We start from the raw sequence: 57671 nt of genomic DNA, 5'->3' as shown, positions 1-57671 counted from the left end.
GGTTACGATATGGTCGCTCCATCAGGTGAAGGGGCAGTGCGTTGTATGCAACTGGCAATGCAAGATGTCAAAACACCGATTGATTACCTTAATACTCACGGTACGTCCACCCCGGTTGGTGACGTAAAAGAGTTAGGGGCGATTCAACAAGTGTTTGGTGGAAATTCGCCAGCCATTAGTGCCACTAAAGCGATGACCGGCCATGGTCTTGGGGCCGCCGGGGTACAAGAAGCGATTTATTGTATATTGATGCTGGAACATGGTTTTGTCGCTCCGTCAGTGAACGTTACCAATCTGGACGAACAAGCCGAGGGTTTGGATATTGTGCGTGAAATGCGTGAAACTGCGCTTAATACGGTAATGTCTAACAGTTTCGGCTTTGGCGGGACCAATGCCACCTTGGTGATGAGTAAATATCAAGGATAATCCATATCATTCACCAGCTTTTTAATCGAACCGGTTAAAAAGCTGGTGTGTTTCTCTCCATCAGGGTAGGTTCCGCCCACATCCGAAAGCCGAAATTATCTTTGGCCAAATTTTAAATCATGAGCTTTATCTGACCATGAAAATATACTACGAAGATTCGATGCCTTATGCCGAGGCGTTTTTTGCTGACTGGGGAGATTGCCAGTCGTTTTCCGGTAAAACCGTTAAGCCTGAAGATATTGTCGATGCGGAATTATTGTTTGTGCGCTCTACCACCAAGGTTAATCAATCACTAATTGGCGGATGTCATAATTTAAAGTTTGTCGCTACGGCGACGGCGGGATTTAATCATCTGGATATTGATTATTTAGCACAGCGAAATATTCCCTGGTATTCAGCAGCAGGTTGTAACTCCATCTCGGTGGCAGAATATGTGGTCAGTGTGTTGTGCGTTATGGCTGAACGTCTGGGCTGGACCTTGCCTGATAAAACGGTGGGAATTGTCGGTGCCGGACAAGCGGGAAGTGCCCTGTCTAAAAAGCTGGATGCATTGGGAATGCGTTATTTGTTATGCGATCCGCCTAAGCAACAGCAGGGCGATCCTCGCCATTTTGTGGAAATGGACGAGATCATGCAATGTGATGTCATTAGCTTGCATGTACCGTTGATCAAAGACGGTCCTTATCCAACAGAGCATCTGTTTGAATATAATCGACTAACCCAGTTAAGCGAGCAACAATTACTGATTAATGCCTGTCGTGGGGAAATCGTCGATAATCAGGCGTTATTAAAACTGTTCGAACAAAACCGTAAGCTGCATGTTGTGTTGGATGTATGGGAAAATGAACCGGATATCAATATTGCGCTGGTTCCTTATACGCAACTGGCAACAGCGCATATAGCAGGACACAGTGTAGAAGGCAAATCGAATGGCACCGAAATGGTATATCAGGCTGCCGCAGCACTGCTGAATAAACCTGTTAAGCATCATTTAAATGATTATTTGCCTGCGCCTGATGTGTCAGTCATTGAATTAGGTCAACAAAACGTTACCTGGCAAGATTTATACGCATTGGTTAAGCAAGTCTATGATGTATCATTGGATGATCAGCTATTTAGAACCAGTATCGAGCAGCCGGGACAGTTTGAATATATCCGAAAAAACTATGCTATAAGAAGAGAGTTTGCTGCGCTGCAGGTTAGCGCTGGAAATTGTCCACTTTCACAGGCAATCTATCAGTTAGGGTTTAAGCCTGTATAATACAAATTATATTTTTAATTTTTATCTTGGAGAAAGAATAGAATGTCACAAGCCTTTGATGTTGCGGTATTGGGCGCAACCGGTCTGGTTGGCCAGAATATTATCGAAATTCTCGAACAGCGGAATTTTCCGGTAAAAACACTTTACCCTTTAGCCAGTGCTCGTTCAGCCGGTGGTAAGGTAAAATTCAAAGGTAAGGATATTACGGTATTGGATGCAGAGACCTTTGATTGGTCACAAACCCAAATTGGCTTTTTTTCCGCCGGTGGCAGCACTTCTGCCAAATATGCACCGTTAGCCGCTGAAGCCGGGTGTGTGGTGATCGACAACACCTCTCACTATCGTTATGAACCTGACATTCCATTAGTGGTACCTGAGGTGAATGCGCACGCGATTGCTGATTTCCGCAATCGCAATATTATTGCTAATCCGAATTGTTCAACTATTCAAATGCTTGTTGCGTTAAAGCCGATTCAAGACGCTGTTGGTATTGCCCGTATTAATGTAGCCACCTATCAGTCCGTTTCGGGCGCAGGACGCACTGCTATTGAAGAATTAGCTCAACAATGTTCAGCATTGTTAAGTGGTCGCGAAGCCAAAGTAGAAGCGTTTAGCCGCCAGATTGCCTTTAATGCCATTCCGCAAATTGACGTGTTTCAGGATAATGATTACACCAAAGAAGAAATGAAAATGGTCTGGGAAACGCACAAAATTATGGGAGATGACAGCATTTTAGTTAATCCTACTGCGGTTCGCGTACCGGTATTTTTTGGACATGGTGAAGCGATTCATATTGAGACTCGTCAACCTATTGATGCTGAGCAGGTAAAAGCCTTGTTAGCTAACGCCCCAGGTGTAACGTTAATGGCCGAAAGGGAAGAATTTCCCACCCAAGTCGGTAATGCCAGCGGTAAAGATGATGTGTTTGTGGGACGGGTTCGCCAAGATATTTCCCATCCTAATGGTATTAATATGTGGGTTGTTGCAGATAACGTTCGTAAAGGTGCCGCAACTAACAGTATTCAAATTGCAGAGCATTTAATTGCCGAATATCTTTAATCGTTTTTCATCTAAGATAAGGGGCAATTAATTGCCCCTATCAATATTCTCGCCAAACAACCGATAACCTACCCAGACGCTAAATAATTTATCAATTTATTATCAGCAATAATTAACCATGATGATGTATGCTTTTAGTTGGTATAAATTTAACATTTATAGTAACTTTGGAACGCATCTTGCTGTTAATCGGTAGGTAGGATGTAGTGTGGGTAAAATAGTCAAAAAACCAGCATTGGCAACGATTAATCTAGTTGACTGGTTTTAATTTAACTATTTGATAAATATAATATTATAACTTTTTCTTTACCTGTTGCCAGACAGGTTCATAGTATTAATAATAATTTTAGGGGCGGCAAGGATAGTCTATGAGATTGAGACATCTATTTTTCATGCTTGGAGTTTTCGGTTTGTGCTGTTCTGTGCATACCGTCATAGCCGCCGAACAGGTACTGATTAAAGGTCCTAAAAACACTATTCGTGAATTTTCCGGGCAAACTTATGGCCCGATCACCAGTAAAGATACCTTATGGCAAATTGCCAGTCGTCATCGTCAAAATAATCAGTTGTCGATGTATCAAGTGATGTTGGCGATTTATCAACTTAATCCTCAAGCTTTCGATGATAGCAATATTAATAACATGATCGACGGCTCGATACTGAGATTACCCACCGCAGAATATGCAGCACAGATTGATGTTAGAAGTGCTGAACGCAAAACATTGCAGGACAATGAACGCTGGCAGGGACAATCGAGTGGACAAGGTAGGCAAGGACAAAGCGCCGCTAAAAGCAATGAATTGGCCGAAACCAAACAGGTATTAGAAAACAAATTATCGGCGATAGATGAACAACAGACTCGTCAATTTCAGGCGTTACGAGATCAATTTGCCCAATCAATTAATGGTGTACAGTCGTTAATTGATGAGAATAATAAAATTTATCAGCGTTTAGATGCGGTTAATGCCGAAATTGACCAATTGCGTTCGCGTATTGGTGAAGAAGGCGAAGTGCAGCAACAAATGGACAAATTGCTGACATTACAAAATGAATTAGTCAATATTTCCCGTCAGGAGCAGCAAAAGCAAAAAATGCTCGAAGAGGCGGAAAAAGCCTCTGTTTTTTCCAGTCCAGTATGGTTGATTGTTGGTTCAACTATACCGGTATTATTGCTCTTGGGGGGCTTGGCATATTGGCTTAAACGTCGTCAAAATGATGCTCTTCCCGCCACACCTGAACAGCAGGCCCCCGTCATTACTCCGCCAGCGGATCCTGAGCCACAACTTGAGCAGGACGATTTGTCGGACGCATTAAGTGATGAATTATCTGGCGAGATGACCGACGAAGATTTGTTCGGTGATGATTTACTTGATGATAGCTTGGACGATGAATTATTAGGTGATCTGGCACAAGATGATGAATTGACCGAAGATGAATTGGATAACTTCGAAGATCTAACTGATGACTTGCTCGATGAAGCATTAGATGATCTGGATGAGTTAGATGATGAACCTATTGTTGATGTTGATATACAAGAACCCGCCAAGGCTGACGCTGAATCAGACTATGATACTGATTTAGGTGAAGAAATATTACAGAAAGGAGACTTGGATGATTTATTTGATTCTGAAGATGATGAACCCCAAGACAGTTCAATAGAGGATGAAGATGAGCTGCTTGATCAAGTGGATGAGGATGCAATCGAGCTGTCTGAACCCGAGCCGGAACCCGATTCAGCAGAATTACAACTTCTTGGTGAGCCTGACGAAGAAGATGAAGAAGAGCCAGAAGATAGCGAAGATATTAGTATCAGTAAGCTATTAGACGAAGAAGACTTGATGGATATTGAAGTCGCAGATTTATCTACTGTGGCTCCTATTGATGATGAGCGAATTGATGGTCTTGATGAAATCATAAAATCTCGTAGTGAGGAAATAGACGATTTAACCGAAGAACTGGTGGCAGAAATCGATAGTGTTGAGCAAATGAAAGCAATGTTGGCTCCCGATGATATTGCTGAAGATGACAAGGCATCTACTGAAGGATTTAACAGTCTTGAAGACGATCTTGATGATGCACAACAAGCTCAGGACGAGACGCCAGAGGCTGAGGAAGAAGTCGTATCAGAGCAGGATCAGTTAGCCGATGAATTATTGGCTGAATTATCTGAATCCATCGATACGGAGTCTGATGAATCTCAAGCTGAGGTGGAACAAGCTCAGGACGAGGCGCCAGAGGCCGAGGAAGAAGCCGTCTCAGAGCAGGACCAGCTCGCCGATGAATTATTGGCCGAGTTGTCTGAATCCATCGATACGGAGTCTGATGAATCTCAAGCCGAGGTGGAACAAGTTCAGGACGAGTCGCCAGATGCTGAGGAAGAAGCCGTATCAGAGCAGGATCAGTTAGCCGATGAATTATTGGCCGAATTGTCTGAATCCATCGATACGGAGTCTGATGAATCTCAAGCCGAGGTGGAACAAGTTCAGGACGAGTCGCCAGACACTGAGGAAGAAGCCGTTTCAGAGCAGGATCAGCTCGCCGATGAATTATTGGCTGAATTGTCTGAATCCATCGATACGGAATCCGATGAATCTCAATCCGAGGTGGAACAAGTTCAGGACGAGTCGCCAGACACTGAGGAAGAAGCAGTCTCAGAGCAGGATCAGTTAGCCGATGAATTGTTGGCCGAATTATCTGAATCCATCGATACGGAGTCTGATGAATCTCAATCCGAGGTGGAACAAGCCCAGGACGAGACGCCAGACACTGAAGAGGACTCTGCCGAGTCTGAACAAGAACAATTGCCCGATCAAACCGATGACAGTGCCATTGATGTTGAAGATGAGTTAGAAAAAGAACTCGCTGAACAAGATGACACTATTGAAGATGATGAACTTGAGCAAGCGTTGGAGGATTTTGAACAAGCTGAATTGGCCGAACAGCAGGCAGAAGAGACTGAACAACCTCAAGTGGATACCGAAGGCGAAGACGATCTGGAAGCGGCATTGGCTGATTTTGAGGATGATATAGCCCCAACTGAACAGGATGAAAAATTATTGGACGATACGCCTGATCTTAATCAGTGGTTGGATGCCGATAATGATAAAGATAGCGAGCCGCAGGAATTACCTGAAAGCGAGCATGATGAAACCGTGGTTGCAGATCATGATGATGCCGATAGCGCTATCACTGACGATATTCCCGGTTTAGGTGATTGGCTTGGTAATGATGATTCAACTGATGATGAAATCATTGGCGACGATGACTTGCCGGAAGGATTTGAAGAGGTGCAAATCGCCGCTTTAAATGAAGATGATGAACTACTCGAAGAACTGGAAAACAGCTCGTTCGACGACATGCTTGAAGGCATGGATAATGATGATGATTTAATCTCGCCCGAATCAAAAGACGACAAACCGACATTGGATAATCCGGATTTAGATCTGGAAGCATTATTCAGTGAAGCACCTGATGACGAATCCGACACCGATGACTATGTCGAAGTTGATGAATTGCTCAGTGACGACGATGAACCGGCAGAAGAAAAAGACATTAATATCGATCTGACTAGCATGGGGTTGCCCGATGTTGACGATATTGATTTAGTTGATGTAGATAGTGATAAAGGTGCCGGGAGTCGGATGGATTTGGCTATTGCATATATTGAGATCGACGATAAAGAATCTGCTCGTCAATTATTAGAAAAAATTATTCAATCTGACGATCCGGAGCAGGTTAAAGAAGCGCAAAAGCTGCTAGACGATATATCATAAATACAAAGAGTATTAGCCGCATAACGCATTGCTGAGGGATTATTAAGGCTATCAAGGTCAGTTTGTACGAAAGGCTTGGTGGTAGCCCTCAAGTTTGCCATGCACTGTGCTGTTATCGGGGCTAATACAGCTCAATTGTAAGGTCGGGCTGTGATAGGGCGCGTTAAATTAGTCACGATTTGCTTAGCATACTCTCATTACATACCTCATTGTATAACCTCAGTATCTCCTAACTGCATGGGCTATTCATGGTACCCAATCTTAATATATTGATGTTGTGCAGTAATTGCCTGTCACTTGTGGTGAACTATTCCTGATTGCATAAATATCTAACTTAGCTCCTTTTTGTACTGAAAAACCACTCTAAATCAGGCAGACTTCGGATAAATATTCAGTAGCCTAGAAAAAGAGATGTCACATATGGTTAAAATTGGAATTTTCGGTGCTAACGGTCGAATGGGGCGAGTACTGATTGAAGCAGCAAAAGCCGACAACAATGCTATGTTACAGGGCGCTGCCGTGCGCGCTGACTCGCCGTGGGTAGGTATGGATGTCGGTGAGTTGGCTGGGATAGGAAAATGTGATTTAACCATTAGTGGCAATCCAGATACCTTTGTCAATGATGTTGACGTAATGATTGATTTTACCTTACCTGCTGCATTGGAAGGGAATCTAGCCTGGTGTATCGCTCACAAAAAGCCAGTGGTCATTGGTACCACGGGACTGAATCAAACACAAAAACAGCTATTAGATCAGGCGGCGGCTAATATTCCGGTGGTATTTGCGGCGAATTATAGTGTTGGAGTCAACCTGTTATTAAATCTGGTAAAACAGGCCGCCAGCGTGATGGGAAATAGTGCCGACATTGAAATTGTTGAAACCCACCATCGATTTAAAAAAGATGCGCCTTCAGGCACGGCTATGGCGATTGGTGAAGCTATAGCTGATGAACTGGAACGTGATCTTGACCAATGTGCCGTTTACGGAAGAGAAGGCGATACCGGTGAACGTGATCAACAAACGATTGGTTTTGCCACCGTTAGGGCCGGAGACGTGGTTGGTGATCATACGGTAATTTTTGCCGATATTGGTGAACGATTGGAATTAACCCATAAAGCCTCAAGCCGACTCACTTTTGCCAAAGGAGCCGTCAGGGCCGCTAGCTGGTTAACGAGTCGTCCCGCAGGACTCTATTCGATGCATGATGTATTGGGACTTTAACGTTTCAAGAATATTGCTCAACAGCACAGAGTTAATTGGTTATCCCTATGAGTTTAATTAAGGAATTCGCGACTGTTTCGGGGGAGATAATTGCTATTTATAAGCACTAAGCGACAAAAATCAAATTAAAGCATTGTTTTTCATCTTATGCTTAATTCAATATGGACGCTTTATCCATGTTCGTATATACTATTGTGGTTTTGCCAAAAATTAGCAATTTGCTTGCAAATGGTAGGGTAAACAGCTGTGAACGGGTAATAAATACCCGTTTTTATTAAGGTTTTCCAGAATAGGAGGTTGGTTTGTTCAAATCTGCCCTTTTGGTCCTTGAAGACGGTTCTGTTTTCAAAGGCTCCGCAATTGGCGCTGATGGTATATCAGTCGGTGAAGTGGTTTTTAATACTTCGATGACAGGCTATCAGGAAATTCTCACCGATCCATCTTACGCAGAACAAATCATTACCCTGACATACCCACATATTGGTAACACCGGTACCAATCAGGAAGATAAAGAATCCAATCAGATATGGGCCAAAGGCTTAGTTATTCGAGACTTGCCGTTAACGGTTAGTAATTTCCGTAGCGAACAGGATTTATCCAGCTATCTGCAACAGAATAATATTGTTGGTATTGCCGATATTGATACTCGTCGCTTAACACGTCTGTTGCGTACTACTGGCGCACAAAACGGTTGTATCATTGCTGGCGATATTGATGAAGCTAAAGCATTAGCCGCGGCCAAAGACTTCCCTGGCCTTAAAGGTATGGATCTGGCTAAAGTGGTTAGTACCAAACATGCCTACCAGTGGAATGATTCTGTTTGGTCGTTGGGACAGGGCTATGCTGCGGATCAACAAAACTTGCCTTATCATGTGGTTGCTTATGATTTTGGTGCCAAACATAATATTTTGCGTATGTTGGTCGAACGTGGCTGTCGTTTGACTGTGGTGCCAGCACAAACATCAGCGGCTGATGTACTAGCCTTAAAACCTGATGGTGTGTTCTTGTCTAATGGCCCTGGTGACCCGGAGCCATGTGATTATGCAATTACAGCGATAAAACAACTATTGGATGCTGAAATACCTATATTTGGTATTTGTTTAGGTCACCAATTGTTAGCCTTAGCCAGCGGCGCGAAAACCTCAAAAATGAAGTTCGGCCATCATGGAGCTAATCATCCGGTAAAAGATATTGCCAATAATCGAGTTATTATTACCAGTCAAAACCACGGTTTCGCAGTAGATGAACAAAATTTACCTGACAATTTGCAAGTGACTCATATTTCCCTGTTCGACAAAACGTTACAGGGAATTCACCGTACCGATAAAGCGGCATTCAGTTTTCAGGGACACCCTGAAGCCAGTCCGGGTCCACAAGATGCCGCACCACTGTTTGACCACTTTATCGATTTAATCAAAGCAGCTAAAGGATAAGTCACCAATGCCAAAACGTACTGATATAAAAAGCATTCTTATCTTGGGCGCTGGACCGATTGTAATCGGTCAAGCCTGTGAATTTGATTACTCTGGCGCGCAGGCGTGTAAAGCCCTGCGTGAGGAAGGTTATCGGGTTATCCTGGTTAACTCTAACCCCGCTACCATTATGACTGACCCGGAAATGGCCGATGCCACTTATATCGAGCCAATTCATTGGGAAGTCGTTAAAAAGATTATTGAAAAAGAGCGCCCAGATGCCGTACTGCCGACTATGGGTGGCCAAACAGCATTGAACTGTGCGCTTGATCTGGATAAGCATGGCGTCTTAGCCGAATTTAATGTGGAACTGATTGGCGCTTCTGCGGATGCCATTGATAAAGCGGAAGATCGTGATCGTTTCGACAAAGCAATGAAATCCATTGGCCTTGAATGTCCACGGGCTGAAATCGCTCATAGCTTGGATGAAGCTTACGATGTGGTTAGCCGTATTGGTTTTCCTTGTATTATTCGACCTTCTTTTACAATGGGCGGCACCGGTGGTGGGATTGCCTATAACAAAGATGAATTTGAAGAAATTTGCCGCCGTGGTTTAGATTTATCACCCACCAATGAGTTATTGATTGATGAATCCCTGATCGGTTGGAAAGAATATGAAATGGAAGTGGTACGGGATAAAAACGATAACTGTATTATCGTTTGTACCATCGAAAACTTCGACCCAATGGGCGTGCACACTGGTGACTCTATTACCGTTGCACCAGCGCAAACCTTAACTGATAAAGAATTCCAGATTATGCGTAATGCGGCAATGGCGGTATTACGTGAAATTGGTGTGGAAACAGGTGGGTCTAACGTACAGTTTGGTGTTAATCCAGACGACGGACGTATGGTCATTATCGAGATGAATCCTCGGGTATCGCGCTCATCAGCACTGGCCTCAAAAGCGACCGGTTTCCCCATTGCTAAAGTCGCGGCCAAATTGGCGGTAGGCTACAGTCTGGACGAACTGGCGAATGATATTACCGGAGGCTTAACGCCTGCGTCTTTCGAACCCTCCATTGATTACGTGGTAACTAAAATTCCACGTTTTAATTTTGAAAAATTCCCCGGCGCCAATGATCGTTTAACCACGCAAATGAAATCTGTGGGTGAGGTTATGGCCATCGGTCGTAACCAGCAAGAGTCATTACAAAAAGCCTTACGAGGTTTGGAAGTCGGCGCTAGTGGTTTGGATCCGATGTTGGATATGGCCGATCCGGATGCTAAAGCCACCTTGATGCGTGAATTAATGGAACCCGGTGCCGAGCGTATATGGTATATCGGTGATGCATTCCGCATGGGGATGAGTGTCGATGAAGTATTTGAGTTGACCAAGATTGATCGCTGGTATCTGGTGCAATTACAGGAAATCGTACAACTTGAATCTACCGTGACCGAAAAAGGGTTAATTGGCATCGATCAAGACTTAATGCGAACCCTTAAGCGTAAAGGTTTTGCCGACGCAAGACTGGCAGCATTAACCAAAGTCAGTGAAGATGATGTGCGTGAAGCCCGTCGTGGCATGGGAATTCAACCGGTGTATAAACGGGTGGATACATGCGCCGCAGAATTCTCGACAGATACCGCTTATATGTATTCGACCTATGATGAAGAATGTGAAGCGAATCCTAGTTCACGAGATAAAATTATGGTGTTGGGTGGTGGTCCGAATCGAATCGGTCAAGGTATCGAATTTGATTATTGCTGTGTACATGCCGCGCTAGCATTACGTGAAGACGGTTATGAAACCATTATGGTTAACTGTAACCCAGAAACCGTCTCTACCGATTATGACACATCTGACAGACTGTACTTTGAACCTGTCACACTAGAAGATGTATTAGAAATCGTGCGGGTTGAGCAGCCTAAAGGGGTGATCGTTCAGTATGGTGGCCAGACTCCGCTTAAACTGGCGCGTGCACTGGAAGCAAATGGGGTACCCATTATCGGTACTTCACCGGATGCGATTGACCGTGCTGAAGACCGCGAACGTTTCCAGCAAATGGTGAACAAGCTTAACCTCAAGCAGCCGGCCAATGCGACTGTAACAAATATTGAACAAGCATTGATTGAAGCTGAGGAAATTGGCTTTCCCTTAGTAGTACGTCCGTCTTATGTATTAGGTGGCCGTGCAATGGAAATCGTGTATGACATCAACGATTTAAAGCGCTACCTCAATGAAGCAGTTAAAGTATCTAATGACTCGCCGGTATTGCTAGATCGTTTTCTGGATGATGCCATTGAGGTTGACCTGGATGCGATATGTGACGGTGAAACTGTGGTTATCGGCGGCATTATGGAGCATATCGAACAAGCGGGTGTCCATTCCGGTGATTCTGCCTGTTCTTTGCCACCGTATTCACTTAGCCCTGAAATTCAGGATGTGATGCGTCAGCAAGTTAAAGACATGGCATTGGAATTAGGGGTAGTCGGTTTAATGAATACCCAATTCGCGGTCAAAGATGGTGAAGTCTATCTAATCGAAGTCAATCCGCGTGCTGCCAGAACGGTCCCTTTTGTATCAAAAGCGACCGGAATGCCATTGGCAAAAATTGCTGCCAGAACGATGGTGGGAAATACGTTGCAGATGCAGGGCATTAGCAAAGAAATTATTCCGCCTTATTATTCAGTTAAGGAAGTGGTGTTACCGTTTGCCAAATTCTTGGGTGTGGATCCACTTTTAGGCCCGGAAATGCGCTCAACTGGTGAAGTCATGGGCGTGGGTGAATCATTCGAAGAAGCTTATGCAAAAGCCAACTTAGGCGCTAGTGCGCCGATACCAAAAGGTGGCAAGGCCTTGTTGTCTGTACGTAATAATGACAAACTACGTGTTGTTGAATTAGCCAAAGCGATGATAACTAAAGGTTTTACCTTAGAAGCAACCAAAGGTACTGCGGTTGAATTACACAACGCGGGTGTTGAATGTAAGGTAGTCAATAAATTGTCTGAGGGCCGTCCTAATTTGATGGACTCAATCAAAAATGGCGAATACAACTATATTATCAATACGACTGAAGGTCGGCAGGCTATTACCGATTCGGTTTATATCCGCCGCGCAGCATTATTGAATAAAGTGACTTATACCACCACATTGAATGCTGCCTTTGCTACTATCAATGCCAATGAAGCTGATGATCGTGCCAGAGTGACATCGGTTCAGGAATTACATACAAGAGTAAGTTAACACTATGAGTCAATATCCAATGACAGCTCATGGCGCTGAATTATTGCGTAATGAGCTGAATGAGTTGAAAACCGTCAAGCGTCCGCGAATTATAAAAGATATCGCAGAGGCTCGTGAGCATGGTGATTTGAAAGAAAATGCTGAATATCACGCTGCCAGGGAAGAGCAAGGTTTTTGTGAAGGACGTATTCAGGACATTGAAGGCAAGTTGTCGAATGCGCAGATTATTGACGTTACTAAAATGCCCAACAATGGCAAGGTTATTTTTGGGGCTACTGTCACTATTCTGAATCTTGAAACCGAAGCGGAAACCACCTATCGGATAGTGGGTGAAGATGAAGCCAACATCAAAAACAATTTGATTTCTATTAGTTCTCCCATTGCCCGAGGCTTAATTGGTAAAGAACTGGATGATATTGTGAATATTCAAACTCCGGCAGGTGTGGTGGAGTATGAAGTTATAGATGTGAAATATATTTAACGACATATTTTGCTACAAAAAAACGAGTCCTGGGACTCGTTTTTTTTTATGCATAAAATAAAAGGATTTATTTCTTGGGAATGCTGATTTTTTTCTCTTCGCTTTGACGATAAATAATCAGAGTATGACCAATAACCTGTAATTTAACTGCCTCGGTTTCACGTACGATAGCGTCCATTATCAGCGATTTTTCTTCCCGATCTTCACTTGGGACTTTGACTTTGATTAATTCGTGATGAGCTAATGCAGAATCAATTTCAGCCAGCACCCCTTCTGTTAAGCCATTTCCGCCAAGTTGAACAACAGGTTTTAGCGAGTGGGCAAGGCCCTTAAGGTACTGCTTTTGTTTGTTTGATAGATTCATTTACAAATTTAATTGGTTATTAGTGATTGAAAAACGCTATTCTAACGCCATCTTAGCAGTATTCCTAATCAGTATGTGATTTGATGACAAAAAAGACGTAATCAACCAGTACTAAGGGTTGTTTATCTGCCTATTTTTATGATTCTGATGGACTAAAAGTACAACAGTCCGGTCTAAGTTCTAACCTAGAACCGAAACAGGAACTCATTTAGAGGCAAATTGTTAGGTTCCTCATTGATGAATACGTAAATACAGATGAGAACACGATCAATGCAGTAAAAATTGAAGTGCGGGTTCGTGCAAAACCCGTTCACCAGAGGTTTATCTGGTAGCGACTGACTACAAATTATAGTAGTCTTACAAGCAATAAATTACGTTTTGTCATAAGGCAAAATGAGTTGAAAAGAGGTCACGACATTGAGTGATATGGCAAAAAATTTAATCTTATGGTTGGTCATCGCATTAGTATTGATGTCCGTATTTCAGAGCTTTAGTCCCGGTGATGCAAAAAACCGGCAAATGGACTACACCCAGTTTGTACAAGATGTGCAACAAGGGCAGGTACGTGAGGTTCGTATCAATGAACGTGAAATTAAAGGTTTCAAACGTTCAGGTGAAAGCTTTGTTACCTATATTCCGTATTTTGATGATCAATTAGTGGATGACCTGATCAAACACGAAGTACGTATTATTGGCGAGCCACCAGAAGAGTCGTCATTCCTGGCGTCTATTTTTATCTCCTGGTTCCCCATGTTGCTGTTAATTGGGGTATGGATCTTCTTTATGCGCCAAATGCAAGGCGGCGGTGGCCGTGGTGCGATGTCGTTTGGTAAAAGTAAAGCGCGCCTATTAGGCGAAGATCAAATCAAAACCACCTTTGCTGATGTGGCCGGTTGTGATGAAGCCAAAGAAGATGTATCGGAATTAGTCGATTTCTTGCGTGATCCATCCAAGTTTCAAAAATTAGGCGGCAAAATTCCTAAAGGCATTTTGATGGTAGGGCCACCTGGAACCGGTAAAACCTTGTTGGCAAAAGCCATTGCCGGTGAAGCCAAAGTGCCCTTCTTTACCATTTCTGGTTCTGACTTTGTGGAAATGTTTGTTGGTGTCGGTGCTTCTCGTGTGCGCGACATGTTCGAGCAAGCTAAAAAAGCAGCACCTTGTATTATCTTTATCGACGAAATCGATGCAGTAGGTCGTCAGCGTGGCGCCGGTTTAGGTGGTGGTCATGATGAGCGCGAACAAACCTTAAACCAGATGCTGGTTGAAATGGATGGTTTTGAAGGTAATGAAGGCATTATCGTGATTGCTGCGACTAACCGTCCTGATGTACTGGATCCGGCTCTATTGCGCCCTGGTCGTTTTGACCGTCAGGTAACCGTTGGCTTACCGGATATTCGCGGTCGTGAACAGATCCTTAAAGTGCATATGCGTAAGGTGCCATTGGCTGAGAATGTGGAAGCGTCTGTTATTGCTCGTGGTACTCCAGGTTTCTCGGGGGCAGATTTAGCCAACCTGGTTAATGAAGCGGCGCTATTTGCAGCTCGGGGTGGCAAACGTACTGTTTCCCAAGAAGAGTTTGATAAAGCCAAAGACAAAATCATGATGGGCTCAGAACGTAAGTCAATGGTGATGTCGGAAGATGAAAAAGCGATGACGGCCTATCATGAAGCGGGTCACGCTATTGTAGGGCGTTTAGTTCCAGAGCACGATCCGGTTTATAAGGTATCAATCATTCCGCGTGGACGTGCTCTTGGGGTAACGATGTATCTGCCTGAACAAGATCGGTACAGCCATTCCAAACAGCATCTTGAAAGTATGATCTCCAGTTTATTTGGTGGACGTATTGCCGAAGCGCTAATTTACGGTGATGAAAAGGTTACCACAGGTGCCTCGAACGATATTGAGCGTGCTACTGATATTGCGCGTAAAATGGTGACCCAATGGGGCTTATCCAGCAAAATGGGGCCAATGCTGTATGCCGAGGAAGATGGTGAAGTCTTCTTAGGACGCAGCATGGCAAAAGCCAAGCATATGTCAGATGAAACCGCGCGAGCCATTGATGCAGAAATTAAAGCCGTTATTGATAGCAACTATGAGCGAGCGGAACGTTTACTAAAAGAAAATATCGATATTTTGCATTCTATGAAAGATGCATTAATGAAATATGAAACTATTGATGCATTACAAATTGATGATCTGATGGCCCGTACCGAAGTGCGTGAACCTGCCGATTGGAGCTCCCGTAGCGATGATAATACGCCAACGGGTGGTGATACACCTTCGAATCCTAAACCGGCGGTACAGACTCCTTCAAATAAACCCGGTGATGTAGCCGGTTAATTAATCAATAGGCGCTCGTTTAGGGCGCCTTTTGCTATCCCGTTAATTAAAGATAACTCGCTGACAACGTATGCAATTTGGTCATAAATTTATCGCTCTGGATCAGCCAAAGGTTATGGGGATCCTCAATGTCACTCCGGACTCATTTTCTGATGGTGGATGTTTTACCCATCTTGATGGCGCATTGAAGCAAGCTGAATTGATGCTGGCAGAAGGAGCCGACTTTATTGACATCGGTGGCGAGTCTACTCGTCCTGGTGCCGCTGAGGTGAGTCTTGAGCAAGAACTATCAAGAGTCATTCCAGTGATTGAGGCGCTGCGCCAGCGATTTGATTGCGTAATTTCAATTGATACCAGTAAAGCCCAAGTAATGTTAGAAGCCGTCAAGGCTGGCGCTGGTTTGATCAATGATATTCGCGCCTTACAAGAGCCAGGCGCGATTTCGGCAGCCAAGCAATCCGATGTGCCGGTCTGCCTGATGCATATGCAAGGCAAACCTCGTACGATGCAACATGATCCGGTTTATCAGGATGTGGTTACTGAGGTGATCGCATTTTTACACCAACGTGTGGATGAATGCCAAAAGGCAGGTATTCACCGCGATAAAATTATTCTGGATCCTGGCTTCGGATTTGGTAAAAATTTACAGCAAAATTATCAATTGCTAGCCAATCTGCACCAATTTCAGCAAACTCAACTGCCATTATTGGTGGGGGCATCACGTAAATCCATGATTGGTAATGTGATTGACCGTGATACTTCACAACGATTAGCCGGTAGTATTGCAGTGGCAACCATTGCCATGATGCAGGGGGCGCAGATTATTCGGGTACATGATGTAGCCGAAACCGTTGATGCAGTAAAAATTATTAATGCAATGCAAGGTATGTAAAGGAAAAAACATGGCAAGAAAATATTTTGGCACTGATGGAATTCGCGGCAAAGTAGGTGAAAGCTCAATCAATCCGCATTTTGTGACCAAGCTAGGCTGGGCTGCCGGTAAAGTCTTAGCCGGTCGGGGGACTAACAAAGTCTTGATTGGAAAAGACACACGGATTTCAGGGTATATGCTTGAATCTGCGATGGAAGCCGGTCTATCGGCGGCGGGTATCAATATCGGTTTGCTTGGCCCCATGCCAACCCCTGCAATTGCTTATTTAACTAAAACATTTCGTTCAGAAGCCGGTATTGTTATCAGCGCCTCGCATAATCCTTATTATGATAACGGGATTAAGTTTTTCTCGGCCGACGGGATGAAACTGGACGACGATATAGAAATCGCCATCGAAGCAATGATGGAACAGGACATGGTTTGTGTGGCATCGGATAAGTTAGGCAAAGCCAGCCGAATAGACGATGCTGCCGGGCGCTATATTGAATTTTGTAAAGGCAACTTTCCTAGCGAGCTGTCACTCACCGGTTTGAAAATTGTGGTGGATTGCGCCCACGGTGCCACGTATCACATCGCGCCAAACGTATTACGTGAATTAGGTGCTGACGTAGTGGAAATTGGTACTAAACCGGATGGATTAAACATTAATGATAAAGTGGGGGCGACTTCAATGAAAGCCGTCACTGAACTGGTCTTAAGCGAAAAAGCCGATTTGGGCTTTGCACTCGATGGTGATGGCGATCGTATTATGCTGGTTGACCATAAAGGGAATGTTCTTGATGGTGATCAAATTGTTTATATCATCGCTCGCGATGCGTTGAAGTCAGGTCGCTTAAAAGGCGGTGTAGTAGGGACCGTAATGAGCAACCTTGGTCTTGAAATGGGCTTAAGTAAGTTAGGTATCCAATTTGAGCGCAGTAAAGTTGGTGACCGCTATGTCATGGAATTGCTACAAGCCAAAGGGTGGAGTATCGGTGGTGAAAGCTCAGGCCATGTGATAAATCTTAATGCTACCTCTACCGGAGATGGGATTGTCGCAGGTTTACAAGTGCTGACCGCCATGTTGCATGCGGAAATGTCTTTATATGAACTTAGTCAAGGTATGGAAAAATATCCGCAGACCCTGATTAATGTGCGTTTTAATGCCGGCAGCTCACCAGAACATCATCCAGCGGTGATTGAAGCGGTTAATAATGCTGAATCTGATATGGGTGAAACCGGCCGGGTATTATTGCGTAAAAGTGGCACTGAGCCATTAATTCGCGTGATGGTGGAATCCCGTGATGCCGCGACCTCGGATAAATGGGCACAGCATATTGCCGATGAAGTGAAAAAAGCCACGGTATAAGGGTAAAAAGCCCTCTGTGCTACTTGTAACTTTACCTCGGGTTAGATAATATCTCGCCCGCTTTTTAGTGGAGTCATAATGCAACCACAAAACAGACAACCAATTGTTGCTGGTAACTGGAAAATGAACGGTGATCCGGCATTAATTGAACAAATGTCCGCTGCCTTAGCTCAAGTTGAGTTAAACAATGTAAAGGTAGTGGTTTGTCCCCCGACAGTGTATTTATCGATGTTGAATGCTAAAAACTTCAGCAAAGGTGCACAAAATGTCAGTGATAAATCGGGTGGGGCATTTACCGGCGAAACGTCTACCTCAATGCTCAAAGATGTACAGGTAGAATATGTGATTGTAGGTCATTCTGAACGACGAGAGTATTATGTCGAAGATAACCTGCTGGTCGCCGAAAAAGTCGCGACCATACTTGATGCTGGCTTAACACCGATTTTTTGTATTGGTGAGTCAGAGCAAATTCGCGACGCTGGACAATTATTTGAATTTTTAGCCGAACAACTGGATGCAGTGTTAAATCGGGTTGGGGTTAAGAATTTTGCTAATCTGGTGGTAGCTTATGAGCCTATTTGGGCCATAGGTACAGGCAAAACCGCAACACCAGAGCAAGCGCAGGAAGTTCATCACTTTATTCGCCAACATATTGCAAGTAAAGATGAGAAAGTCGCACAAGAGTTAGTGATCTTGTACGGGGGAAGCGTAAACGGGGCGAATGCCACCAGTATATTTGCGCAACCAGATGTAGACGGCGGCCTTGTAGGTGGCGCTAGTCTGAAACCAGCAGAATTTATTAAAATTTGCCAAGCGGCAAACGAGTTGAGGTAAAGCATGCTTTACGAAGTATTTATTGTAGTTTATTTGATAGTGGCATTGTTGTTGATTGGTATGGTGCTGATTCAGCAAGGTAAAGGCGCCGATATGGGCGCGTCTTTTGGGGCAGGTGGTTCTAATACTGTCTTCGGTGCTAGTGGTTCCGGTAACTTTATGAGCCGCACTACAGCTATCCTCGCAACATTATTTTTTGTGATCAGCCTTATCTTGGGCAATTTATCCAGTACACAAGAAAAACAAGTGGATGAATGGCAAAACCTTGAAGGCGCGGCAGTTGAACAACAAGTTCCTGCTGACAAGCCTGCCGATAGTGATGTTCCTGCTGCGGATCCTAAGCCTGAAAATAATATTCCAGAGTAAGCTCTGAATTAAAAAGCTTCGCGGATGTGGTGGAATTGGTAGACACGCCATCTTGAGGGGGTGGTGAGCATCGCTCGTGGGGGTTCAAGTCCCCCCATCCGCACCAACTAATTTTAAAGGCCGTAGCGTTTTTCGTTACGGCCTTTTTACTATAGAACGATTTTAATTTAGGTTAATTATTTATGCACAGTATAATAGTGGATGGTAAGACAGTGTCGCCTTCAAAGGTGATTTGTGTTGGTCGTAACTATGTAGAACATATTGCCGAGTTAGGTAATGAACTGCCAGATGAAATGGTCGTGTTTATTAAACCGAATTCGGCTATTTCTGCTGAGTTAAAGGCATTTCATCAGGGACCGCTGCATTATGAAGGTGAATTGTGCTTTGTGTATCAAGGAGGCCGGTTTAGTGCAGTAGGATTCGGCCTTGATCTGACCAAACGGGATTTACAAAGCAAACTTAAAGCGAAGGGATTACCTTGGGAAAGGGCAAAAGCGTTTGATGGGGCTGCCGTGCTGGGTGAGTTTGTGTCTATTGAGCAGATTGATGACAGTTTGCGTTTAGAGTTAATGATAAATGATCAGCTTGTCCAGTCAGGTGGCGTCGACTTGATGATGTATAAGCCGGATATTATTCTGCGAGAATTACAGCAATTTATTACTCTACAAGATGGGGATGTGGTGATGACGGGCACTCCTAAAGGGGTTGGCGTCATTCGTGCTGGCGACCATTTTAGGGCCGCGGTATATGCAAAGGATCAACTATTGACCAGTGCTAAGTGGCAGGCAAAAAATTAAAAATTCAATGATTTAGATAGAAAATGTAATAGATTATGAAAAAATAATGGCGATTTGGTGGGTTTTAACTTAGATTTATCTTCTGAGCTTTTTATCAACAAGTATCGATATTATGGAAAATATTACTGAGCAAAAAGTCACCGTGCTAAGGAAAAAACTCAAAGAGATTGATTCTATCTTGGACGAAATTACGTTGAGTGAAAATGAGTGGCAGCAAATTGAAAGCACCATCGATGATGTCACTATCCGCTTAACCCTACTTAGTTATGGCCATGTGGATGTTAATTCTGAAGAAGAATTCGATTGGCTATAAGGTTTTGTTGTTATAACTGAAGGTTTTAAGCGCCAGCTTATTCAAGCACATTTGGCTATTGAGCCAATATATTCAATGGTCTGTTCAAATAATCAGCACTCGCACTGAAAAGTGGCTAAATTTCAATAATTAGACTTGCGCTTAAGGCGCCTCTCTGTATAATACGCCCATCTTGAGACGGGGTGCTAAGCCAAGTCAGCGAGTAAAGATTTCAAGCGCGGGATGGAGCAGTCTGGTAGCTCGTCGGGCTCATAACCCGAAGGTCGTAGGTTCAAATCCTGCTCCCGCAACCAAATTTTATTATTGTTGTGTTATAGCAGCTTTTAATTAAAATTGGTGGACAAGGGTCCAGTACAAAAAGCCCCGCTTAGCACGGGGCTTTTTGTTATCCGTTTTTACGGTACTTATGTTGTTTATTGTCCGGGCTTAATGCCCTTTTTTTGTTTTTGGAGCTGAGATTGTCACAGCTGGAATTAAAATTAACTGCGATGTTGGAACCTGCTGTTGAAGCACTAGGTTTTGAATTAGTCGGTATAGAATTTGTGTCTGCAGGTAAGCATTCGATCCTGCGGATTTTTATTGATCATGAAGATGGGATTACGGTAGATAACTGTGCTGATGTGAGCCATCAGGCCAGTGCTATTTTGGATGTTGAAGATCCTATTTCGACAGAATACAACCTTGAGGTGTCTTCACCGGGGATGGAACGTCCGTTATTTAAAGAAGCGCATTACCAACAAGTGGTTGGTGAAGTGATTCAGGTTAAATTAATGGTACCAATGGATAACAGACGTAATTTTAAAGGCAAGCTTGTGTCCTGTGATGCAGGCACGATTGTAGTTGAAGTTGATGGTCAGCACTATCAATTGGCTATTGCGAATATTAATAAAGGCAATGTAGTTGCAATTTTTGACTAAGGAAGCGAGGCAAACGGGCAATGAATAAAGAAATTCTATTAGTGGCAGAAGCCGTGTCCAATGAAAAATTGGTTCCCAGAGAGAAAATTTTTGAAGCTCTGGAATTCGCTATCGCCAGCGCCACCAAAAAGAAAAGTCCAGGCGAAATTGAAGTACGTGTCAGTATTGATCGCGATACCGGTGATTTTGATACCTATCGTCGTTGGTTGGTTATTCCTGATGATCAAGAACAGGAAAACCCTTACGCAGAGATGACTCTATCCGCAGCTCAAGTGGAAGAACCTGATATTCAATTAGGCGAATACGTTGAAGATCAAATCGAATCTATTGTATTTGACCGTATTACGACCCAAACAGCTAAACAGGTTATCGTACAAAAAGTACGTGAAGCCGAACGTGCTCAAGTGATGGCTGAATATGAAGAGCGTATTGGTGAACTGGTTACCGGTACGGTGAAAAAAGCCAGCCGTGAAAGCATCATTATTGATTTAGGTAATAATGCAGAAGGGGTGATTTATCGTGATGATATGTTACCGCGTGAAACCTTCCGTCCAGGTGATCGGGTACGTGGTTTATTGTATGTGATTAAACCTGAAGTTCGTGGGCCGCAGTTATTTATTAGTCGTACACATCCGGAAATGCTGGTAGAGCTATTCCGACTGGAAGTACCTGAAATCGCTGAAGAAGTGCTGGAAATTAAAGCCGCGGCACGTGATCCGGGTTCAAGAGCCAAAATTGCAGTTAAAACCAATGATAAGCGTCTTGACCCAGTAGGCGCGTGCGTAGGTATGCGTGGTTCACGGGTACAAGCTGTATCCAGTGAATTAGGTGGCGAGCGTGTTGACATTGTATTATGGGATGATAACCCGGCACAGTTTGTAATTAATGCCATGTCACCAGCAGAAGTCGCTTCGATAGTGGTTGATGAAGATAGCCGTTCAATGGATGTGGCGGTTGAAGCAGATAATTTGGCGCAAGCCATTGGCCGCAGTGGTCAAAACGTCCGTTTAGCCAGCCAATTGACAGAGTGGGAACTCAATGTCATGACGGTTGACGATTTAAACGCTAAACATGAAGAAGAAAATTCTAAAGTATTAAACCGTTTTGTGAGCGCGTTAGATATTGACGCCGATATGGCCACTATTTTGGTCGAAGAAGGTTTCTCGACTTTAGAAGAAATCGCTTATGTACCCGCCAGTGAGTTATTAGCGATTGAAGAGTTTGATGAAGAGACAGTTGAAGAACTGCGTAATCGCGCCAAAGGTGCATTAACGACTCAAGCACTGGCAAGCGAAGAATCTCTGGAAGGCGCTGAGCCTGAGGAAGATTTATTAAATTTAGCAGGATTAGACCGACACGTAGCCTTTGTTTTGGCCAGTAACGGTATTACTAATCTTGAAGCACTGGCAGAACAGGGTGTGGACGAGATTTGTGAACTGGAAAATATGGGTGAAGAAAAGGCCGGCGAATTAATTATGGCCGCCCGTAATATTGTTTGGTTTAACGAAGAATAACATCAGCATGAGGAGCCGCAACACATGGCAGAAGTATCCATACAAAAACTTGCCGATGACATAGGCACAAGCGTTGAACGACTGGTTCAACAATTTGCCGATGCAGGTATAAAAAAATCAGCTGGTGAACAAGTAAATGAGGTCGAGAAAAAAACCTTACTAGATCATTTAAGTAAGCAGCATGGTGGACGGGGAAATGACGAGCCTAAGCGTATGACGCTTAGCCGCAAGAGTACCAGTACGTTAAATGTTAAGTCGTCGGGTAAATCCCGAGCAGTCACGGTGGAAGTGCGTAAAAAACGGACTTACGTCAAGCGTAGTGACGCAGAAGTAGCACGTTTGGCTGAAGAGGCGAAAAAAGCCGAAGAAGAACGTTTAGCTGCAATTGAAGCCGAGCGTCAGGCTGCCGAAGAAGCCAAAAAAGCCGCGCAGGAAAAAGCACAGAAAGAAGCAGAAGCCAGAGCGAAAAAGGCCGAAGAAGAAAAAGCCCATCGCGAAGCCCAAAAACAAAAAGAGAAAGAAGAAGAAAAGCATCTTTCTCCTGAAGAATTAGCTGAACGCGAAAAAGTGCGTGCTGAAACTGAAAAACTGCGTTTACAGCAAGAATCTGAAGCACAGCGCAAGCTTGAAGAAGAAGCCAAAAAAGCGGAAGAAGCCGCACGTAAATTAGCGGAAGAAAACGAACGTCGCTGGAAAGAAGAAGAAGAGAAACGTAAAAAGCAAGAAGCCGAAGAAGTCCACTTGCACTCTTCTCGTTATGCTCAGGAAGCGGAAGACAAAGAAGATTTACAAGTTGAACGTAGCTCGCGTCGCCGTAAAGGCAAGAAGAAAAAAGACGCAGGCGCAGGTTTACAGCACGGCTTTAACAAGCCAGCGGCTCCGGTTGAGCGCATTGTGCGTTTAGGCGAAACCGTTACTGTGGGTGAACTGGCCAACCGTTTGGCGGTTAAATCCAAAGAAGTCATTAAAACCATGATGAAAATGGGTGAAATGGCGACGATTAATCAGGTATTGGACCAGGATACGGCCATTTTGGTCGTGGAAGAAATGGGTCATAAATATGAACTGGTTAACGAAAATGCATTAGAAGATGAATTGTTGTCAGAACAGGGCAATGATGAAAAATCCAGCCGTGCGCCGGTGGTTACCATTATGGGTCACGTTGACCATGGTAAAACCTCATTGCTTGATTATATCCGTAAAGCCAAAGTGGCAGACGGTGAAGCCGGTGGTATTACTCAGCATATCGGTGCTTACAGTGTGGAAACCGAGAACGGTAAAATTACCTTCCTCGATACACCAGGACACGCCGCCTTTACCGCAATGCGTGCACGTGGTGCGACGGCTACCGACATCGTGGTCTTAGTGGTTGCATCTGATGATGGTGTGATGCCGCAAACCAAAGAGGCCGTTCAGCATGCTAAAGCCGCTGGGGTGCCGTTGATTGTTGCGGTTAACAAAATGGATAAGGAAGGCGCTGATCCTGAACGTGTCAGAAGTGAACTTTCGCAAATCGAAGTTATTTCTGAAGAGTGGGGCGGTGAATACCAGTTCGTTAACGTTTCTGCCAAAACCGGTATGGGTGTTGATGAATTACTTGAAGCGATTTCATTACAAGCTGAAGTACTAGATTTACAAGCCGCCTCAACCGGTGCAGCTAAAGGTCTGGTGATTGAATCTCGTCTGGATAAAGGACGTGGTCCGGTTGCCTCGGTACTGGTGCAAGAAGGGCAATTAAAAGCCGGTGATATTATGCTTTGTGGTCTGGAATACGGTCGTATTCGTGCCATGAAAGATGAAAATGGTCACGATGTGGCGGTGGCAGGTCCATCGACTCCGGTTGAGATCCTTGGTTTATCTGGTGTACCAGCAGCCGGTGATGATGCGTTAGTGGTGTCCGATGAGCGTAAAGCCCGTGAAGTCGCTAGCAAACGTTCTATCAAGCAGCGTGAACTGAAATTGGCCAGACAGCAAAAATCCAAGTTGGAAAATATGTTTGCCAATATGGAAGCCGGTAATGTCAGCGAACTGAATGTGGTATTAAAAGCCGATGTACAAGGTTCTGTTGAAGCCATTGCCGATTCATTGACTGGTTTGTCTACTGAAGAAGTTAAAGTCATTATCGTTGGTAGCGGTGTTGGTGGAATCACCGAAACCGATGCAAGCTTGGCAGCCGCCTCGGGGGCTATTCTGGTTGGCTTTAACGTCCGTGCCGATGCAACGGCGCGTAAAGTTATTGAGTCAGAAGAAATCGATTTACGCTACTACAGCGTCATCTATGACTTGCTGGACGAAGTGAAACAGGCCATGAGTGGTATGTTGTCACCTGAGTTTAAACAGCAAATCATTGGTTTGGCTGAAGTACGTGATGTATTTAAGTCGCCTAAGCTGGGTGCGATTGCCGGTTGTATGGTGACTGAAGGTATCATCAAACGCAGCAATCCGATCCGCGTACTGCGTGATAATGTAGTGATTTATGAAGGCGAGCTGGAATCCTTGCGTCGCTTTAAAGACGATGTGCAAGAAGTCCGTAACGGCATGGAATGTGGTATCGGTGTTAAGAACTACAATGATGTTAAAGTCGGTGACCAAATTGAAGTATTTGAGATCGTTGAAGTTAAACGTCAAATCTAGTCTAACGGTGTGATGTAAATCAGAAATGAAATGCTCAACCCCGGTTGAGCATTTTTGTCTTGGTTAGTAGCTGGATGACATTAAGGCCGTTTAATCATCGGCCAGAGGAGAAAGTATTATGGCAAGAGAATTTTCCAGAACCGATCGGGTGGGTCATCAAATCCACAAAGAAGTTGCCAGTATTTTACAAAATGAATTTAAAAACCGTGATCCTCGTTTAGGCATGGTCACCGTCTCAGGTGTTGAAGTGTCCAGAGACTTGTCCTACTCAAAAATCTTTGTCACATTTTTTGAAAATGACGATGCGAAGATTAAAGAGTACCTAACCATACTGGAAGAAAATAAAGGTTTCATTCGTACTTTGTTGGCAAAGAGTATGCGCATGCGTGCGGTACCTGCGTTACGTTTTGTTCGTGATGCCTCTATTACCGAAGGGATGCGTATTTCCAATCTGGTATCCGAAACGCTAATAAAAGATAAAGAGCGGGCCAAGCAAGTGGGTCGTGATTTAGATAATGAAGAGCACGAACAAGAGTAGTACGGCTTATTCCAATTGAGATGACTTAATGGCAAGAAAAACCAAAGGTCGTGCGATTAACGGTATCGTGCTGCTTAACAAACCGCTGGATATATCCTCTAACCAAGCCTTGCAAAAAGTGAAAGGGATCTTTTTTGCTAATAAAGCGGGACATACCGGTGCACTGGATCCACTGGCGACAGGTATGTTGCCGGTTTGCTTGGGAGAAGGGACTAAATTTTCGCAGTTTTTGCTGGATGCGGATAAAGAATATTTAGTCACGGCAAAATTGGGCATTCGCACCACAACATCTGATGCCGATGGTGAGATTGTTGCTGAGAAACCGGTAGCGGTCAGTCGGGCACAACTTGAGCAAGCTTGCGAACAGTTTCGTGGGCCAATAAAACAGGTGCCTTCAATGTTTTCCGCATTAAAACATCAGGGTAAACCACTGTATTATTATGCTCGACAGGGTATCGATATTCCTCGTGAAGCCCGTGACATTACTATTTACGACTTGCAAATTCATCGTTTTGAACATGATGAAGTGGATATGCTAGTCCGCTGCAGTAAAGGCACTTATATCCGTTCCTTAGTCGATGATTTAGGTCAGTTACTTGGATGTGGTGCGTATGTGTCGGCTTTGCATCGTACCGAAGTGGCAGACTATCCGGTAGATAAGATGATCACCTTCGAGCAGTTGCAGCAATTACGCGATCAAATTAATGATAATGATCAGCAAGATTGGTCACTGTTGGACGATTTATTGCTGCCAATGGACACGGCGGTAGCGAGTTTACCGGCAGTGGAAATCCCGGCGATGTTTGCGGCTTATTTTATGAATGGGCAGGCGGTTCAGGTGGCTAATGCGCCGGTTGACGGGCAAGTTAGAGTGTATGTCCCTGATGGGCCGGGTTTTGTAGGCGTGGGGCAAATTGACGATGATGGAAAAGTGGCACCGAAACGGCTGGTTGTATTGTAAAACATCATATTAAGTGCAGCTCAGCTAAGCATGGCTGAGCTGCGCTAACCCTTCGGTCCATTTTCATCCGCGACCAGAAAAACACCTGTATTACCTTGAATTTTCTAACTTAATCACAATGACTAATAGAGTTAAGTGTTAAATTATGCCTATTTAATGCAATTAATGGTTATCTTGTACTGAGGTGGTCATTGTAAAAATAGTTAATAAGTCAAAGCAACTTGGGGAGATAAAGACATGAAAAATAATAGTAGGCCCCAAATTGCGGTGACTGGACCGGATCATTCTGGTTTGACGGCATGGATATTTACTGCGCTAAATGTGCGTCTGGCTGGTGGTCAGCCAGTACGGGTGTCTCCGGATTCTTTTAATGGTGAAATAGATTACGACGGGGTGATTATTGGCGGAGGATCCGACATCCATCCTGACAATTATCAGCAAGAGCAAGCACCGAATGTAAAACGTCCGTTCATATTAAAGTTGAAGGAATTGCTGCTTTATCCAATGGAACTGTTTAATCGCTTGGGATCTAAAGGTAGCTTTGATAAGCCACGTGATGAAATGGAAAAACAGTTTATTGATTATGCGCTCAGCAACAATAAACCTATTTTGGGAATATGCAGAGGACATCAACTGTTAAATGCCAAGTTAGGTGGCACCATGTATAAATCAACCCTGCCTTTATTAGCCCACGATGTTCGTATAAGAAGCCCATTTCCGCGCAAGAAAGTCATTTATACCAAAGATGATTCGTTAATTTCGGATATAGCGGGTGATGATCCTATTAAAGTCAACGCAATCCATTCTCAGGCGGTCGGTCAGCCCGCTGATAGCTTGCAAGTTACCGCTAAAGAACAAGCTGGTATTACACAAGTATTAGAAAGCAAAAATAGCGAGAAAGTGTTAGGGGTGCAGTGGCACCCGGAATATCTTTTTTACATGAAAGCACATCGAAGTATTTTTAAATGGCTGGTGAATAAGGCAAGTAATGAAAAAAAATAATGCAATCAAATTGACCCTTTTTATGGTCGCCATAGTTGGGTTAGTCGCCTTATATATATTGACACCGTTAAGTGACTATTTGACTATTGATAAGATTACCGAAGTGACTAGTGATGTGCCTGAAAATCTAACCACAGCACTACTCTTTCTGGTGATATTCTTTGTAGGCGGGGCATTGCTTGTTCCTGTTCCGTTAATGGCGTTCGCGGTGAGTTTGGTCTTTAACGTTGGGATAAGTTTACTGATCTGTTTACCCGGTTTTTTAATTGCGAGCCTCAGTGGTTACGTGATTGGCAGACTTATCGATACTGATGGATTTAGTGAAAAGGTCAATCAGCACATTAACAGTATAAAACGCCAATTGGATGATAAGGGGATGTGGGCAGTGATGGCGTTAAGATTAGCACCCACGCCACCATTTACCGTTACTAGTCTTATTGCAGGGTCTCTTGCCGTCAATATTTGGAAGTATGCTTTGGGGTCGATGTTGGGGATTGCACCGTTGGGATTGAGTGCGGTCTTTTTTGGTCAAGGTGCCTTGAAAATGATGAAAGAACCCTCTGCGTTAGCCGCATCATCTATTGTGGCCGCGATTATTTTGTACATCATTTATCGTGTTATTAAGAAGCAACAAGCCACAACGTAATCGTTATTGCATTGTATTTAACCCAAACCCCAGAGTTTACTGGTATGGGGTGTAAATTAACTTGCGTTTTTATCCTGTGTCATTATAATGCGCGCCTTCTCGACTTAGCTGAATTAGTGATTGGCTAAGTCTTCATTCTCTTAAGGAGTACATTATGTCACTAAGTGTTGAAGAAAAAGCAGCATTGGTTGCTGAATATGCAGTTAAAGAAGGTGATACTGGTTCACCAGAAGTTCAAGTTGCGTTGTTAACTCACAACATTAACAAACTTCAAGGTCACTTTGCTGATCACAAGAAAGATCACCATTCACGTCGTGGTTTGTTGCGCATGGTTAGTCAACGTCGTAAGTTGCTTGACTATCTTAAAGGCAAAAACACCGAGCGTTATGCTGATCTAATCAAACGTCTTGGCCTACGTCGCTAAGCATTGTTTGCAAAAGATTAAAATTAAGGCATCTTCGGATGCCTTTTTTGATCTTGTTTATCGTTTTTTAGCAGGCTTAACCTCAAGACCATCGCACCATTCTCTGATTTTTCAGCAATCAAGCATAAAAATGCCCATTCGCGGCCTTGTTACACTGTTTTTACCCTGACCAAGCGGCTATACTATGCGCCGCAATTAAAAGCGAAGAAGATAATATTATTTAAAGGATAATTAAGTGACTCCTATTACTAAAACATTTCAATACGGTAAACATACCGTTACTCTAGAAACTGGCGTAATTGCTCGCCAAGCTACCGCTGCTGTAATGGCCAGCATGGACGATACCTCTGTACTGGTTACTGTGGTAGGTAAAAAAGATGCAAAGTCTGATCAGGATTTTTTCCCGTTAACTGTTAATTATCAGGAAAAAACCTACGCTGCCGGTAAAATTCCCGGTGGATTCTTCAAGCGTGAAGGCCGTCCTTCAGAAGAAGAAACCCTTACAGCACGTTTAATCGATCGCCCAATCCGTCCACTTTTCCCGAACGGATTTAAAAACGAAGTTCAAATTATTATTACCGTGGTTTCTGCCAATCCAGAAATCCCGGCTGACATTATTTCCTTAATTGGTACGTCTGCTGCGTTAGCAATTTCTGGTATACCTTTCAGTGGTCCAGTCGGTGCTGCACGTGTTGGTTACATGGATGGTCAGTATGTATTAAATACCACCGTTACCGAGCAAGATGACAGCCAGTTGGATTTAGTCGTTGCCGGTACGCAAAACGCAGTACTGATGGTTGAATCTGAAGCCAGTGTTTTGTCTGAAGAAGTGATGCTAGGTGCAGTGATGTTTGGTCACGAATCCATGCAGACCGTGGTTAACGCTGTTAACGAATTTGCCGCTGAAGTGAATACCCCTAAATGGGATTGGCAACCTGAGCCAGAAAATGTTGAGCTGAAAGCTAAAATCAAAGAGTTAGCAGAAGCGGGCATGACCGAAGCTTATCAAATCTCGGATAAAATGGTTCGTAAAGATGCGGTAACCGCAGTGACTGAAAAAGCTGCTGCCGAGATCCTTGAAGCTAATCCGGAACAAGACGCTAAAGAATTACATGAGTTATTGCACGAGTTGGAAAGTGACGTAGTCCGTTCACGTATTTTGGCGGGTGAGCCACGTATTGATGGCCGTGATCCGGAAATGATCCGTGCTTTGCATGTTGGTACTGGTATTTTGCCACGTACTCACGGTTCTGCCTTGTTTACCCGTGGTGAAACACAAGCCTTGGTTGCTGCAACTTTAGGTACTGAACGTGATGCACAAATGATTGATGGCCTAAACGGCAAGAAAGACAGTCGCTTTATGCTGCATTACAACTTCCCTCCATTCTGTGTGGGTGAAACGGGTTTTGTAGGTTCTCCCAAGCGTCGTGAAATTGGTCATGGTCGTTTGGCCAAACGTGGTATTGCTGCGGTAATGCCTTCAGAAGCCGAATTCCCATACGTTGTCCGTGTAGTATCAGAAATTACTGAATCAAACGGTTCGTCTTCAATGGCATCGGTTTGTGGTACGTCTTTGGCGCTTATGGATGCTGGTGTACCAATCAAAGCCTCTGTTGCGGGTATCGCGATGGGTCTGGTGAAAGGTGATGACAGCTACGTTGTATTGTCTGACATCCTAGGTGATGAAGATCACTTGGGTGATATGGACTTTAAAGTGGCCGGTACCACCGATGGTATTACTGCATTGCAGATGGATATCAAGATCGAAGGTATTACTAAAGAGATTATGCAAAAGGCACTTAAGCAAGCTAAAGAAGCCCGTTTGCACATTCTTGGTGTGATGGATCAGGCTATTAGTGGTCACCGTGAAGAAATGTCTGAATTTGCTCCGCGTATCTATACCGTTAAAGTGGATCAAGACAAAATCCGTGACGTGATTGGTAAAGGCGGTGCAATGATCCGCTCTATTACTGAAGCCTCTGATACCAGTATCGAAATAGAAGATGATGGTACAGTGAAAATCTTCGCCACCGAACGTGCTAAAGCTGAAATTGCCATCAAAATGATCGAGCAAGTGACGGCTGAAGTGGAAGTAGGTAAGACCTACCACGGTGAAGTGAAACGTATCGTTGATTTCGGTGCCTTTGTTGAAGTATTACCAGGTAAAGAAGGTTTGGTACATATTTCTCAAATCGCTCATGACCGTGTTAACAAGGTATCAGATTACCTTGAATTGGGTCAGAAAGTTGATGTTAAGGTGATGGAAATTGACCGTCAGAACCGTGTACGTTTAAGCATCAAGGAATTGTTGGAAAAGCCAGCGCAGCCAGAAGCGGCGGCTGAGCCAGAACAACCTGCTGAATAAGTGAGTTCAGTGATTAAAAAAGGAGCTTCGGCTCCTTTTTTGTTTTTTAAATAGTGTCGCGTTGGATAAGCAGTGAGGATTTATACCGTGTCATGCAGAGCCTTAAGTACTTTAGAGTGAAATTCACGATGGTACAGGATCCAGATGACTAGCACTGTGGTAAACATAAACAGGCGAGGATCAATAAACCAGGCCAACGTTGATAAAGATAAGTACAGCGCACGTTGCCCATAGTTAAATGAATGGGCGGCTTGATCAATGACTTTGGCCGTTCTATTGGCATAAAGTTCTAACTCATCTTCGGGAATTTGATTACCATTTGGGGCTGCCCCTACCAATACACTGGCAAATCCGTATTGACGTAGCGACCAGGTAAATTGGAAGAAGGCAAAAATATAAATACAAACTATCAATAACACCTTAATTTGAATTTGATGAGGATCTTGTGACAAGACGGGAACCACTTCATGCAGAACACTGGCTAGTTTATCCGCTGAGGATAATGCCGTAATTAAACCGGCTAGAATCAGCAAAGAGCTGGAGGCAAAAAAACTGATATTACGCTCTAATGCCGAAATAATCGAAACATCGGGAATTCGATTTTCTCGCAATAACATTTGCAACATCCAATTGTTGCGTTTAGCTCTCAACACACTGGATAAACAAATAGTTTGCCGAGCTCTTTTTTTGGCAAATAAGGTATAACCAACCCAAAGTACTAAAAACCAGCCCAAACCGGCAAAATCAAGTGCAGCCATTACAACCTTATCCTTGTGTAAAAGATGTTGACCAAAACGCTATTCTGCTACACTTCGCGACCCTTTTTAAGCTTAAAGTAAAAGAAACTCATTAATGGCTATTATTTTGGCACCGATGGAAGGTGTGGTTGATTATCTGATGCGCGATATGCTCACTCAAGTGGGGGGATTTGACTTGTGTGTGACCGAATTTGTACGTGTTGTCGATCAGCTTTTACCTAATCGGGTTTATCATCGGTTGTGTCCTGAATTGCAGCAACAAGGTAAAACCACCGCGGGTATTCCGGTGCGGGTGCAATTATTGGGACAAGATCCGGATTGGTTGGCCGAGAATGCCTATCGAGCCGTGTCGTTGGGATCCTATGGTATTGATTTAAATTTTGGTTGTCCGGCCAAAACGGTTAATAACAGTAAAGGCGGGGCGGTATTACTGCAAGAAACCCAACGTCTATATGACATCGTTTCGGCGGTGCGTCAGGCGGTACCCGCCGATCAAGTAGTCAGTGCCAAAATCCGTTTAGGTTTTGAGGATAAATCTAAAGCGATTGAAAATGCTCAGGCCATTGAAGCCGCTGGGGCCAATTTATTGGTGATCCACGCGCGTACCAAGGTCGAAGGTTACAAACCACCGGCTTACTGGGAGTGGATTGGTAAAATCCGCCAACAAACCACTATTCCTATTATTGCTAATGGTGAAATCTGGAGTTTGGCGGATGCCGAGCAATGCCGTTCACAATCACAATGTCAGGACCTGATGTTAGGACGCGGCGCATTAGCCTTGCCTAACTTGGCTCAGGTCATTAAAGGCCATCAGCAGCCTATGAGTTGGCAACAGGTTAAACAATTGCTTATTGATTATTCCGGTTATGAAATTTTTGGCGACAAAGGCCGTTATTATCCAAATCGAATAAAGCAGTGGTTAAAGTATTTAAGCCATCAGTATTCACAGGCAGAGCAGCTATTCGATAGTATCCGGACATTACGCCAATCGGATCAAATTGTAAGGCAACTTGAACAATCAAATAATCAGGATTAGTCTTATTTCGGAATAATGACAATAATAACCGGACATGACCATGGAATTAAAACTCAAGCAATTGACCATTGCTGCCTTTTTTGTGATTACCGCAAGCGTATTGATAGCTTGCGATGACGATAGCAAGAAAACACAAGCTCCCTTAGTCGAAATAAATAAAAATCCCTTCCCCAGTACCTATAAACCCTTACCAGCGCAAACCGTTTTAATCACCAATGTGACTATTTTGGATGGGATTGGTGGGAAGATCGATGGCGGATCAATTTTTATCCAAAATGGTAAAATTCAACAGGTCGGTGAAGTGACAAGTATTCCCGAGGGGACTCAGATTATTGATGGCAAGGATAAATGGGTGACGCCGGGAATTATTGACGTACATTCCCATCTAGGCGTTTATGCATCTCCTTCCACGACATCTCACTCTGATGGCAATGAAATGACCAAACCGGTGACGGCTGAAGTCTGGTCCGAACATTCCGTTTGGCCTCAAGATCCGGGCTTTAATCGCGCATTGGCTGGTGGGGTGACTACCTTACAAATCCTTCCCGGTTCAGCTAACTTGGTCGGTGGCCGTTCAGTCACAGTTAAAAACTTACCGAATCGAACGGTACAAGATATGAAATTTCCCAATGCGCCTTATGGTTTAAAAATGGCCTGTGGCGAGAATCCTAAACGTGTTTACGGCAATAAAGGCGGTCCAAGTACGCGTATGGGGAATGTGGCCGGTTATCGTCAGGCATGGGCAGATGCTCAGGATTATCAGCGCAGTTGGGATAAATACACTGAAGAATATAAACAAGGCGAGAATCCTAAACCTCCTAAACGTGATTTGAAGTTGGATACATTGGCAGGTGTTTTAGCAGGAGAGATTAAAGTCCATATGCATTGTTATCGTGCCGATGACATGGGCACGATGATGGATGTGATGAAAGAATTTGGATATCAAATCAATTCGTTCCAGCACGCCGTTGAAGCGTATAAAATTGCTGATAAATTAGCCGCTAATAATGTCTGCTCAGCGATGTGGGCCGACTGGTGGGGCTTTAAAATGGAAGCCTACGATGGGATTCGTGAAAATATAGCCATGGTACATAACGCAGGAGCTTGTGCCATTGTTCACTCAGACAGTGACTTGGGGATCCAGCGTTTAAATCAGGAAGCTGCCAAAGCGTTAGCTGATGGACAACGAGTAGGGATTAATATCAGTGAGGCGCAAGCCTGGCAGTGGTTATCCGCCAATCCGGCTAAATCGTTGGGGATTTTTGACCAAACTGGCTCGTTGGAAGCCGGCAAGAATGCGGATGTGGTGCTCTGGAGTAGCGATCCGTTTTCGACTTATGCACAAGCAGAACGAGTATATATCGATGGTGGATTAGCTTTCGATCGTCAAGATCCAAACAGTTGGCCGGTATCGGATTTTGAATTGGGCCAGCCTGGTGAAGGAGACGTAAAATGAAGATCGTAACTCACACTCTGATTGCTGCTAGTTTGCTGTGTAGCGCCAATGTTTTGGCCGATAAAATCGCGATTGTAGGCGGAACAATACATACCATGGGCGAGCAGGGCAGTTTAACTGACCAAGCTTTATTAATTGATGGGCAGCGGATAGAAAAAATTGTGGCTATGGACGCGGTGCCTCAAGGCTATCGGGTTATCGACGCTAAGGATAAAGTCATTACACCGGGCTTAATTGGTGCTCAAACTCAATTGGGACTGGAAGAAGTGAGCTCCTCCGCTGGTACGGTCGATGCGACGGTTGATAAATCAGTTTATTCACCCTTAGGCGCTGCGTTTGATGTGTCCTATGCACTTAATCCTGACTCAACGCTTATCGCTATTAACCGTATCGAAGGGGTCACCAGTGCCGCCACGGGAATAAATCACTCTGACACATTATTTCAGGGGCAGGGTGCGATGATCAGCTTGGGTAATGGTACGTCACCATTAATTAAGCCTCACGCCTTTATGCGACTGGATGTGAGTAATAGTGGGGCGGATCATAATGGAGGCAGTCGTGCCGCATTATGGCCAATATTGGAAAATGCCATAACAGAAGCCACATCCCGCAACGGCAAACCATTAACTGCTAATGATGAATGGTTTGGCAGTTTATCGAAAGCCGATGTAAATGGATTAATGAACGTAATTAAGGGTAAAGAACCCTTGTTGGTGGCGGCACATCGGGTTGCGGATATTCGACAAGTATTGGCATTTAAACAGCGTCATCCCGATTTACAGCTGGTGTTATTATATGCCACTGAAGGTTGGATGATCGCCGATGAGATTGCTCAGGCGGGTATTCCGGTTATTCTCAATCCCGAATCTAATCTACCTTATGAATTTGACCAACTGGCCGCCACCATGGCGAACGCTGGGCGTTTGGCTCAAGCTGGGGTATTAACCTCAATTGGAATTGAGAATCATAATATCCGTTTAATTACCCAACATGCCGGTAATGCTGTCGCCAACGGTTTGAGCTGGATAGATGGGTTGGCATCATTAACCATTAATACCGCCAAAATTTACGGGGTTGATAAGGATTATGGGTCGCTTGAAGCAGGGAAAATAGCCGATGTCGTGGTTTGGTCTGGCGATCCGCTGGAGGTCATGAGTGCCGCAGAACAGGTGATTATTCATGGAGAGCAAATCAAACTCGAATCACGCCAAACCAAGCTGCGTGATCGCTATATGCAAGCGGCAAAAGATAAGCCAGTGCAATATCAACGACCTTAATTACTGCTGCCTTGTCATCCCGCTAGTGTGTTAAACAGGGATGACAAGGCACGTTTAGCCGTGTTTTTTCTTTACGAACGCGGTACCTGTTGAGTGAAGACTGTTTGTATTGCGCTAATACTTTACAGCGCCAAGCGCAGATTGTGATGTATTTCTTTTATCAGTGAATCCGGTACCTCATGTTGTTTAGCCAGTGTTGGCCAGTGGCTGAGGTGTTCAATCGTTGAATCAATAATCTGGTTAATTTTAGCTTTGGAAAAAATCGGGCTGAGTTTTTCAAAATGATAAAAATCCTCACGGTTAAAATTATCTCTTTTACCGTTGAGGGTCATCCAGTGGCTATTGACCCATTTACTGCCGGGTTTGTAACTGTAAGCCAAGTCATAGGCGGGGGATAGTTGCCATTGATGCTGGTTATCCAGCAAAAACGCAAAGTTTTTGGCATGATCGTCATGGTTACGTGCCACGACATTAAATACCATACGTTTAAATAGTTGCTCAGCGTCTTTGGCTGATAGCTTTAACTGGCGGGCAATACCGAATAGTTCCGCATAGGAAAAGATTCCGGGTTGTTTATAGCTGACATGTGCTAAACCGTTAAGAGTCTGAATATGGACTTTTTTATTCCCGATCCGATCAAATCGTTGGGTGATAAAATGACGTCTGCTGCCTTCTTCAATTAAATGGCAGGGCATCATCTGGATACCACATTGGTTTGCCATCAGTGAATAGACATATTCCATACTGCCAAACCCCATGGGATCGCCAAAGGTTTCCTGCCCTTGATGATGTTCACTTACGCCATCAAATTTCATTAGATAGTGTTTAAAACCCTCGGGAATAGTGGTTTGCCCGGAACGCACCTGACTAAAATCATGGTTAAACGCCAGTACTGCTTTAGGCCTGGCACCACCCGCGCTCATACCCACCGATAACAGTTCCATCATGGCTTGCTTGTCTTCCGAGCCTTGGTTGGTTAATGAAACCTGAAATTGCTGTCGTTCATTCAGAATTTCCTGGGCTATCGCCACCAGCGATTCAATTTCAATCTGTTGTGAAGCATTTAAATTTTTAATTTGAGTTGCCGGGGTATATTCCAGCGCGCCCATCCCCCGTTTACCGGTATATTGGAGCCTTTGCAGCGGTGATATTTGATCGGGGGATTTACCTTGGCGAGCGACCCAGGCATTTAACACCGCATTGCCAAAATCATCCGGCAGTGAGTCGGCAATCAAGCCGGGTAAACCCTTAAAAGCGGCGTAGTCAATTTCGGGAAAAGTATAAATTCGTTTGCTTAAGGGCATTTTTAGCGGAGAAAGCTGGATCCCACTTTTAATAAAGTCAGCGGTGTACTGAAAAGCAGCATAGCCACTTTGTTTATCAAAACTGACCGCCCCAACACGTTGATTGGCGTAACTGACATTTACGACTTCCATTACCATTGTGAAGTCTCCTCAGGATCGCTCGATTTGGTTCCCGATGCACGTTGGCGTTGCTTGCCTTGTAATTTAGCTAACTGGATAGGCGAAATGTTTTGTTGAGGAATAAAGTGATTTAACTGACTGGCTAAATCCAGTACCAACATAATGGCAATTAAGGTTTCGAGTTGCGCTTTGCCTTTTTCCGCTGCCATTACCATTTTTCTGGAAATTCCGGCTTGTTCGGCAACGTCAGCTTGAGTTAAATCGGCATTGAGCCGTGCCTGTTTCAGTCGGCTACCTAATTGTTCAGCAATGGCTGAAGGTGACTTTTCTTCTATTTTCATAATGCTCCCAAAAAGGAACTTAATTGTAATTAATTTAATTAAAGTTACTTATTGTGGATATTATAGTTAAAATACAATTTATTTCAATGTTGTATAATGTTACTTAAATGGTACTTTGTTGGTATTGAGAGGTCTTAAAGTTCTGTTTGGGTAACTTTATATTTATCATTATTCCTCTAGGGGCTGTTTAATCTGTTTGAGTTGCTCTTCTAAATTGAGTATTTGTTGTTCAATAGCCGTTTTGTCGGCTTTGTCTGCTGTAGAGAGTCGTTGTTTTAATTCATCCAGTTGAATGACTAATTCACTCTTCTGTTTTTCTTGCTGTTCTGCCTGTTCAGCTTTATCAAATACAATATCTTCAGCCACGGTTTGTGCTGATGTTTTTTGGCGTTTAGGTGATGGGGCTATTTTCCGCTCCACATCCGGACCGGCATGCTGGCTGACAAAGGTGGGAGACATAATTTCAATATCATTGTTATGCAGACAATCCAGTACATGACAATAAAGATTGGAGCGGGTGGTAAGTACGTTTTTGACATCTAACAATAAACCACTGATTTTGTAAGTGACTGAAAAGTTGCCCAGTTCGGTAATATGTACAAAAGGATCTTCCAAACCAACCTGTTCAGCTGCTTGTTTTAGCAGTTTTTCAATTTTACTGTGATGTATATCGTAACCTAGTGATAATGACACCGAGATAATGGTGCCTGAACTACGGATAACGGTAATTGCGTTGTGAATTAACAAGCTATTGGGAATGGCAATTAGCTCGCGGTTTTCGGTTTGTATTTCACAATCAAACAAGCCGCGCTCGGTAACCCTGCCAAAATGTTGCTGAACTCGAATAAAATCACCAGTACGAAAGGGCTGGGTAAAGCGCATCATCGCGCCAGCCATTAAATTGCTAAAAATAGTGGTGGAAGAAAACGCCAGTAAGCCGGATAACACTAAGCCAATTAAACTCAGTATTTGTGTTTCGGTGCCTTCACTAATAGGCAAGGTGACAACCACCGCGACAATCGCCATTAGGGTCAGTAACAGCATCAATAACTGGCGGGTGAACACATTCTCATTGCCGGGGTTTTTAAAGCGGGTAAACAGCAACCAGTTAGCCAGAGAAATCAGTAAAGCAAAAATGACCAGAGTGGCAATGACAGGTAACCAGTTTTCAATCAGCTGTTCCACAGACATAAGCAGTATCCGGATGCGGTTTGGATACCCATTCTACAAACAAAAAAAGGGAAATATCACTATTTCCCTTTTTAATTTGCTGTGATTAACACACCATTTATGACTTAGTTGGCGTTCTCGTGAACATCTTTCATGGCTCGACCCGACGGATCGGCATTACTTTTAAAGCTGGCATCCCATTCCAATGCTTCGACCGTACTACAAGCAATGGATTTTCCACCGGGTACACATTGAGCGGCACTTTCCTGAGGGAAGTAGCTTTCAAAAATGGTGCGGAAGAAATAGCCTTCTTTAGTATCCGGCGTGTTAATTGGGAAACGGAAAGATGCGTTGGCCAATTGTTGATCGGACACTTCGCGATTGACGTGATCGCGGATTGAATCAATCCAGCTGTAGCCTACGCCATCACTAAATTGTTCTTTTTGACGCCATAATACTTCAGCAGGCAGGTATTCACCGTTATCAAAGGCTTTACGTAATACCCATTTCTCCATTTTGCCGTCAATACACATTTTGTCTTGCGGATTAAGACGCATGGCCACATCCATAAACTTCTTATCCAGGAAGGGCACACGGGCTTCCACACCCCAAGCAGCAGTCGCTTTATTGGCACGAGCACAATCAAACATATGCAAGCGCTCCAGTTTACGCACGGTTTCTTCATGTAGCTCTTTGGCATTGGGCGCTTTGTGGAAATACAAATAACCACCAAAAATTTCATCGGCACCTTCGCCAGACAACACCATTTTAATTCCCATTGCCTTAATTTTACGGCTCATTAGGTACATCGGTGTGGCGGCACGAATCGTCGTGACATCATAGGTTTCCAGGAAGTAAATTACGTCACGGATGGCATCCAGACCTTCCTGAATAGTGAAATGCACTTCATGGTGTACGGTACCAATCATATCGGCTACTTTTTTAGCGGCAACCAGGTCGGGCGCGCCTTCAAGGCCAACCGAGAAGGAATGCAAACGCGGCCACCACGCATCAGACTGGCCTTCATCTTCAATACGTTTGGCCACATATTTGGCCGCAACGGCTGAAACCAGAGACGAATCCAAGCCACCAGACAATAATACTGCATAAGGCACATCTGACATCAGGTGTGAACGAACCGAATCTTCAAAAGCGGCTTTCAAATCTTCCAGACTAGTTTGGTTATCTTTAACATTTTCGTAGTCCATCCAGTCTCGCTGATAATATTTTTTCAGCTCACCGGTTTTGCTCCATAGATAATGTCCTGGCGGGAATTCCTGTACGGTTTTACAAATAGGCACCAAGGCTTTCATTTCTGAGGCAACATAGAAGTTACCGTGTTCATCATAGCCGGTATATAGTGGGATGATACCCACATGATCACGGGCAACCAAGTAGGCGTCTTGCTCGGCATCATACAAAATGAACGCAAACATGCCCTGTAAACTATCGATAAATTCAATACCTTGCTCTTGGTACAAAGGCAAGATCACTTCGCAATCTGATTCTGTTTTAAAATCATAGGGTTGAGTCAAATTAGCACGTAATGCCTTGTGATTATAAATTTCACCATTAACGGCCAGAATATGAGTGTCATTATTATTGGTCAGAGGTTGGGCGCCATTATTAACATCAACAATGGCCAGTCTTTCATGAGCCAAAATTGCATTATTATTATTCCAGATACCTGACCAGTCAGGGCCACGATGGCGTAATGTCTTGGAAAGTTCTAATGCTTGCGTCCTTAATTCTGCTACATCAGATTTGATGTCCAGAATACCAAAAATACCACACATATACGGGGTTCTCTCTCAACAGTTGTTAATTAATCTTTTTGTCCGGCTATTGTCTGATTTTTATCATCAGTGCAAAAAATTCATTCACCGGAATGTGTCGACATCTTGTTATTTTTATTGATTTGATGTCATACAGGAGGGCTTATTCTCATTGCCCCCTGAATTTGCCAGTACGGCAGAAAAATGCAAGGAAAAAGGTGGAATATTTTGCTATTTCATATAAAAAGCCCGCCATTTAGGCGGGCATTGCTGAATTATTGCGCAGGTCGCTGGAATTCACTACTTTTTGACCATTGTGGCCAGTCTGTGGAGTTGGCAATATCATAGCCGACTTCAAACAATAACTGGGTGTCTTGTTGCACTCCTGAAAAGTCCCATTTCTCGCGGAATTCATCACATACCTGATGATAGCAACCCGTGGTAATTAAGCTGGTACGTTTACGATACTGTGCCGTTGCTTCATCAATCGGTTCACTGCCTCCTTCGGCATACAGCGCTGGAACGCCTTTTTTAGCAAAGCTGAAATGATCCGAACGATAATAGTAACCGGCTTGAGGCTTATCTTCTTCTACCAGATAGCGACCCTGACGTTTAGCGGCTTTTTCAAGGTAATCTTCTAACTCGGATTTACCTTTACCCACAACGGTGACGTCTTTGGTTTTACCTAAAATGTTCATGGCGTCCATATTAATATTGGCAACGGTTTTAGCCAGCGGAATAATGGGGTGATCGGCGTAGTATTTTGAGCCTAACAATCCTTGTTCTTCGGCCGTAACCACTAAAAAGCTAACTGACCGAGCCGGAGGAGTATCCAGACTGGCAAAGGCTTTTGCCATGGTTAGTGCGGCGGCGGTGCCGGACGCATTATCTTGTGCGCCATTATAAATTTGATCACCTTTTAGGCTTGGATCTTTGCCCAAATGATCCCAGTGGGCGGTATAGATAATATGCTCATCCGGTGCGCTGCTACCGGGAAGGGTAGCAATCACATTGTAGCTGTCAGATTTTTTCAAGGTACTTTTGATTGTCGCCGAGGCTTTAATATTTAAAGCTTGCGAGTAAGGGCCTTGCATCGCTTTGGCTTTTTCTTCTTCAAAATTAAAACCGGCATGGCGGAATAGATTTTGTGCGACTTCATGGGCGATCCAGCCTTCGGCAGCGACTCTATCCATATTGCCATTTTGTTTGACCAGACCATATTGTGGGCCACTCCAGCTATTGGCGACAACGGACCAACCGTACGAGGCTGGCTCGGTTTCATGCACGATAATCGCGGCTTCGGCACCTTGACGACTGGCTTCTTCATATTTGTAGGTCCAGCGGCCATAGTAAGTCATTGTTTTACCTTGAAACTTGCCGCTGTCGGGATTTTCGAAACCAGGATCATTGACCAAAATAATCACTGTTTTACCTTTTACATCCAGACCGGCATAGTCGTTCCAGTCATATTCCGGCGCGTTAATACCATAACCAACGAATACCACATCAGAATCTTTTAATTCGACTAGTTCCTGCTCTCTGGAAGTACTGAGCATCATGTTTTCGCCATAGGGCAGGGTTTCATCACCAATATTCAGTGTTATATCCGGATCAGCGGTGATTTCGAGTAATTCAACTGGTTGTAGAAAGCTGTCACCATTACCGGGTTGTAAACCGAGTTTTTTGAATTCGCTGGTGAGGTAATCCAGAGTTTTCTTTTCACCGGGACTAGTGGGTGAACGGCCTTCGAATTCGTCGGAGGAGATTACTTTGGTGTACTGGCGCAAGTCTTCACTGCTAATGCTTTGGTAAGCTTGTTCAAAACCCTGGGGTTGGGCGGCTTGGTGAGGTGTGCCTGATTGTGGTGTATCACAACCCGATAACGCAATAGCCGGCAGAATGACGGCAATTGGTGCGACAAGATTTAGATATTTTTTCATTATTATACTCTTCTCGGTTAGGAAATTATGACAGTATAGGGAAAAGCGTATCGCAACTCTAATTCTATGCAGTGGTTTTCTCATATTTGGTCGTTATCGCCGTTTAATCAATTGGCTCACTTGGGGTTTGAACAGTTTAAGAACTGGCCTGACTGTGAGGACTTAAATCGTTTAGCCCCATTATCCAAACGCTTTGTGGCCCAAGATGAATTGAACGATGAGACTGACTATTACGAACAAATTATTTTTAAGCAGCACCTTATTCCAACTCGACTGGCTAATTGGCATGACCTGTTCAATGCGGCTATTTGGCTGAATTTCCCTTTGAGCAAAGCGGAGTTAAACCACCAGCATATCGAAGATATTAATCAATATGGTCTACATCCGCGCACACCCAGACGTAATCGTATTACTCATTTCGACGAGTGTGGCGTGGTGCTGGTTTACCGTGATGAACTGATACCGCAATTATTGCGTGAACACCAATGGCACAAGGCGTTTGTGCAACATCGTGACCAATGGGGGAGCAAGGTCGATGCGCTGATATTTGGTCATGCAAACTATGAGATGTTGCTACAACCTTATATTGGCCTTACCGGCAAGTTTTTAGCTTTACCAGTGCAGGACGAATTTTGGCACGCCTGTCCAACGCAAAAATACCGGTTAGTAGACCAAGCATTATTGGATTATTTACGCACTAATCCATTAGCGGATAAAGGGCGCTTGTCACCGTTGCCTTTACTGGGGATACCGGGATGGTGGGCCGAAAATGAGCGGTCAGAATTTTATCAGAACAAAAATTATTTTATGCCCAAACGATAGTTAGGATAATCGCTGACATTGAGTACCTTGGAAGCAAACTCTTCCAAGCGTTTTATTGCTTGCTCACTATACACACCGGTGTAGAGTTTACGCATCGTACCATCACGATAGCTGGTTTCCAGCGCCTGTTGCCAGCGTTGAATGCGATGGTCGTCCACATCTTTGGAAAATGCGATATAGAGCTTAATCTCGGTCAGCAAGATAGCCGGGAAAAGTTGCGTCTCACCGAGTATCGATCTGGCTTGTAATCGTTGCATAGTATTTTCATTAAACGGGGCTAAATCGACCCGTTGTTGAACAACCATGCGGGCACAGCGATCTTCATTGACGGTTAGCACTAAATTTTTGTCTGCAACAAATCCCATTTCCTGCAGCATACTGGCATACACCGAACCTCGATTAGCACAGACATTGTAGCGTTTGGCCAGTTGCTGCATGGTTAAACCCGGTTCTACTTTGTCGGAACGGGCATATAGTGATATTTGATAATGCTTAAGCGGACCAACCCATTTAAATTGTGTTTCGCGGTCTTCATTGCGAATAGTCTCAAACAGCGCGACATTGTTTTCACTTTTGGCTATCTCCAGGGCTCGTGCCCATGGCAGTAGTAGCATTTTGCCATCTTCCTTCATCTGCACCATCAAATGCCGGATTAATTCAACGGTTGCGCCGGCTAATTGACCAGATTCATTTAAATATTCTCCCGGAGGACTATGCTCGGTAAGAATTAATAGCGGCGGCCAGTCATTTGCCGTGACGGAGTGATTGGTATCGTCCTGCCGTGCAGAATTGATATCGCTAGCCATGCAGCCGAAGCTGATGCCAACGCAAAGAACAAGGCTGGTGATCCCTTGCGATAAATTCATATAGGCAGTCGTTTAACTATAAGTGATTGTTTATATGAGTTTAATAATAGCCCAGATACCCCAAATAATCAGACTCGGGGCAACCGCAATCATCCAGCATTGTTTATTGCTTAATTTAGTCCACTGACTGACTCCAACTGCAGTGAGATACATCGCCCAGAATGTTTCCAAACGAATATTGCTGGCAAGATTATACCAGTCCGATTTTAAGCTAAGACCTAACAAATAAGACAAATTAGTCGGTGCCAGATTTTCCAGTGGCAACTGGTGATTATCCGCTAGCACGATAATTAACAAACTTATCAGCCCGGTAAGGACTATTGGCATTGATGTCCACCAGATAAATCCATACCAGTCGGTAAAACCATGGATATTTTCTTCATCCATTTTGGTCATGATATTGAGGTATAGGGCGATGATGGCGTTAATAACAATTAATCCAAAAGCAATGCCCAATAGACTAAATGCTTGTATTTGTGGTTTATGCAGCTGATCGCCAAAAGCAGCTTGTTCGGCAGGGCTTTTATCACCCATTTGCAGTTGCACCAGCATGTCTTTGTACCACGCAAAATCAACAACGTTGAAATACAAATAAATCGGCAGCGTCGCCATCAGGATGACCAGAAAAAAGGGGATCCATGACCAGTTATGTTGGTGGACTAACGTTGCAAAAACACGATTAGGTTTAAAAAATATATCACTACAAGCCTGTAATGGATTACTTATTGGTTGCATATCATTCCCTTAAATATTTTGTTACGACATCATGCTATTTGCTTCGTGTCATAATGTTGCAATAACGTCTTGAATACTATGTAATAATTTACACTATGGCCAGATTAATCAATTCAGGCTTAACAATCAAAAGGGAAATTGTGGGCTGTCTGTAATTACGACTGAATAACACCCTATTACTACTCATAGAGACATTTTTATGGATCAGCAGCAACAACCAATATTTATTCACATTCCTAAAACTGGTGGCACAAGCATCAATTGTGTTATGAAAGGTACTGAGTGGCAAACGCCGTTAGATCATTATTATCGTCATCTAGATTTTGAAACAAAAACATCAACTTGTGGCGATATTTTTGATGGAGAAAATATTGAAAAATATAAACATGAATTTATCTTTATGATGCTAAGGCATCCAGTAGATAGGCTTATTTCTGAATACTATTATATTCGAAAAAACATAGATTTTATGGGGTTTCTCACTAGCCAACCGAAAGATTTTTCTGAGTATATTGATAATCCACAAACAGCTAATTACATGCTGAAGTTTTTAGATGGTCAACGTATTTATTCACAAGAGAATATGCCCGAGCAGCGCGCTGAAGAAATTATCGCTTTAATTGATCAACTCGATATTCATGTTGGAATATTTGAAGAATTTGACCGCTCACTCAGTTATTTCAGCGATATTGGTGGGTTTACTTGGCCTGAAACGATGGAAGTAAAACGCGCAACTATTAACCGTCCTAAAGTAAGTCAAATATCTTCCCAATTATATGAAAAAATCATTACAACCAATCATTTAGATATCCAGCTTTATCAGCACTGTAAAAACAAACTCATTGCTCGAACGCAAAAATTAGCCATTAATAAAATAAAATATCAAGGTGGACGAGTAGACTTTATTATTCCATACACTATGTGGAATTGTGTTTTAGATATTGAGCTAAATAATCGCACATTTATTGAAGAAAACATGACCTTTTTTATGACCTTAAATACTTATCTTCATAAAACAACAGGTTCAGGTCAAGAATACGCTAAAAACTGGATGAAACTGTTTAAGAAATCAGTTGCTATCTATTTTAAAGGAACCAAATTTGCCAAACAGATTAAACAAGTTAAAAAGAATTCTCCGGTAGATGAGATTATTGCAGTTGCGCGTATTATTGATGGAGCGACGCTAAAACCGTCTATGGGCTTAGCAATAGGGCAACCTAAAATTAAGCTGGCGTTGACTTCGGTAATGGCACAAGCCTTACAACAAGGTGATGTGATCAAAAAAGGGGTGAACAACTGGTGAACGCTTTCGATTATGCGATTAACTACATTTTATTCCCTTAAATGTTTTGTTACCAAACTATACCAATGCCCAGTTTGGTATTGTTGCAATAACGTCTTGAATACTATGTAATAATTTACACTATGGCCAGATTAATCAATTCGGGCTTAACAATCAAAAGGGAAATAGGGAAATGATTGAAATTCATCAGCTGGCAAAGAAATTTGCGGTGGAAAATCCAAAAAAGCTAAGTGAGCAAGAGCGCAAGGATCCCCGCTTGAAAGGTCGGTTTTTTCATTCAGTTCAAGATGTTAGTTTTAATTGTCAAAATGGCCAGGTGTTAGCACTATTAGGTCCGAATGGCGCAGGTAAAACGACCACCTTACGTATTTTGTCTACTGCGCTGAAGGCCGATTCCGGTTCCGTTAGTATCGATGGCGATGATGTACTTAAAAATCCTTTAATTGCCCGCCAGAAAATAGGCTTTCTATCCGGGACGACCGGTTTATACGGTCGTTTAACCGGTCGTGAAAATATTACCTATTTTGGTCAGTTACATGGGTTAGATGCGGCGACTATTGCTCATCGTATTGAAGAATTAGCCCAGTTGCTGGATATGCAGAGTTTTCTGGATCGCCGTAGCGAAACCTTTTCCAGTGGGATGAAACAAAAAACCGCTATTGCCAGAGCCGTGATCCACCAACCGGCGTTAGTCATCTTGGATGAACCAACTACCGGACTAGACATTATGGCCACCCAAACCGTACTGGAATTTATAAAACGCTTAAAAGCGCAAGGAACCCCGGTGATTTTCTCAACCCATCATCTGGATGAAGTGAATGAGTTATGTGATCGAGTTACGGTGATTAATCAAGGAAGCAGTTGCTTTGATGGCACCATAGAGCAGTTTCGGCAGTTATCCAGTGACGGGCTTCACCAGTCATTTATGCAAACATTGGGATAAGGAGCAATCAGATGTGGCAAGTATTTAGTAAAGAGTTAAAAGAATTACTGCGTGATAAGAAAACCCTGTTTTTTATGATCGCATTACCCGTACTGTTATTCCCGATGATATTTGGTGGCGTGGCATTTATTTCTGGCCAAGCGATTAAAGATGCTCAAAATAAAGTATTGAAATACGGTTTAATTGGCGCTGAATATGCTCCGCAATTAAGCAGTGCATTGCGTGACGCGACCGACAAATTTGAATGGGTCGCGGTGGATCCCCAGCAAGATTTTAAACAGCTAATCAAAGATAATGTTGTCGATTTTGTATTGGTGGTGCCCGAAAGTTTTAGCGGTGATTTATTTAGCACCGGCCAGCAAAAACTCGAACTGCATTTGAATGATGCCTCATTAAATATGGTGTATAACCGCGTAAATGATCAGGTAGAAAAACTCTCCAAACAACGCCAGCAAAGTGCATTTGCACAGTTAGGTGTCAACCCTGAGCAACAAACAGCCTTACTTGAGCCTATATTGCTGGAAAAAAATAATATCGCAGACAAGCGTGAAGATTGGGGAGAAAAAATTGGCGGGATTGTGCCTTATTTAGTGTTTATTCTGTGTTTTCAGGGTGCCATGTATCCTGCTTCGGATTTAGGAGCAGGAGAGAAAGAGCGCGGTACATTAGAAACCTTGCTGATTTCTCCCATTGACCGTTACAAAATTGTGTTGGGTAAGTTTTTCACTATTGCGTTTGCTGGTGCGACGTCGGCTTTAATTACGGTTGCCAGTATGGCTATTTGGGGCATTATTCTCAGCCAAGGCATGGCAATTGAATTTGTTGTTCAGTTTATGTCGGCGATTAGCATACTCGATTTTATTTTGATGTTTTTGATGCTGATCCCGGTGGTATCAATATTTGCCTCGGTATTACTCTGTTTGTCTATTTATGCACGTAGCTTTAAGGAAGCACAGAGCTATATGGGCGCATTAATTATCTTTATTATTATGCCCATTGTGCTAGCCATGTTACCCGGCGTAACTTTAAGCGGTGGTTGGGCTTGGGTACCGCTGACCAATGTGGCACTTGCCATGAAGGAATTAATTAAAGGCACCATGGATTACTTTGCACTGATTGCCATCTTTGGTTCTACCGCATTAATTGCCGGTGCCTTGATTGGCTTTTGTGTGTATTGGTTTAATCAAGAGAAGGTGTTGTTTAGATAATTTTGCTACGAGCGACGAGTTACGAGTGCCGAGCAAATTTTATGTTCGGCGAGATTCGACAGAGATTTTAGTATGTTTTGTCACCCGCCACGCTGCGTATAAAGGATATAAGATAAGGCAGGCGGGTTGAACAAATAGTTTGTACTGTGCCCAGACTGGTTGACTGAAAGCGTTAGCCACCAGAACACCTAACAACGCTAATCCAAGCAAAAACATTATAATTACGCTGTTAAATCTGGCCCAAACCTGTGGACTTAAGGACGATTTGCCGCCCCAAAAAAAGTAATGTATGCCTTTATTTTGCACTAGCGTAAAGGCCGCAAAAATAAGGGCAATAACGGCCCAAAACACGGTCGGTTTCAGGTTTGAGTCAAGAGGGTATAGCCATACAAGTTGCTCATCTAACGATCCTAATAGCAACACGGTGAGTGATATTGAAATCAGATACCGCCAATAGATGCCCCACACGTTGATCATTTCCTTGATTAAATTTAACTGTTACTAAGGTTGTAAAAATGCCGCTGAAATAGCGGCATTGGTATCGTTATTTATCAGCTGCTAGGTCGTCAGTTAAGTTCTGGTCACATCCACAAAAATTTTCAGTTTCTGACCCGGTTGCAGGTATTTTTTAATATTTAGCTGATTCCAGCGGCTAATATCCGATACCAGTACTTTAAATTTTTGTGCGATACGTGCCAACGAATCACCGTTACGTACCGTATAGGTTAAACTGCGCATTACTGAGTTTTTGGTTTGCTGGCTACTGACCTTATTTAACCAAATGACCAAATCCTGTCCTGGATGCAAAGGATCCGTTGGCGCCATTCCGTTCCATTTTGCCAAACTGCGCAGATTCACTTTGTATTTGCGGCTAAGATCCCAGAAGGTATCGCCGGATACAACCTCATGGGTGATTTTGCTCAGTCCGTGTGAACGGGACTGGGTGGTTTCCAAGCGTTGTTCTTGCGACAGGGAATAAAAATCCAGTGATTTTAACGCCACCGGGATGACCAGATGATCTCCAGCCACAATCATATTACCTTTAATTTCATTCACTTTACGGATGATGTCGACCGTGGTGTGATATTTATTTGCCAGTTTTAACAGGCTATCACCACTTCTAACTTTATGCCGTATCCAGTTTAACCTTTGTTTATCTGAGGTTTCAGCTAACGCGGCAGTAAAGGTATCGACATTTTCAATCGGCAAGAGTAACTGATGTGGGCCGTCCGGATCAGTGGCCCAACGATTGTAACCGGGATTTAAGGCATGTAATTCCTGCACGGTTAAATTCGCCATTTCAGCGGCCAGGGCTAAATCAATTTGTGAACCCACATCAACCACCTGAGTCACAGGATGATTGGCAATTGGGTACCAGCTATCGTTGTCTTCGGAGTGATTACGCATAATATCGGCCAATGCCAATAATTTAGGCACATAGGCACGCGTTTCTCTGGGCAGATCCAGTGACCAAAAATCCGTAGACTTACCTTGCTTCTTATTGGCTTTTATTGCTCGCGAAACCCGCCCTTCGCCACTGTTGTAGGCGGCCAATGCATGTAACCAGTTGCCGTCGAACATTTCGTTCAAATAAGTAAGGTAATCGAGTGCACCTTTGGTCGCGGCAATCACATCACGGCGTCCGTCGTACCACCAACCCTGTTTTAATCCAAAACGTTTACCGGTAGCGGGCACAAATTGCCACATACCGGCCGCCCGTCCATGTGAATAGGCAAAGGGATCAAATGCACTCTCTACGATGGGTAAAAATACCAGCTCTAATGGCATATTGCGCTTTTCAATTTCTTCTACAATCAAGTACAAAAACGGAGACGCTCGTTTGGTGACACGCTGCATATATTCTGGATGAGCACGGTACCATTTGCGTTGGCTGGCGATACGTTTGTTATTGGGAATCGCGAAATGCAGCTGGTTGCGCACTCGTTGCCATACATCGGTAATTTCCGGCTCTTCAGCGCTGGCTTCTATAGCGGGGTTATTGGTTTCCAGTTCTACCTCTACTTCATCAATAGGGTGGTTTACCGGAATGGTGCCCTCATGGGCTTGCTCACAGTCATCGTTATCCAGATTTTCGGTATCGCCTTTTTGGCATTGCTCAACAATCTGGGTGGCAATTAAATGCTCTTCTGTTTGCTGTTGTTCAGTGATATCGGAGAGAAAGGATGTGGAAGCACAGCCATTGAGAAAGATGAACACAGAGAGATAGGTAATTCTTTTCATGATATTGCAGTGTATTCCTTAGTTATAAGACCGCTGTTTTTATTGGAACTGTCTTGTCGTCGCAAACCGCGCTTAATAATTCAATACTAACTTATTTTGATATTCTCATACATTGTACGGGTTAAAATTGATCTTTCCAGCGCCGCAGTTCAGCAAACACATCTTTTTCGGTACTTAACTCCCGTCCAGCGTATTGTGATACGTGCTGAACCACCTCAACTTGGTCACAACGCAAAAATGGATTAATGCGCAATTCTTGTGCTATTGACGTCGGAATGGTGGGGTTGTCGTTAGCGCGAATCGCTTTTGCTTCAAAGAGATAGTCAGTGAGTTGCGGGTTATTCGGCTCGACGGTGACAGCAAAATTCAAATTAGCTAACGTATATTCATGAGTACAATAAACCTTGGTATTTGCCGGTAATCGGGTCAGTTTTTGTAATGAATCAAACATTTGCTCTGGGGACCCTTCGAACAATCGCCCACAGCCGGCAGAAAATAAGGTGTCACCACAAAACAAGCCGATATTGCCATAATAGGCAATATGGTCGCGGGTATGTCCGGGTACCTCGAAAACTTCAAATTGCAAATCTAACCCGTTAAGTTCAATGTTGTCGGCTTGATTTAGACAATAATCAACATGAGGAATACGTTCGCGATTGGCGGCATATACTTTAGCGTCGGGAAAGGCTTGGCATAATTCGGATAAGCCACCAATATGGTCGGCATGGTGATGGGTAATGAGTATATCGGTAAGCGTTAATTGATGCTCTTGCAAATAGGCCAGTACCGGTTTGGCATCACCTGGATCAACAACCGCACAATGCTTGCCTTGCTGAATGCACCAGATGTAATTATCTGTAAATGCACGAATAGGGGTGACTTCCGGCATACTTGAGTTCATCATCAGTTTATATCACCTTTAAGAGTTGATTCAGTATTTAAAAATGAAACCAGCATATTTATCTGATAAACCTGTCTATCCTCGTTCCTGGCAACAATTGCCACTGGGTGAGCATATTGCGCAATTAACAGAACAAGTGATTAAGCGTAAGTGTCGCCAATTTTTTGGTTATCACATGGTGCAATTGGGCGATCTTAGTTGTCAACTTGACTTAAGCGAATGTCCAATTCAGCATCGAATATTACAGACTTGTAAAATGAATAATGGTTCCAGATTATTGTCGTTATCTGAATCTTTACCCTATCAAGAAAACTCCATTGATGCCTTTGTTTTAGCTCATGAACTGGACTTTGCTGCTGATCCTCATCAAATTTTGCGTGAAATTAACTATGCGATTATCCCTAATGGTCATCTGGTGATCAGTGGGTTTAACCCTTTTAGCTTTGCCGGAATTGGTCGTTTATTACCGTTTAAAGGCGACAGTGTGTTGCACCAGGCTAGGTTTTTTTCCGCTGGCCGAATCAAAGACTGGCTACAGTTGTTAGGTTTTGAAATCCTCAGTGATCAGCGGATGTTGCACAGTGAGATCTTATTTGAACGACAATCCATGCCATCGAGTTCGTGGCAAATGTTTGGTGAAAAGTATTTACCGTTATTAGGTTCGATTTATGTGATCACCGCTAAAAAACGCGAATCAACCCTGACAATGATTAAACCTAAATGGAAAGTTGGCCGTCAATTTTCCCCCGTAGGAGCCAGCGTACAAGCCTGGCATCGGGATGGTCATTAGTTAAACAACGTTGAGCAGCGAGCTAAAAGACGACATCCCCGCTAACCACAGGCGGAGATGACGCCAATTCGTTTTTGGTCTTAGCCCCGCAGCTTAATTATTTTACCTTCATACCCGGTTTAGCACCGGCATGAGGTTCCATAATCCATAAATCTTTACCACCGGGGCCTGCGGCTAGCACCATGCCTTCGGATAATCCAAAGCGCATTTTTCGAGGGGCCAGATTGGCCACCATCAAGGTATGTTTACCTTGCAGATCTTCTGGGGCATAAGCGGATTTAATTCCGGCAAATACCTGACGGGTTTCGCTGCCTAAGTCCAGTTCCAAACGCAGCAATTTTTCTGCGCCTTCCACATGTTCGGCTTTGGCAATCAATGCGACGCGTAAATCGACTTTGGCAAAATCGGCAAATTCGATGGTCTCGCCAATAGGATCTTTAGCCAGTTCACTATCAGGATCGGCTTTTTCAGCTTGTGTTGCTTGCAAGTCTTCCTTGGACGCTTCAATCAAGTCATTAACCTTATCCATATCTACTCGTTGCATTAACGGCTTAAACTTGTTGATAGGGTGGTTCGTCAGCACAGTTTGCGCGCTATCCCAGCTCAAGGTGTCGTTAAGGAATTCTTCGGCCTGGCTGGCCATGGTCGGTAATACCGGTTTTAAATAGGTCACCAGAATACGGAACAGGTTAATGCCTAATGAGCATACCTCGTGAGTAAATTGTTCTTTCCCTTCCTGCTTGATGCTGACCCAAGGAGCATTGGCATCAATAAACTGATTGGCTTTATCCGCCAGTGACATTATATCGCGGATGGCACGGTTATATTGGCGTTTCTCGAAGGCTTCAGCAATAGTGCTGGAAGCTTGCTGAAACTGATCAACTAAATCCTGATCCAGTACATTGGCCGATAAGCTGCCATCAAACCGTTTGGTAATAAAACTGGCGCAACGGCTGGCGATATTGACGACTTTACCGACCAGATCCGCATTCACTTTTAACACGAAATCTTCAAAGTTTAGATCGATGTCTGTCACGCTATCATTCAGTTTACTGGCGTAGTAATAACGCAAATATTCCGGATTCAAATGTTCTAAAAAGGTACGGCCCTTAATAAAGGTCCCTTTTGATTTAGACATTTTGGCGCCGTTTACGGTAATAAAACCATGTACATTAACCCCAGTTGGCTTGCGGAATCCCGCACCTTCGAGCATGGCTGGCCAAAACAGTGAATGGAAATAGGTAATATCTTTACCGATAAAGTGATACAACTCAGCACTGGAATCTTTGTTCCAGTACTCGTCAAAATCGACATTATTGTTATCGCAGAAGTTTTTAAAGCTGGCCATGTAGCCGACAGGCGCATCAACCCATACATAGAAGTATTTACCCGGTGCATTGGGGATCTCAAAACCAAAATAAGGCGCATCCCGGCTGATGTCCCACTGTTGCAAACCATCGGCAAACCATTCTTGCAGTTTATTGGCCATTTCGGTTTGGATCGCACCACTTTTCATCCAGTCTTGCAACATGTCAGAAAACTGCGGTAAATCGAAGAAATAATGTTCCGAATCTTTTAATACCGGTGTGGCACCGGATACCACCGAACGGGGATTTTTCATCTCGACCGGGCTATAGGTGGCGCTGCACACATCACAGCTATCGCCGTTTTGGTCTTCGGCACCACATTTAGGGCAAGTGCCTTTGACAAAACGATCCGGTAAAAACATTTGCTTTTCCGGGTCGAATAGCTGGCTGATGGTACGTTTAACGATATAACCGGCAGCATCCAGACGGTTATAAATTAATTCACAAATTTCACGATTTTCATCTGAATGTGTGACGTGGTAGTTGTTATAATCGACCCCGAAATCCATCAGGTCCTGATGATGTTCAGCGCGCGTGCGACTGACCATTTCTTCCGGAGTAATACCCAGTTCCTGCGCTTTTAACATCACTGGCGTGCCGTGTGCATCATCGGCACAGACGCTGTAACATTGATGACCGCGCATGCGCTGGAATCTTGTCCATATATCAGTTTGAATATGCTCAAGTAAGTGGCCTAAATGAATAGAACCATTGGCATAGGGAAGGGCACTGGTAACAAGAATTTTGCGCTGTGTCTGGGTCATAGTAGTTGCAGGAAACCATAGCTAATAAAGAGGTGGCGAATGTTACCGAAAACCACCACGCTTTGCATCGACAAATTTGTATATCTAACCGGAGAAAACCATGATTTTTGGCAAAAAACAGTTAACCGATGAAATAGTCAGCCAAATTCAGACTGAAATCGCCCAATTTTATGCCATTCCAGTTGCTGGAGTGGCGGGGTGGTTAACCGCCAAAAATAATAAACTGCTCATTGATATTCCGTTTGCTGCCAGTTCACAACTGGGTAAATTGAATAAGCTCCTTAGCCAATGGCTACAAACTCGCGAACTGAATAAAATCGAGCTGAATATTAGTCAATCGATTATGCCGCTGCCCACCAATAATCCGCCCATTCCCTGTATTAAAAATGTGATTGCGGTTGCGTCCGGTAAAGGTGGAGTGGGTAAGTCTACCAGCGCAGTGAATCTGGCCTTTGCGTTGTTGCAGGAAGGGGCCACGGTGGGAATTCTGGATGCGGATATTTATGGTCCGTCTATTCCGATTATGCTGGGCAACCCTAAAGCCCAGCCGGATAGTGACGATGGTAAACATATGCAGCCGTTGCAATCTCATGGTCTGGTGGCCAATTCCATCGGTTATCTGGTGCCTGCCGAAGATGCCGCCATCTGGCGCGGACCTATGGCCAGCAAGGCATTACAACAATTACTTATGGAAACGGCCTGGCCCACACTGGATTATCTCATTATTGATATGCCACCGGGGACAGGGGATATTCAGCTTACTTTATCGAAAAGTGTGCCGGTCAGTGGTGCGGTCATAGTGACGACACCACAAGATATTGCGCTGGCTGATGCATTAAAAGGAATTAGTATGTTTAACAAGGTAGATGTACCGGTATTAGGGATTATGGAAAATATGAGTTATTACCAGTGCCGCCAATGTGGTCATAAAGAAATGTTATTTGCCAGTGAAGGGGGCGTGCGTTTGGCCCAAAATCATCATGTTGAATTACTTGGACAGTTACCACTGGATATTGTGATCCGTGAACACGCAGATAGCGGCACACCATTGTTGGTGAGTGAACCAGATAGTCCGTTAAGCGTCAGTTATCGGGACGCTGCACGTGCTATGGCTAAACAGCTTTATTTACAATCATTAAAACCGGGTCAGAAAATAGCGGTTCAGAATCTGTCCTGAGTGACGCTATTACAACTTGCGAACCTAAGCTACAAAAACGGTAAGTATTTGGGACGAATGCTGTTGGAGTTGCTCACCACTCGAAGCTCGTTGCACGTCGCTGAATTATGGTAGGTGTATTTTTTATCGGCATGAGTATAATGACGCGATTAATTTTTTAGCCCATCTAACCTAACTAATAAGAGCGAAATGCATGCGCCTGTGTGATAAAGACATCGTCAACTATTTACAACAAGGGAAAATCGCCATTAATCCTGCTCCAGCGAACGATATGATCAGTGGTGTAACGGTAGATATTCGCTTAGGCAACAAATTCAGGGTATTTCAGGATCATCACGCTCCCTATATCGATTTAAGTGGCACTAAAGAGTCCATGCAGGCGGCACTCAATTCAGTCATGAGTGATGAAATTGTTCTCGACGAAGGTAAAGCGTTTTTCTTGCACCCGGGTGAATTGGCATTAGCCGTTACCCATGAATCTATTACGCTACCGGATAATATTGTCGGTTGGTTGGATGGACGCTCCTCTTTGGCGCGATTAGGTTTGATGGTGCATGTTACCGCGCACCGCATCGATCCGGGCTGGTCAGGCAATATTGTCCTGGAATTTTTCAATGGTGGTAAATTGCCACTGGCACTTAAGCCAATGATGAAAATCGGTGCCGTCAGTTTTGAAATAATGTCAGGTTCCGCTGAAAAACCTTACAACTCCCGCTTAGACGCGAAGTACCGCGGACAGGACGGCGCCATCGCCAGTCGTATCGACGCGGATGGCAGTGATAACGGCCAATAATTCCACCTTAATTGCTCAAGCTTTAGGCAAACAGTGTGTTTGCCTAATCTAATCCGTTGCATTGAAAGCATAAATGAGTACACTATGCGCCTTCGGTCGGTGTGTAGCGCAGCTTGGTAGCGCACTTCGCTGGGGGTGAAGGGGTCGTAGGTTCAAATCCTATCACACCGACCAATTAATCTTCTTCCTCGATTTTCTCTAAAATAAATTCCACAGCCAGAATTCTAATGAACCTACGACATAAGCGCGAAGCGGTCACGTCGTGTTCACCAATTCGTCGGGAACGAATTTGAACGCGCTTTAGCGCGGCCCGAAGGGCGAAGCACAGGATGTGCGGAGTAAATCCTATCACACCGACCAATTAATCTTCTTCCCCGAATATCCCAATTATTAAATCAAATTTAATTCTCTTTTCAGGCATTGTTTACCGCTAATGGTTTGCCCGTTTAATCAACGGACTGTCACCCGCGTTTAATATTGGTCACAAAGACGGCTTTGAATAAAAAATGTTAAGTACTGAATGGTCTTAGGAAAGGCTTTTACGGTGATCTAGCGTGGGGTAAAAAATTAAAAGTGACCTACAACATTAACAAAAATATTGCCATCAGTGAGTTGGGCGTGCGTTTCGCGGTCTGAATAGCCTGCCGCAATTTCCAGATCTTTGGTATGAAAGTAGGCAACAGCAACGGCATAATCCCGTCTAATTTGATGCCCATCATTATTATTGCTCATATAGCCATTAATGCTGAGTGAATGGTTAACCGGATAGCGGGAAATAACTTCCACATATTGATTGTTGGTTACCTGATTATTGTAGTAATTGATCACTAAATTCTCGTGCTCTACGCCAATTATCCACTCCACCGAATCATTCGCGTCATCGGTATATAAATAGGTATTAACTGAAAAATCCAGCAGATTTTTGTCACCCAGTTTATGCGAGTAACCAATAAACTTGCCGGATTCCAGTTTATTCAAACCGTTAGATTTTTGAGTCTGATAATCGATGCCCCGAATAATTTGAATGCTGTTCAATTTAGATACGACAGATTGTGCCACATTGTCACATTGAGCAGGAAAACAGCAAAACGCCAACACCGCCAGAAGTAAACTCTGGGGTTGCCTGACTGTAAAAGAGGCCAATAATTTAAATGTCGCTGTTTTCATTTTACAAGTGGTTAATAATTAATCAGTTGTCGCGTTTAGGGCGCGCATAATATGGTGATAAATTGACCAGCTCAAGTGAATTGCGGGGATATTGGGTATGTCAATGCATACCCATATATACGGGTGGTAAGTTAACCGATGATATGTAAACGCAGTGTAAAGACGACTAGCGTTAATGTGAATAAAGTGATGAGGTAACTACTTGTTTTATTTGTTTTTACTGGTTTTCTAGTGGCTTTTTTGAAGTCGCTTATGACTAAAGCGAGATATAAATTGGGA

49 protein-coding genes and 3 tRNA genes (2 of these 52 cut by a window edge) are annotated in these 57671 nt (G+C 43.7%); 37 read left to right on the top strand and 15 right to left on the bottom strand.

Annotated elements, in window-relative coordinates; all coding sequences use genetic code 11:
- The 8 genes from fabB to greA form a co-directional block, all read left to right on the top strand.
- A protein-coding gene (fabB, locus tag ACTD55_RS01935; RefSeq protein WP_438862612.1) for a beta-ketoacyl-ACP synthase I crosses the window boundary here: on the top strand, positions 1-426 show its 3' end. It extends 789 nt beyond the left edge of the window; the window shows 426 of its 1215 coding nt (coding positions 790-1215); its start codon lies off the left edge, out of view; its stop codon occupies positions 424-426.
- Between the two features lie 136 nt (positions 427-562).
- Positions 563-1687 carry a 4-phosphoerythronate dehydrogenase gene (locus ACTD55_RS01930; RefSeq protein WP_438862611.1) on the top strand — a complete coding sequence of 375 codons (1125 nt, stop codon included), beginning with the start codon at positions 563-565 and terminating at the stop codon, positions 1685-1687.
- A 42-nt stretch (positions 1688-1729) separates the two neighbouring features.
- On the top strand, positions 1730-2746 hold the full coding sequence (locus ACTD55_RS01925; protein ID WP_438862610.1) for an aspartate-semialdehyde dehydrogenase: 1017 nt from the start codon (positions 1730-1732) through the stop codon (positions 2744-2746).
- Positions 2747-3114: 368 nt separating this feature from the next.
- Positions 3115-6519 carry a FimV/HubP family polar landmark protein gene (locus ACTD55_RS01920; RefSeq protein ID WP_438862609.1) on the top strand — a complete coding sequence of 1135 codons (3405 nt, stop codon included), beginning with the start codon at positions 3115-3117 and terminating at the stop codon, positions 6517-6519.
- 420 nt (positions 6520-6939) lie between these two features.
- Complete coding sequence (dapB, locus tag ACTD55_RS01915; protein ID WP_438862608.1) at positions 6940-7740, top strand: 4-hydroxy-tetrahydrodipicolinate reductase; 801 nt, start codon at positions 6940-6942, stop codon at positions 7738-7740.
- A gap of 302 nt (positions 7741-8042) precedes the next feature.
- Positions 8043-9173 carry a glutamine-hydrolyzing carbamoyl-phosphate synthase small subunit gene (gene carA, locus ACTD55_RS01910; protein WP_438862607.1) on the top strand — a complete coding sequence of 377 codons (1131 nt, stop codon included), beginning with the start codon at positions 8043-8045 and terminating at the stop codon, positions 9171-9173.
- A gap of 7 nt (positions 9174-9180) precedes the next feature.
- A complete protein-coding gene (gene carB / locus ACTD55_RS01905) occupies positions 9181-12399 on the top strand; it encodes a carbamoyl-phosphate synthase large subunit (RefSeq protein ID WP_438862606.1) in 3219 nt (1072 codons plus the stop codon).
- Between the two features lie 4 nt (positions 12400-12403).
- Complete coding sequence (gene greA, locus ACTD55_RS01900) at positions 12404-12880, top strand: transcription elongation factor GreA (protein ID WP_438862605.1); 477 nt, start codon at positions 12404-12406, stop codon at positions 12878-12880.
- Positions 12881-12947: 67 nt separating this feature from the next.
- Here greA and yhbY read toward each other — a convergent pair whose 3' ends face one another.
- On the bottom strand, positions 12948-13244 hold the full coding sequence (yhbY, locus tag ACTD55_RS01895) for a ribosome assembly RNA-binding protein YhbY (RefSeq protein WP_438862604.1): 297 nt from the start codon (positions 13242-13244) through the stop codon (positions 12948-12950).
- Between the two features lie 417 nt (positions 13245-13661).
- Here yhbY and ftsH point away from each other — a divergent pair, with 417 nt between their 5' ends.
- The 18 genes from ftsH (at position 13662) to pnp (ending at position 31138) form a co-directional block, all read left to right on the top strand.
- Positions 13662-15587, top strand: coding sequence for an ATP-dependent zinc metalloprotease FtsH (gene ftsH / locus ACTD55_RS01890; protein ID WP_438862603.1), 1926 nt, complete (start codon positions 13662-13664; stop codon positions 15585-15587).
- A gap of 70 nt (positions 15588-15657) precedes the next feature.
- On the top strand, positions 15658-16479 hold the full coding sequence (gene folP, locus ACTD55_RS01885) for a dihydropteroate synthase (protein WP_438862602.1): 822 nt from the start codon (positions 15658-15660) through the stop codon (positions 16477-16479).
- 10 nt (positions 16480-16489) lie between these two features.
- Entirely contained in the window at positions 16490-17827 is a 1338-nt protein-coding gene (gene glmM / locus ACTD55_RS01880) for a phosphoglucosamine mutase (protein ID WP_438862601.1), read from the top strand.
- Between the two features lie 78 nt (positions 17828-17905).
- Positions 17906-18661 carry a triose-phosphate isomerase gene (tpiA, locus tag ACTD55_RS01875; RefSeq protein ID WP_438862600.1) on the top strand — a complete coding sequence of 252 codons (756 nt, stop codon included), beginning with the start codon at positions 17906-17908 and terminating at the stop codon, positions 18659-18661.
- A gap of 3 nt (positions 18662-18664) precedes the next feature.
- A complete protein-coding gene (secG, locus tag ACTD55_RS01870; RefSeq protein ID WP_438862599.1) occupies positions 18665-19027 on the top strand; it encodes a preprotein translocase subunit SecG in 363 nt (120 codons plus the stop codon).
- 20 nt (positions 19028-19047) lie between these two features.
- Positions 19048-19133: transfer RNA gene (locus ACTD55_RS01865), tRNA-Leu, on the top strand.
- A gap of 76 nt (positions 19134-19209) precedes the next feature.
- A complete protein-coding gene (locus ACTD55_RS01860) occupies positions 19210-19824 on the top strand; it encodes a fumarylacetoacetate hydrolase family protein (RefSeq protein ID WP_438862598.1) in 615 nt (204 codons plus the stop codon).
- Positions 19825-19936: 112 nt separating this feature from the next.
- Positions 19937-20137 (top strand): hypothetical protein, encoded by a 201-nt coding sequence (locus ACTD55_RS01855; RefSeq protein ID WP_438862597.1) that lies wholly within the window; start codon positions 19937-19939, stop codon positions 20135-20137.
- A 216-nt stretch (positions 20138-20353) separates the two neighbouring features.
- Positions 20354-20430 (top strand) — tRNA-Met (locus tag ACTD55_RS01850).
- Between the two features lie 165 nt (positions 20431-20595).
- Positions 20596-21054, top strand: a complete 459-nt coding sequence (gene rimP / locus ACTD55_RS01845; RefSeq protein WP_438862596.1) for a ribosome maturation factor RimP — start codon at positions 20596-20598, stop codon at positions 21052-21054.
- A gap of 20 nt (positions 21055-21074) precedes the next feature.
- Positions 21075-22568 carry a transcription termination factor NusA gene (gene nusA / locus ACTD55_RS01840; protein WP_438862595.1) on the top strand — a complete coding sequence of 498 codons (1494 nt, stop codon included), beginning with the start codon at positions 21075-21077 and terminating at the stop codon, positions 22566-22568.
- 24 nt (positions 22569-22592) lie between these two features.
- A complete protein-coding gene (infB, locus tag ACTD55_RS01835; protein WP_438862594.1) occupies positions 22593-25202 on the top strand; it encodes a translation initiation factor IF-2 in 2610 nt (869 codons plus the stop codon).
- 118 nt (positions 25203-25320) lie between these two features.
- Positions 25321-25740 carry a 30S ribosome-binding factor RbfA gene (gene rbfA, locus ACTD55_RS01830; RefSeq protein WP_438862593.1) on the top strand — a complete coding sequence of 140 codons (420 nt, stop codon included), beginning with the start codon at positions 25321-25323 and terminating at the stop codon, positions 25738-25740.
- 28 nt (positions 25741-25768) lie between these two features.
- On the top strand, positions 25769-26701 hold the full coding sequence (gene truB, locus ACTD55_RS01825) for a tRNA pseudouridine(55) synthase TruB (RefSeq protein ID WP_438862592.1): 933 nt from the start codon (positions 25769-25771) through the stop codon (positions 26699-26701).
- 237 nt (positions 26702-26938) lie between these two features.
- A complete protein-coding gene (locus ACTD55_RS01820) occupies positions 26939-27703 on the top strand; it encodes a gamma-glutamyl-gamma-aminobutyrate hydrolase family protein (protein ID WP_438862591.1) in 765 nt (254 codons plus the stop codon).
- The gene (locus ACTD55_RS01815) at positions 27690-28349 is read left to right on the top strand and encodes a TVP38/TMEM64 family protein (RefSeq protein ID WP_438862590.1); all 660 of its coding nucleotides are present in this window, start codon (positions 27690-27692) and stop codon (positions 28347-28349) included. Before ACTD55_RS01820 ends, ACTD55_RS01815 begins: the two co-directional genes overlap by 14 nt.
- A gap of 154 nt (positions 28350-28503) precedes the next feature.
- Entirely contained in the window at positions 28504-28773 is a 270-nt protein-coding gene (gene rpsO / locus ACTD55_RS01810; RefSeq protein ID WP_416305166.1) for a 30S ribosomal protein S15, read from the top strand.
- A 235-nt stretch (positions 28774-29008) separates the two neighbouring features.
- Positions 29009-31138: a polyribonucleotide nucleotidyltransferase gene (gene pnp / locus ACTD55_RS01805; RefSeq protein WP_438862589.1), complete on the top strand. Its 2130-nt coding sequence runs from the start codon at positions 29009-29011 to the stop codon at positions 31136-31138.
- An 80-nt stretch (positions 31139-31218) separates the two neighbouring features.
- Here the strand turns inward: pnp and ACTD55_RS01800 are convergent, their stop codons facing one another.
- Positions 31219-31896 carry a DUF599 domain-containing protein gene (locus ACTD55_RS01800; protein ID WP_438862588.1) on the bottom strand — a complete coding sequence of 226 codons (678 nt, stop codon included), beginning with the start codon at positions 31894-31896 and terminating at the stop codon, positions 31219-31221.
- A gap of 94 nt (positions 31897-31990) precedes the next feature.
- Between ACTD55_RS01800 and ACTD55_RS01795 the strand changes: the two genes are divergently transcribed.
- Genes ACTD55_RS01795 through ACTD55_RS01785 form a run of 3 tightly spaced genes read left to right on the top strand, consistent with a single transcriptional unit; the run spans position 31991 to position 35665 of the window.
- Positions 31991-32932: a tRNA-dihydrouridine synthase gene (locus tag ACTD55_RS01795; protein ID WP_438862587.1), complete on the top strand. Its 942-nt coding sequence runs from the start codon at positions 31991-31993 to the stop codon at positions 32930-32932.
- Between the two features lie 40 nt (positions 32933-32972).
- Positions 32973-34388, top strand: coding sequence for an amidohydrolase (locus ACTD55_RS01790; protein ID WP_438862586.1), 1416 nt, complete (start codon positions 32973-32975; stop codon positions 34386-34388).
- Positions 34385-35665 carry an amidohydrolase family protein gene (locus ACTD55_RS01785; RefSeq protein WP_438862585.1) on the top strand — a complete coding sequence of 427 codons (1281 nt, stop codon included), beginning with the start codon at positions 34385-34387 and terminating at the stop codon, positions 35663-35665. Before ACTD55_RS01790 ends, ACTD55_RS01785 begins: the two co-directional genes overlap by 4 nt.
- A gap of 122 nt (positions 35666-35787) precedes the next feature.
- Here ACTD55_RS01785 and ACTD55_RS01780 read toward each other — a convergent pair whose 3' ends face one another.
- The 5 genes from ACTD55_RS01780 to ACTD55_RS01760 form a co-directional block, all read right to left on the bottom strand.
- Entirely contained in the window at positions 35788-37107 is a 1320-nt protein-coding gene (locus ACTD55_RS01780; RefSeq protein ID WP_438862584.1) for a type II toxin-antitoxin system HipA family toxin, read from the bottom strand.
- On the bottom strand, positions 37101-37430 hold the full coding sequence (locus tag ACTD55_RS01775; protein WP_438862583.1) for a helix-turn-helix transcriptional regulator: 330 nt from the start codon (positions 37428-37430) through the stop codon (positions 37101-37103). The genes ACTD55_RS01780 and ACTD55_RS01775 overlap by 7 nt, the downstream gene beginning before the upstream one ends.
- A 168-nt stretch (positions 37431-37598) precedes the next feature.
- Complete coding sequence (locus ACTD55_RS01770) at positions 37599-38621, bottom strand: mechanosensitive ion channel domain-containing protein (protein ID WP_438862582.1); 1023 nt, start codon at positions 38619-38621, stop codon at positions 37599-37601.
- 104 nt (positions 38622-38725) lie between these two features.
- Positions 38726-40396, bottom strand: a complete 1671-nt coding sequence (gene asnB / locus ACTD55_RS01765; RefSeq protein WP_438862581.1) for an asparagine synthase B — start codon at positions 40394-40396, stop codon at positions 38726-38728.
- Between the two features lie 254 nt (positions 40397-40650).
- Entirely contained in the window at positions 40651-42315 is a 1665-nt protein-coding gene (locus ACTD55_RS01760) for a M28 family metallopeptidase (protein ID WP_438862580.1), read from the bottom strand.
- Between the two features lie 66 nt (positions 42316-42381).
- Between ACTD55_RS01760 and ACTD55_RS01755 the strand changes: the two genes are divergently transcribed.
- Positions 42382-43137 carry a DUF3025 domain-containing protein gene (locus ACTD55_RS01755; protein ID WP_438862579.1) on the top strand — a complete coding sequence of 252 codons (756 nt, stop codon included), beginning with the start codon at positions 42382-42384 and terminating at the stop codon, positions 43135-43137.
- Here the strand turns inward: ACTD55_RS01755 and ACTD55_RS01750 are convergent.
- Both ACTD55_RS01750 and ACTD55_RS01745 read right to left on the bottom strand, forming a co-directional pair.
- Complete coding sequence (locus tag ACTD55_RS01750) at positions 43116-44003, bottom strand: substrate-binding periplasmic protein (RefSeq protein ID WP_438862578.1); 888 nt, start codon at positions 44001-44003, stop codon at positions 43116-43118. The genes ACTD55_RS01755 and ACTD55_RS01750 overlap by 22 nt on opposite strands.
- 30 nt (positions 44004-44033) lie before the next feature.
- Positions 44034-44738 (bottom strand): Yip1 family protein, encoded by a 705-nt coding sequence (locus ACTD55_RS01745; RefSeq protein ID WP_438862577.1) that lies wholly within the window; start codon positions 44736-44738, stop codon positions 44034-44036.
- Between the two features lie 199 nt (positions 44739-44937).
- Here ACTD55_RS01745 and ACTD55_RS01740 point away from each other — a divergent pair, with 199 nt between their 5' ends.
- The 3 genes from ACTD55_RS01740 to ACTD55_RS01730 all read left to right on the top strand — a co-directional run bounded on the left by ACTD55_RS01740 (position 44938) and on the right by ACTD55_RS01730 (position 48192).
- Positions 44938-46041, top strand: a complete 1104-nt coding sequence (locus tag ACTD55_RS01740) for a sulfotransferase family 2 domain-containing protein (protein ID WP_438862576.1) — start codon at positions 44938-44940, stop codon at positions 46039-46041.
- Between the two features lie 172 nt (positions 46042-46213).
- Positions 46214-46984: an ABC transporter ATP-binding protein gene (locus tag ACTD55_RS01735; RefSeq protein WP_438862575.1), complete on the top strand. Its 771-nt coding sequence runs from the start codon at positions 46214-46216 to the stop codon at positions 46982-46984.
- Between the two features lie 11 nt (positions 46985-46995).
- The gene (locus ACTD55_RS01730) at positions 46996-48192 is read left to right on the top strand and encodes an ABC transporter permease (RefSeq protein WP_438862574.1); all 1197 of its coding nucleotides are present in this window, start codon (positions 46996-46998) and stop codon (positions 48190-48192) included.
- A 39-nt stretch (positions 48193-48231) separates the two neighbouring features.
- On the opposite strand, the gene ACTD55_RS01725 is transcribed toward ACTD55_RS01730, so the two are convergent.
- The 3 genes from ACTD55_RS01725 to gloB all read right to left on the bottom strand — a co-directional run bounded on the left by ACTD55_RS01725 (position 48232) and on the right by gloB (position 51337).
- The gene (locus ACTD55_RS01725; RefSeq protein WP_438862573.1) at positions 48232-48669 is read right to left on the bottom strand and encodes a septation protein IspZ; all 438 of its coding nucleotides are present in this window, start codon (positions 48667-48669) and stop codon (positions 48232-48234) included.
- Between the two features lie 93 nt (positions 48670-48762).
- Positions 48763-50433, bottom strand: coding sequence for a LysM peptidoglycan-binding domain-containing protein (locus tag ACTD55_RS01720; protein WP_438862572.1), 1671 nt, complete (start codon positions 50431-50433; stop codon positions 48763-48765).
- Positions 50434-50554: 121 nt separating this feature from the next.
- Positions 50555-51337, bottom strand: coding sequence for a hydroxyacylglutathione hydrolase (gene gloB / locus ACTD55_RS01715; protein WP_438862571.1), 783 nt, complete (start codon positions 51335-51337; stop codon positions 50555-50557).
- A 40-nt stretch (positions 51338-51377) separates the two neighbouring features.
- Here gloB and ACTD55_RS01710 point away from each other — a divergent pair, with 40 nt between their 5' ends.
- Positions 51378-52124 carry a methyltransferase domain-containing protein gene (locus tag ACTD55_RS01710; protein WP_438862570.1) on the top strand — a complete coding sequence of 249 codons (747 nt, stop codon included), beginning with the start codon at positions 51378-51380 and terminating at the stop codon, positions 52122-52124.
- Positions 52125-52221: 97 nt separating this feature from the next.
- Here ACTD55_RS01710 and metG read toward each other — a convergent pair whose 3' ends face one another.
- On the bottom strand, positions 52222-54255 hold the full coding sequence (metG, locus tag ACTD55_RS01705) for a methionine--tRNA ligase (RefSeq protein ID WP_438862569.1): 2034 nt from the start codon (positions 54253-54255) through the stop codon (positions 52222-52224).
- Positions 54256-54355: 100 nt separating this feature from the next.
- On the opposite strand from metG, the gene apbC reads away from it, so the two are divergent.
- From apbC to ACTD55_RS01690, 3 genes are all read left to right on the top strand, one after another.
- Positions 54356-55432, top strand: a complete 1077-nt coding sequence (apbC, locus tag ACTD55_RS01700; RefSeq protein WP_438862568.1) for an iron-sulfur cluster carrier protein ApbC — start codon at positions 54356-54358, stop codon at positions 55430-55432.
- A 193-nt stretch (positions 55433-55625) separates the two neighbouring features.
- Entirely contained in the window at positions 55626-56225 is a 600-nt protein-coding gene (dcd, locus tag ACTD55_RS01695) for a dCTP deaminase (protein WP_438862567.1), read from the top strand.
- Between the two features lie 97 nt (positions 56226-56322).
- Positions 56323-56399, top strand: a tRNA-Pro gene (locus tag ACTD55_RS01690).
- 393 nt (positions 56400-56792) lie between these two features.
- Here ACTD55_RS01690 and ACTD55_RS01685 read toward each other — a convergent pair.
- Together ACTD55_RS01685 and ACTD55_RS01680 are read right to left on the bottom strand one after the other, a co-directional pair.
- Positions 56793-57284 (bottom strand): hypothetical protein, encoded by a 492-nt coding sequence (locus ACTD55_RS01685; protein WP_438862566.1) that lies wholly within the window; start codon positions 57282-57284, stop codon positions 56793-56795.
- A gap of 336 nt (positions 57285-57620) precedes the next feature.
- Positions 57621-57671, bottom strand: the final stretch of a protein-coding gene (locus tag ACTD55_RS01680) for a hypothetical protein (RefSeq protein WP_438862565.1). It continues 510 nt past the right edge of the window; 51 of the gene's 561 nt are visible here — the last part of the coding sequence; its start codon lies off the right edge, out of view — the gene reads right to left on this strand; it ends in the stop codon at positions 57621-57623.

It is taken from the genome of Neptunicella sp. (assembly GCF_048268085.1).
In the GTDB taxonomy this organism is placed as follows: Bacteria; Pseudomonadota; Gammaproteobacteria; order Enterobacterales; family Alteromonadaceae; genus Neptunicella.
Note: the sequence above shows the minus strand (reverse complement) of the source record. Positions and strands in the feature narration are given on the sequence as shown.

Bases quoted from the DNA above. Each gene is read 5' to 3' on its own strand.
- folP (WP_438862602.1), top strand. From the start codon at position 15,658: ATGCAATTTGGTCATAAATTTATCGCTCTGGATCAGCCAAAGGTTATG.
- nusA (WP_438862595.1), top strand. From the start codon at position 21,075: ATGAATAAAGAAATTCTATTAGTGGCAGAAGCCGTGTCCAATGAAAAA.
- ACTD55_RS01860 (WP_438862598.1), top strand. From the start codon at position 19,210: ATGCACAGTATAATAGTGGATGGTAAGACAGTGTCGCCTTCAAAGGTG.
- yhbY (WP_438862604.1), bottom strand. From the start codon at position 13,244: ATGAATCTATCAAACAAACAAAAGCAGTACCTTAAGGGCCTTGCCCAC.
- ACTD55_RS01820 (WP_438862591.1), top strand. From the start codon at position 26,939: ATGAAAAATAATAGTAGGCCCCAAATTGCGGTGACTGGACCGGATCAT.
- ACTD55_RS01930 (WP_438862611.1), top strand. From the start codon at position 563: ATGAAAATATACTACGAAGATTCGATGCCTTATGCCGAGGCGTTTTTT.
- ACTD55_RS01780 (WP_438862584.1), bottom strand. From the start codon at position 37,107: ATGGTAATGGAAGTCGTAAATGTCAGTTACGCCAATCAACGTGTTGGG.
- ACTD55_RS01735 (WP_438862575.1), top strand. From the start codon at position 46,214: ATGATTGAAATTCATCAGCTGGCAAAGAAATTTGCGGTGGAAAATCCA.
- dapB (WP_438862608.1), top strand. From the start codon at position 6,940: ATGGTTAAAATTGGAATTTTCGGTGCTAACGGTCGAATGGGGCGAGTA.
- truB (WP_438862592.1), top strand. From the start codon at position 25,769: ATGGCAAGAAAAACCAAAGGTCGTGCGATTAACGGTATCGTGCTGCTT.
- ACTD55_RS01790 (WP_438862586.1), top strand. From the start codon at position 32,973: ATGGAATTAAAACTCAAGCAATTGACCATTGCTGCCTTTTTTGTGATT.
- carB (WP_438862606.1), top strand. From the start codon at position 9,181: ATGCCAAAACGTACTGATATAAAAAGCATTCTTATCTTGGGCGCTGGA.
- infB (WP_438862594.1), top strand. From the start codon at position 22,593: ATGGCAGAAGTATCCATACAAAAACTTGCCGATGACATAGGCACAAGC.
- rbfA (WP_438862593.1), top strand. From the start codon at position 25,321: ATGGCAAGAGAATTTTCCAGAACCGATCGGGTGGGTCATCAAATCCAC.
- gloB (WP_438862571.1), bottom strand. From the start codon at position 51,337: ATGATGAACTCAAGTATGCCGGAAGTCACCCCTATTCGTGCATTTACA.
- ACTD55_RS01755 (WP_438862579.1), top strand. From the start codon at position 42,382: ATGCAGTGGTTTTCTCATATTTGGTCGTTATCGCCGTTTAATCAATTG.
- asnB (WP_438862581.1), bottom strand. From the start codon at position 40,396: ATGTGTGGTATTTTTGGTATTCTGGACATCAAATCTGATGTAGCAGAA.
- ACTD55_RS01795 (WP_438862587.1), top strand. From the start codon at position 31,991: ATGGCTATTATTTTGGCACCGATGGAAGGTGTGGTTGATTATCTGATG.
- ACTD55_RS01855 (WP_438862597.1), top strand. From the start codon at position 19,937: ATGGAAAATATTACTGAGCAAAAAGTCACCGTGCTAAGGAAAAAACTC.
- apbC (WP_438862568.1), top strand. From the start codon at position 54,356: ATGATTTTTGGCAAAAAACAGTTAACCGATGAAATAGTCAGCCAAATT.
- glmM (WP_438862601.1), top strand. From the start codon at position 16,490: ATGGCAAGAAAATATTTTGGCACTGATGGAATTCGCGGCAAAGTAGGT.
- ACTD55_RS01710 (WP_438862570.1), top strand. From the start codon at position 51,378: ATGAAACCAGCATATTTATCTGATAAACCTGTCTATCCTCGTTCCTGG.
- dcd (WP_438862567.1), top strand. From the start codon at position 55,626: ATGCGCCTGTGTGATAAAGACATCGTCAACTATTTACAACAAGGGAAA.
- ACTD55_RS01760 (WP_438862580.1), bottom strand. From the start codon at position 42,315: ATGAAAAAATATCTAAATCTTGTCGCACCAATTGCCGTCATTCTGCCG.
- rpsO (WP_416305166.1), top strand. From the start codon at position 28,504: ATGTCACTAAGTGTTGAAGAAAAAGCAGCATTGGTTGCTGAATATGCA.
- ACTD55_RS01800 (WP_438862588.1), bottom strand. From the start codon at position 31,896: ATGGCTGCACTTGATTTTGCCGGTTTGGGCTGGTTTTTAGTACTTTGG.
- tpiA (WP_438862600.1), top strand. From the start codon at position 17,906: ATGCAACCACAAAACAGACAACCAATTGTTGCTGGTAACTGGAAAATG.
- ACTD55_RS01775 (WP_438862583.1), bottom strand. From the start codon at position 37,430: ATGAAAATAGAAGAAAAGTCACCTTCAGCCATTGCTGAACAATTAGGT.
- ACTD55_RS01745 (WP_438862577.1), bottom strand. From the start codon at position 44,738: ATGCAACCAATAAGTAATCCATTACAGGCTTGTAGTGATATATTTTTT.
- ACTD55_RS01925 (WP_438862610.1), top strand. From the start codon at position 1,730: ATGTCACAAGCCTTTGATGTTGCGGTATTGGGCGCAACCGGTCTGGTT.
- ACTD55_RS01920 (WP_438862609.1), top strand. From the start codon at position 3,115: ATGAGATTGAGACATCTATTTTTCATGCTTGGAGTTTTCGGTTTGTGC.
- ACTD55_RS01720 (WP_438862572.1), bottom strand. From the start codon at position 50,433: ATGAAAAGAATTACCTATCTCTCTGTGTTCATCTTTCTCAATGGCTGT.
- metG (WP_438862569.1), bottom strand. From the start codon at position 54,255: ATGACCCAGACACAGCGCAAAATTCTTGTTACCAGTGCCCTTCCCTAT.
- ACTD55_RS01750 (WP_438862578.1), bottom strand. From the start codon at position 44,003: ATGAATTTATCGCAAGGGATCACCAGCCTTGTTCTTTGCGTTGGCATC.
- ACTD55_RS01815 (WP_438862590.1), top strand. From the start codon at position 27,690: ATGAAAAAAAATAATGCAATCAAATTGACCCTTTTTATGGTCGCCATA.
- secG (WP_438862599.1), top strand. From the start codon at position 18,665: ATGCTTTACGAAGTATTTATTGTAGTTTATTTGATAGTGGCATTGTTG.
- ACTD55_RS01740 (WP_438862576.1), top strand. From the start codon at position 44,938: ATGGATCAGCAGCAACAACCAATATTTATTCACATTCCTAAAACTGGT.
- ACTD55_RS01725 (WP_438862573.1), bottom strand. From the start codon at position 48,669: ATGATCAACGTGTGGGGCATCTATTGGCGGTATCTGATTTCAATATCA.
- ACTD55_RS01730 (WP_438862574.1), top strand. From the start codon at position 46,996: ATGTGGCAAGTATTTAGTAAAGAGTTAAAAGAATTACTGCGTGATAAG.
- ACTD55_RS01785 (WP_438862585.1), top strand. From the start codon at position 34,385: ATGAAGATCGTAACTCACACTCTGATTGCTGCTAGTTTGCTGTGTAGC.
- ACTD55_RS01770 (WP_438862582.1), bottom strand. From the start codon at position 38,621: ATGTCTGTGGAACAGCTGATTGAAAACTGGTTACCTGTCATTGCCACT.
- greA (WP_438862605.1), top strand. From the start codon at position 12,404: ATGAGTCAATATCCAATGACAGCTCATGGCGCTGAATTATTGCGTAAT.